Source organism: Sinosporangium album (assembly GCF_900100605.1).
Taxonomy (GTDB): Bacteria; Actinomycetota; Actinomycetes; order Streptosporangiales; family Streptosporangiaceae; genus Sinosporangium; species Sinosporangium album.
Genome location: NZ_FNCN01000032.1, coordinates 1 through 55,289 on the forward strand (window position 1 = coordinate 1; position 55,289 = coordinate 55,289).

At 69.2% G+C, this 55,289-nt stretch carries 56 protein-coding genes and 1 pseudogene; 20 read left to right on the top strand and 37 right to left on the bottom strand.

Annotation, left to right across the window (positions count from 1 at the left end):
• Positions 1-13: 13 nt before the first annotated feature.
• From BLQ73_RS24720 to BLQ73_RS24730, 3 genes are all read right to left on the bottom strand, one after another.
• Positions 14-931 carry a hypothetical protein gene (locus BLQ73_RS24720; protein ID WP_143020421.1) on the bottom strand — a complete coding sequence of 306 codons (918 nt, stop codon included), beginning with the start codon at positions 929-931 and terminating at the stop codon, positions 14-16.
• 481 nt (positions 932-1,412) lie between these two features.
• Positions 1,413-1,847 carry a GntR family transcriptional regulator gene (locus BLQ73_RS24725; RefSeq protein ID WP_093173889.1) on the bottom strand — a complete coding sequence of 145 codons (435 nt, stop codon included), beginning with the start codon at positions 1,845-1,847 and terminating at the stop codon, positions 1,413-1,415.
• A gap of 39 nt (positions 1,848-1,886) precedes the next feature.
• Complete coding sequence (locus tag BLQ73_RS24730; RefSeq protein ID WP_143020422.1) at positions 1,887-2,456, bottom strand: ATP-binding protein; 570 nt, start codon at positions 2,454-2,456, stop codon at positions 1,887-1,889.
• A gap of 596 nt (positions 2,457-3,052) precedes the next feature.
• On the opposite strand from BLQ73_RS24730, the pseudogene BLQ73_RS35120 reads away from it, so the two are divergent.
• Both BLQ73_RS35120 and BLQ73_RS24735 read left to right on the top strand, forming a co-directional pair.
• Positions 3,053-3,223 (top strand): annotated as a pseudogene (locus BLQ73_RS35120) (helix-turn-helix domain-containing protein); the annotation flags it as partial.
• Between the two features lie 144 nt (positions 3,224-3,367).
• Positions 3,368-4,351: a hypothetical protein gene (locus tag BLQ73_RS24735; RefSeq protein WP_245691363.1), complete on the top strand. Its 984-nt coding sequence runs from the start codon at positions 3,368-3,370 to the stop codon at positions 4,349-4,351.
• Here the strand turns inward: BLQ73_RS24735 and BLQ73_RS24740 are convergent.
• Together BLQ73_RS24740 and BLQ73_RS24745 are read right to left on the bottom strand one after the other, a co-directional pair.
• The gene (locus BLQ73_RS24740; protein ID WP_093173895.1) at positions 4,341-4,901 is read right to left on the bottom strand and encodes a GNAT family N-acetyltransferase; all 561 of its coding nucleotides are present in this window, start codon (positions 4,899-4,901) and stop codon (positions 4,341-4,343) included. The genes BLQ73_RS24735 and BLQ73_RS24740 overlap by 11 nt on opposite strands.
• An 84-nt stretch (positions 4,902-4,985) precedes the next feature.
• Complete coding sequence (locus tag BLQ73_RS24745; RefSeq protein ID WP_176955656.1) at positions 4,986-5,519, bottom strand: gamma carbonic anhydrase family protein; 534 nt, start codon at positions 5,517-5,519, stop codon at positions 4,986-4,988.
• A gap of 136 nt (positions 5,520-5,655) precedes the next feature.
• Here BLQ73_RS24745 and BLQ73_RS24750 point away from each other — a divergent pair, with 136 nt between their 5' ends.
• Complete coding sequence (locus BLQ73_RS24750) at positions 5,656-6,789, top strand: coiled-coil domain-containing protein (protein WP_176955657.1); 1,134 nt, start codon at positions 5,656-5,658, stop codon at positions 6,787-6,789.
• Between the two features lie 358 nt (positions 6,790-7,147).
• Here BLQ73_RS24750 and BLQ73_RS34275 read toward each other — a convergent pair whose 3' ends face one another.
• The 3 genes from BLQ73_RS34275 to BLQ73_RS24765 all read right to left on the bottom strand — a co-directional run bounded on the left by BLQ73_RS34275 (position 7,148) and on the right by BLQ73_RS24765 (position 9,484).
• Positions 7,148-7,471 (bottom strand): hypothetical protein, encoded by a 324-nt coding sequence (locus tag BLQ73_RS34275; RefSeq protein WP_245691365.1) that lies wholly within the window; start codon positions 7,469-7,471, stop codon positions 7,148-7,150.
• Positions 7,472-7,630: 159 nt separating this feature from the next.
• On the bottom strand, positions 7,631-8,383 hold the full coding sequence (locus tag BLQ73_RS24760; protein ID WP_093173899.1) for a GntR family transcriptional regulator: 753 nt from the start codon (positions 8,381-8,383) through the stop codon (positions 7,631-7,633).
• Between the two features lie 339 nt (positions 8,384-8,722).
• Positions 8,723-9,484, bottom strand: coding sequence for an IclR family transcriptional regulator (locus BLQ73_RS24765; protein ID WP_218126004.1), 762 nt, complete (start codon positions 9,482-9,484; stop codon positions 8,723-8,725).
• 67 nt (positions 9,485-9,551) lie between these two features.
• Between BLQ73_RS24765 and BLQ73_RS24770 the strand changes: the two genes are divergently transcribed.
• Genes BLQ73_RS24770 through kynU form a run of 9 tightly spaced genes read left to right on the top strand, consistent with a single transcriptional unit; the run spans position 9,552 to position 17,732 of the window.
• Positions 9,552-11,006 carry a 2-hydroxymuconic semialdehyde dehydrogenase gene (locus BLQ73_RS24770; protein WP_093173901.1) on the top strand — a complete coding sequence of 485 codons (1,455 nt, stop codon included), beginning with the start codon at positions 9,552-9,554 and terminating at the stop codon, positions 11,004-11,006.
• Positions 10,999-11,775, top strand: a complete 777-nt coding sequence (locus BLQ73_RS24775) for a 2-keto-4-pentenoate hydratase (protein ID WP_093173903.1) — start codon at positions 10,999-11,001, stop codon at positions 11,773-11,775. The genes BLQ73_RS24770 and BLQ73_RS24775 overlap by 8 nt, the downstream gene beginning before the upstream one ends.
• Positions 11,772-12,701 (top strand): acetaldehyde dehydrogenase (acetylating), encoded by a 930-nt coding sequence (locus BLQ73_RS24780; RefSeq protein ID WP_093173905.1) that lies wholly within the window; start codon positions 11,772-11,774, stop codon positions 12,699-12,701. Before BLQ73_RS24775 ends, BLQ73_RS24780 begins: the two co-directional genes overlap by 4 nt.
• Entirely contained in the window at positions 12,698-13,735 is a 1,038-nt protein-coding gene (dmpG, locus tag BLQ73_RS24785; protein WP_093173907.1) for a 4-hydroxy-2-oxovalerate aldolase, read from the top strand. Before BLQ73_RS24780 ends, dmpG begins: the two co-directional genes overlap by 4 nt.
• Positions 13,732-14,517: a 2-keto-4-pentenoate hydratase gene (locus BLQ73_RS24790; protein ID WP_093173909.1), complete on the top strand. Its 786-nt coding sequence runs from the start codon at positions 13,732-13,734 to the stop codon at positions 14,515-14,517. Before dmpG ends, BLQ73_RS24790 begins: the two co-directional genes overlap by 4 nt.
• Positions 14,514-14,963: a RidA family protein gene (locus BLQ73_RS24795; RefSeq protein ID WP_176955658.1), complete on the top strand. Its 450-nt coding sequence runs from the start codon at positions 14,514-14,516 to the stop codon at positions 14,961-14,963. The genes BLQ73_RS24790 and BLQ73_RS24795 overlap by 4 nt, the downstream gene beginning before the upstream one ends.
• Positions 14,960-15,475, top strand: a complete 516-nt coding sequence (locus BLQ73_RS24800) for a 3-hydroxyanthranilate 3,4-dioxygenase (protein WP_093173911.1) — start codon at positions 14,960-14,962, stop codon at positions 15,473-15,475. The genes BLQ73_RS24795 and BLQ73_RS24800 overlap by 4 nt, the downstream gene beginning before the upstream one ends.
• 3 nt (positions 15,476-15,478) lie before the next feature.
• Positions 15,479-16,483: an amidohydrolase family protein gene (locus BLQ73_RS24805; RefSeq protein ID WP_093173913.1), complete on the top strand. Its 1,005-nt coding sequence runs from the start codon at positions 15,479-15,481 to the stop codon at positions 16,481-16,483.
• A 28-nt stretch (positions 16,484-16,511) separates the two neighbouring features.
• Positions 16,512-17,732, top strand: coding sequence for a kynureninase (kynU, locus tag BLQ73_RS24810; RefSeq protein ID WP_093173915.1), 1,221 nt, complete (start codon positions 16,512-16,514; stop codon positions 17,730-17,732).
• 9 nt (positions 17,733-17,741) lie between these two features.
• On the opposite strand, the gene BLQ73_RS24815 is transcribed toward kynU, so the two are convergent.
• From BLQ73_RS24815 to BLQ73_RS24830, 4 genes are all read right to left on the bottom strand, one after another.
• Positions 17,742-18,146, bottom strand: coding sequence for an MmcQ/YjbR family DNA-binding protein (locus tag BLQ73_RS24815; RefSeq protein ID WP_093173917.1), 405 nt, complete (start codon positions 18,144-18,146; stop codon positions 17,742-17,744).
• A 123-nt stretch (positions 18,147-18,269) separates the two neighbouring features.
• A complete protein-coding gene (locus BLQ73_RS24820) occupies positions 18,270-18,563 on the bottom strand; it encodes a hypothetical protein (RefSeq protein ID WP_093173919.1) in 294 nt (97 codons plus the stop codon).
• A 392-nt stretch (positions 18,564-18,955) separates the two neighbouring features.
• Entirely contained in the window at positions 18,956-20,566 is a 1,611-nt protein-coding gene (locus BLQ73_RS24825; protein ID WP_093173921.1) for a hypothetical protein, read from the bottom strand.
• Positions 20,567-20,584: 18 nt separating this feature from the next.
• On the bottom strand, positions 20,585-21,841 hold the full coding sequence (locus tag BLQ73_RS24830; RefSeq protein ID WP_093173923.1) for a hypothetical protein: 1,257 nt from the start codon (positions 21,839-21,841) through the stop codon (positions 20,585-20,587).
• Positions 21,842-22,593: 752 nt separating this feature from the next.
• Between BLQ73_RS24830 and BLQ73_RS24835 the strand changes: the two genes are divergently transcribed.
• From BLQ73_RS24835 to BLQ73_RS24845, 3 genes are read left to right on the top strand one after another with little or no spacing between them, the layout of a single operon-like run.
• Positions 22,594-23,373, top strand: coding sequence for a hypothetical protein (locus tag BLQ73_RS24835; protein WP_093173925.1), 780 nt, complete (start codon positions 22,594-22,596; stop codon positions 23,371-23,373).
• Complete coding sequence (locus tag BLQ73_RS24840; protein ID WP_245691367.1) at positions 23,363-23,881, top strand: DMT family transporter; 519 nt, start codon at positions 23,363-23,365, stop codon at positions 23,879-23,881. The genes BLQ73_RS24835 and BLQ73_RS24840 overlap by 11 nt, the downstream gene beginning before the upstream one ends.
• An 11-nt stretch (positions 23,882-23,892) precedes the next feature.
• The gene (locus BLQ73_RS24845; protein ID WP_093173929.1) at positions 23,893-25,959 is read left to right on the top strand and encodes an MFS transporter; all 2,067 of its coding nucleotides are present in this window, start codon (positions 23,893-23,895) and stop codon (positions 25,957-25,959) included.
• Here the strand turns inward: BLQ73_RS24845 and BLQ73_RS24850 are convergent.
• The gene (locus BLQ73_RS24850; protein WP_176955659.1) at positions 25,927-27,396 is read right to left on the bottom strand and encodes a winged helix-turn-helix domain-containing protein; all 1,470 of its coding nucleotides are present in this window, start codon (positions 27,394-27,396) and stop codon (positions 25,927-25,929) included. The genes BLQ73_RS24845 and BLQ73_RS24850 overlap by 33 nt on opposite strands.
• 755 nt (positions 27,397-28,151) lie before the next feature.
• The gene (locus BLQ73_RS24855) at positions 28,152-28,430 is read right to left on the bottom strand and encodes a hypothetical protein (RefSeq protein ID WP_093173933.1); all 279 of its coding nucleotides are present in this window, start codon (positions 28,428-28,430) and stop codon (positions 28,152-28,154) included.
• A gap of 265 nt (positions 28,431-28,695) precedes the next feature.
• Here BLQ73_RS24855 and BLQ73_RS24860 point away from each other — a divergent pair, with 265 nt between their 5' ends.
• A complete protein-coding gene (locus tag BLQ73_RS24860; RefSeq protein WP_093173935.1) occupies positions 28,696-29,769 on the top strand; it encodes a hypothetical protein in 1,074 nt (357 codons plus the stop codon).
• Between the two features lie 82 nt (positions 29,770-29,851).
• On the opposite strand, the gene BLQ73_RS24865 is transcribed toward BLQ73_RS24860, so the two are convergent.
• Complete coding sequence (locus tag BLQ73_RS24865) at positions 29,852-30,184, bottom strand: hypothetical protein (protein WP_093173937.1); 333 nt, start codon at positions 30,182-30,184, stop codon at positions 29,852-29,854.
• 250 nt (positions 30,185-30,434) lie between these two features.
• Entirely contained in the window at positions 30,435-31,127 is a 693-nt protein-coding gene (locus BLQ73_RS31705; RefSeq protein WP_143020425.1) for a hypothetical protein, read from the bottom strand.
• A gap of 422 nt (positions 31,128-31,549) precedes the next feature.
• Here BLQ73_RS31705 and BLQ73_RS24875 point away from each other — a divergent pair, with 422 nt between their 5' ends.
• Positions 31,550-32,149, top strand: a complete 600-nt coding sequence (locus BLQ73_RS24875; RefSeq protein WP_143020426.1) for a hypothetical protein — start codon at positions 31,550-31,552, stop codon at positions 32,147-32,149.
• A 364-nt stretch (positions 32,150-32,513) separates the two neighbouring features.
• On the opposite strand, the gene hypE is transcribed toward BLQ73_RS24875, so the two are convergent.
• Genes hypE through BLQ73_RS24945 form a run of 15 tightly spaced genes read right to left on the bottom strand, consistent with a single transcriptional unit; the run spans position 32,514 to position 44,089 of the window.
• Positions 32,514-33,617 carry a hydrogenase expression/formation protein HypE gene (gene hypE / locus BLQ73_RS24880; RefSeq protein ID WP_093173944.1) on the bottom strand — a complete coding sequence of 368 codons (1,104 nt, stop codon included), beginning with the start codon at positions 33,615-33,617 and terminating at the stop codon, positions 32,514-32,516.
• Positions 33,614-34,768: a hydrogenase formation protein HypD gene (hypD, locus tag BLQ73_RS24885; protein WP_093173946.1), complete on the bottom strand. Its 1,155-nt coding sequence runs from the start codon at positions 34,766-34,768 to the stop codon at positions 33,614-33,616. Before hypD ends, hypE begins: the two co-directional genes overlap by 4 nt.
• 5 nt (positions 34,769-34,773) lie before the next feature.
• Complete coding sequence (locus BLQ73_RS24890) at positions 34,774-35,142, bottom strand: HypC/HybG/HupF family hydrogenase formation chaperone (RefSeq protein ID WP_093173948.1); 369 nt, start codon at positions 35,140-35,142, stop codon at positions 34,774-34,776.
• Entirely contained in the window at positions 35,090-35,494 is a 405-nt protein-coding gene (locus tag BLQ73_RS24895; RefSeq protein ID WP_245691368.1) for a hydrogenase maturation nickel metallochaperone HypA/HybF, read from the bottom strand. The genes BLQ73_RS24890 and BLQ73_RS24895 overlap by 53 nt, the downstream gene beginning before the upstream one ends.
• Positions 35,491-35,595, bottom strand: a complete 105-nt coding sequence (locus BLQ73_RS35125) for a DUF6893 family small protein (RefSeq protein ID WP_420820039.1) — start codon at positions 35,593-35,595, stop codon at positions 35,491-35,493. The genes BLQ73_RS24895 and BLQ73_RS35125 overlap by 4 nt, the downstream gene beginning before the upstream one ends.
• A gap of 5 nt (positions 35,596-35,600) precedes the next feature.
• On the bottom strand, positions 35,601-36,113 hold the full coding sequence (locus BLQ73_RS24900; RefSeq protein ID WP_093173950.1) for a hydrogenase maturation protease: 513 nt from the start codon (positions 36,111-36,113) through the stop codon (positions 35,601-35,603).
• On the bottom strand, positions 36,101-37,618 hold the full coding sequence (locus BLQ73_RS24905) for a hypothetical protein (RefSeq protein WP_093173952.1): 1,518 nt from the start codon (positions 37,616-37,618) through the stop codon (positions 36,101-36,103). The genes BLQ73_RS24900 and BLQ73_RS24905 overlap by 13 nt, the downstream gene beginning before the upstream one ends.
• Positions 37,615-38,265 (bottom strand): DUF6084 family protein, encoded by a 651-nt coding sequence (locus tag BLQ73_RS24910; RefSeq protein WP_093173954.1) that lies wholly within the window; start codon positions 38,263-38,265, stop codon positions 37,615-37,617. Before BLQ73_RS24910 ends, BLQ73_RS24905 begins: the two co-directional genes overlap by 4 nt.
• On the bottom strand, positions 38,262-38,981 hold the full coding sequence (locus BLQ73_RS24915; protein ID WP_245691370.1) for a DUF5947 family protein: 720 nt from the start codon (positions 38,979-38,981) through the stop codon (positions 38,262-38,264). The genes BLQ73_RS24910 and BLQ73_RS24915 overlap by 4 nt, the downstream gene beginning before the upstream one ends.
• Complete coding sequence (locus BLQ73_RS24920; RefSeq protein ID WP_093173956.1) at positions 38,978-39,577, bottom strand: NifU family protein; 600 nt, start codon at positions 39,575-39,577, stop codon at positions 38,978-38,980. The genes BLQ73_RS24915 and BLQ73_RS24920 overlap by 4 nt, the downstream gene beginning before the upstream one ends.
• A gap of 33 nt (positions 39,578-39,610) precedes the next feature.
• On the bottom strand, positions 39,611-41,395 hold the full coding sequence (locus BLQ73_RS24925; RefSeq protein WP_245691372.1) for a nickel-dependent hydrogenase large subunit: 1,785 nt from the start codon (positions 41,393-41,395) through the stop codon (positions 39,611-39,613).
• 2 nt (positions 41,396-41,397) lie between these two features.
• On the bottom strand, positions 41,398-42,474 hold the full coding sequence (locus BLQ73_RS24930; protein ID WP_176955660.1) for an NADH-quinone oxidoreductase subunit B family protein: 1,077 nt from the start codon (positions 42,472-42,474) through the stop codon (positions 41,398-41,400).
• Between the two features lie 57 nt (positions 42,475-42,531).
• The gene (locus BLQ73_RS24935) at positions 42,532-43,248 is read right to left on the bottom strand and encodes a D-sedoheptulose-7-phosphate isomerase (protein ID WP_093173960.1); all 717 of its coding nucleotides are present in this window, start codon (positions 43,246-43,248) and stop codon (positions 42,532-42,534) included.
• A 2-nt stretch (positions 43,249-43,250) separates the two neighbouring features.
• Positions 43,251-43,466, bottom strand: coding sequence for a HypC/HybG/HupF family hydrogenase formation chaperone (locus BLQ73_RS24940; protein ID WP_093173962.1), 216 nt, complete (start codon positions 43,464-43,466; stop codon positions 43,251-43,253).
• Positions 43,466-44,089: a D-sedoheptulose-7-phosphate isomerase gene (locus tag BLQ73_RS24945; RefSeq protein ID WP_093173964.1), complete on the bottom strand. Its 624-nt coding sequence runs from the start codon at positions 44,087-44,089 to the stop codon at positions 43,466-43,468. The genes BLQ73_RS24940 and BLQ73_RS24945 overlap by 1 nt, the downstream gene beginning before the upstream one ends.
• A 135-nt stretch (positions 44,090-44,224) precedes the next feature.
• Here BLQ73_RS24945 and hypF point away from each other — a divergent pair, with 135 nt between their 5' ends.
• The gene (gene hypF, locus BLQ73_RS24950) at positions 44,225-46,711 is read left to right on the top strand and encodes a carbamoyltransferase HypF (protein WP_218126005.1); all 2,487 of its coding nucleotides are present in this window, start codon (positions 44,225-44,227) and stop codon (positions 46,709-46,711) included.
• A 119-nt stretch (positions 46,712-46,830) separates the two neighbouring features.
• Here the strand turns inward: hypF and BLQ73_RS24955 are convergent, their stop codons facing one another.
• From BLQ73_RS24955 to BLQ73_RS24965, 3 genes are all read right to left on the bottom strand, one after another.
• Positions 46,831-47,865 carry an esterase/lipase family protein gene (locus tag BLQ73_RS24955; protein WP_093173966.1) on the bottom strand — a complete coding sequence of 345 codons (1,035 nt, stop codon included), beginning with the start codon at positions 47,863-47,865 and terminating at the stop codon, positions 46,831-46,833.
• A gap of 1 nt (position 47,866) precedes the next feature.
• Positions 47,867-48,484, bottom strand: coding sequence for an HNH endonuclease family protein (locus tag BLQ73_RS24960; protein ID WP_245691374.1), 618 nt, complete (start codon positions 48,482-48,484; stop codon positions 47,867-47,869).
• 272 nt (positions 48,485-48,756) lie between these two features.
• On the bottom strand, positions 48,757-50,166 hold the full coding sequence (locus tag BLQ73_RS24965; protein WP_218126006.1) for a pyridoxal phosphate-dependent decarboxylase family protein: 1,410 nt from the start codon (positions 50,164-50,166) through the stop codon (positions 48,757-48,759).
• A gap of 175 nt (positions 50,167-50,341) precedes the next feature.
• Between BLQ73_RS24965 and BLQ73_RS24970 the strand changes: the two genes are divergently transcribed.
• Positions 50,342-51,859 carry an alpha/beta fold hydrolase gene (locus tag BLQ73_RS24970; protein ID WP_143020427.1) on the top strand — a complete coding sequence of 506 codons (1,518 nt, stop codon included), beginning with the start codon at positions 50,342-50,344 and terminating at the stop codon, positions 51,857-51,859.
• Positions 51,860-51,967: 108 nt separating this feature from the next.
• Here the strand turns inward: BLQ73_RS24970 and BLQ73_RS24975 are convergent, their stop codons facing one another.
• The 3 genes from BLQ73_RS24975 to BLQ73_RS35130 all read right to left on the bottom strand — a co-directional run bounded on the left by BLQ73_RS24975 (position 51,968) and on the right by BLQ73_RS35130 (position 53,558).
• The gene (locus BLQ73_RS24975; RefSeq protein WP_093173974.1) at positions 51,968-52,564 is read right to left on the bottom strand and encodes a COG4315 family predicted lipoprotein; all 597 of its coding nucleotides are present in this window, start codon (positions 52,562-52,564) and stop codon (positions 51,968-51,970) included.
• 464 nt (positions 52,565-53,028) lie between these two features.
• Positions 53,029-53,232: a hypothetical protein gene (locus BLQ73_RS24980; RefSeq protein WP_093173976.1), complete on the bottom strand. Its 204-nt coding sequence runs from the start codon at positions 53,230-53,232 to the stop codon at positions 53,029-53,031.
• Complete coding sequence (locus tag BLQ73_RS35130; protein WP_093173978.1) at positions 53,229-53,558, bottom strand: GntR family transcriptional regulator; 330 nt, start codon at positions 53,556-53,558, stop codon at positions 53,229-53,231. The genes BLQ73_RS24980 and BLQ73_RS35130 overlap by 4 nt, the downstream gene beginning before the upstream one ends.
• Positions 53,559-53,687: 129 nt before the next feature.
• Here BLQ73_RS35130 and BLQ73_RS24990 point away from each other — a divergent pair, with 129 nt between their 5' ends.
• A complete protein-coding gene (locus BLQ73_RS24990) occupies positions 53,688-55,073 on the top strand; it encodes a helix-turn-helix transcriptional regulator (protein WP_143020428.1) in 1,386 nt (461 codons plus the stop codon).
• The last annotated feature ends 216 nt before the right edge of the window (positions 55,074-55,289 follow it).

Sequence of the window (55,289 nt, forward strand, 5' to 3'; positions counted from 1 at the left end):
ACGTTCACGCAGTTCAGAGCTGTACTTCCTCGGTGGTGCCATAGCTCCTCACCCTTCCAGGTTCAGGAGCCTCCAACCAACCCGGGGTGATCCATCCTTCATCGTTCAGTACGGCATGCACAATGCGCCGTAATTTTGGATCAAGCCAGCCCGATAGAAGATCCAACGCCTTCGGCTCCACAGCCGACAGATCCGCCGCCAACCACGCCCCCGCCGCCGCTCTCGGCGACACACCCCGCTCCGCGACGAACCCCAACGCCTGCACCAAGTCATAAGCCGCATGCCGAAACCGCTCACCCGGCGACAACTCGCCCACCGCAGCATCGGCCAGATGCGCCGGACAGCGAGCCGACCACACCTCTCGAAGCGCCACATCGCCGAGCTTCGCCGAACGGGCATCCAAACCAGGACTGTGCAACTCCGGCTCCACCATCGCCATCAACGCCGCCGCACGAGGGCGGAACCTGGCGTCGGCGCCCAAAACCGCCGCCGTGTCCGCGACAAGGGCAAGCAGGCGCACCGCCGAAGCGGCAGCCCCCGCCCGCACCCGCTCGCCGTACAACCCCGCCAGCGCCGACAACGGCGGCGGCACAAGCCACCGCACCCACTCGTCACCCGGCAGCGGCCGACCCAAAAACTCCCCGAACATCGACAACAACACCTCATTGCCGTCGAACGCCGGAGCATAAGCACACCACAACACCGTGCCCCACACCGCCGCCACCGTGCTCGGCACATCCCCGGCGAACACCGACACGAACGGCTCCGCCGCGATCGGGAAATCCTCCCGCGACCTACGACCATGAGCCTTCAACAGCCTGCGGACACCCTCCGACACGCCGCCAGGCACATCCGGGCCGACAAACCCCTGCGTAGAACCGCGGTCAAACGCGAAATCCGGCCCGAACGGCACAAGCTGCGGCACCAGCACCGACCCGCACCCCACCACCCGGGCGCCGACCCGCGCCTCCCCCACCGGAGGCGGAGCCAAATGCCAACGGCCATCAACGGGATCCTGCAGCCGCCAGCGGGCATTCGCCCCGAACAGCCACCGGCCGCCATCAGCAGCCACGACCACCCGCGACGCCACCTCACGAGCCCGCACCGCGAACGGCGACACCCCCCACCCGGGAAGAGCCACCAGCGCCCGCACATCGACCTCGACAGCCGAGAAAGCGTCAGCACGCACGTGGCGAGTTTAATTGCGCGTGTTCGATGGCGACGCTTCGCGTCGCGGCGAGGGGGCTCTTGGTCCGGTGTTTTCCCTCGTCGCTCTGGTCGCTGCGCTCCCTGCGTTCGTCAGTCCAAGCACCGGCGCCCCCTCGCGCTCCCGGGGTGGCCTGTTGTCTGGATGAGTGGCCTCCCGGTTTGGCGGGTCCAGGAGTTCAGCCCTCCTGCCCGGCCTTGTCGGGCTAGTGGGTGATGAATGTTCCTCTTCTGGGCAGGGTGTGGACATGCCGGCTGTCGCGGAGGAGGTTGATGGCGGCGCGGATCGTGTCGCGGGCGACGGCGTACCGGGTGGCGAGGGTGGTCTCGTTGGGGAGGCGCCGGCCTGTTGGGAGGCGGCCGTCGTGGATCTGCCGGCGGAGGTCGTCTGCGATCTCTTCGTATTTGAGGGGCGGGCGGAGTTTGGGGGCGGTCCGGGGGCCGACGTAGGAGCCTTCGGCGCGGATGGTGTAGATCGTGCCCTGTTCGCGGAGTAGGGCGATGGCGCAGCGGACGGTGTGGCGGCATACGCCGTGCTGTTGGGCCAGTCGGAGTTCTGAGGGGAGGGGTTGGCCGGGTAGGAGTGTTCCGTTGTGGATGTCGGCCCGGAGGCAGGCCGCGATCTGCTGGGGTAGGGGCATGGGTTCGCCTCGTTTCCGTGGTCGGGGGGCGGGGGCGGTTCAGGTGGGGGCTGTGAACTCCGCGCTCATGGGATAGGTCTGTGTGCCGGGTGGGGCGTCCCAGTAGCCGACCGCGTCGGCCAGAGCGTGGATGACCAGCAGGCAGCGCTCGTCGGCCGTCCCGGGGATCGGCCGGCGGGAGATGGAGCTGTGCCGCTGGCGGTAGGTGGGGATGCCGGTGGGGCCGCAGTGGTAGACGGTGACGCGCAGCGTCTCTCCGTGCGTGCCGAACCGCTGGACCTCGGCGATGAACGACGAGAAGAACGGACTGCCCGAGGCATGCGCGACGGCCGCGTTCACCAGCTCCGACATCACCGCCTCCGCGTCCTCGGCACGGTCGTGCCCGCGCAACATGCAGCGCACCAGTTCCCGCGCCTGCCGCGCCTGGTCGGGTCGACTGGGGAACAGGCGCCGCCACACCATGCCGTCGGGCATGAGGCGGTAGGCGGCGAGAAGCAGCCGGGGGTCGTCCATGCCGGTGGGCGGGGTGAACGTTCTTCCCCTGCTGTCCTTGAACACCGGGGTTGCTTGGGTATCGGCGGTGAGCGTCATCCCTTCACTCGCGCTCACTGCACACCGCCGAGGAAGTCGTCGTAGATGCGGGCAACGTTCGGCTTGGTGATATCGAGGTCTGGCCGAGGTCACGCACCTGGTCCTGCTTTCGCCTGGTTGGCGAGACGGTGGTTGCGCAGGGCGCGGAGCAGCCGCTCGGCCACCGCAGCGCTCAGCCGGCTGTCCGCGGGCGGAACGTGAGCCGCGCGCGAGGACGCCGGCCAGTGAGCGCCGGGCACGCGTCTGGGCAGCGGCGCCTGTCTACTCGCCCAGATGGGATCCGCACTGGGGGGTTTGCTGGGGATCTCCGGGGGCCTAGTATCCCGCATTGGATCGGACCTCCTCGTGTTTGGTTTTTCGGTCAAGGGCCCGCCTGGTGAAGTGGCTCTCGTGCTATCCGAACTTTTTCATGGACCTTACTTTTCGGCGGATACCGATTGCCTGAGCGCTCTGCTCATAATCGGGTACCGACTTTGATCCGCTAGGCAATAATCCATATGACCAGCAGTGGATATAAGCCCTGACGTGTGGCCAGCGGCCGTGGCCACACTTGGCCACAGGAGGGCCGGTTGACCGAAATCCCAAATTCCGGCTCGGAGGATACGGCTCCCTGGGTGGAGCTGGGCGAGCAGCTCAGGATGTGGCGCTCAGCCACCGGCATGTCCCTGAGGGATCTGGGGGCCGCGGTTCACATGGACTGGGCTCACATCGGAAGGATGGAGCGGGGGCAGCGAAAGATCCCCGGATGGGTCGTCGGCCGCTTGGAAGAAGCGTTGGGGACCAGCGGGGCCCTACGCGTGAAATGGGAGGAAGCAAATAGGAAATCGGGCACGGAAAGTCGCGACAAGGACATATCAGCTGATAGGCAGGAAGGGAATCCTATAGATATGGACGCACTTCGCCGAACGCTCGTTATGGGAGTGGCAGGAATGAGCGCTGCCGCCGCGCTTCCCATCCGGGAACTGGAGCAGCTGCGGGGTATCGTGGACACCACGCTCGGAACACCGCGCCTCGACGACTGGCATGAACGCGTATGGGAGTACGCCGTCCGCTTCGCGTCCGACCCCATGGACCACCTCGTACGCGACCTCGGCACAGACATCCTCGCCGTACACGAGCAGATGCAGTCCGCCCCTGGTGACCAGGTAAGCAACTGGCTCGCCGTCAACGCACACCTCACCGAATTCATGGCGCGGGCAATAGGCTCCGCCGGCCACATTCAGGAAGCGCGAGGCTGGTGGGCCACAGCACGCCAAGCCGCGCACAACTCGGGTGACCCCGACATCGTCTCCAGGGTCTACTCCAACGACGGCATGCACTGCCTGTACCACAAGCGGCCCCAGGTGGCCATCGCCCGAGCGAGGGTAGCGCTAGAGAGCTGCCAAGGCCGCCCGACGCGAAACGCTACCTCCGCTTGCGCTGTCCTCGCTCAAGCAAACGCCGTACTCGGCAACGCCGCGGCTGCACAGTCGTGGCTCCACAAACACGCCGATATCTTCAAGCACCTACCAGATGAGGTGAAGGCAGAAAGGCTCACCGCCGGGGGCTACCCCGAGGCTGCTGTGCTGCACACCCGCTCCTACGTCTTCACTCACCTGGGCAAGGAGACCGAAGGCCGACGGGCTCAGGAACTGGCCCTGGCCGCCTATGACCCTGGCGACACCAGGCAGATCGCATTGGTCAGCCTCCACCAGGCGATGCTTTCGGTCCGGCTGGGCGACGTCACGGAAGGGGTCGAGCACGCACGTCTGGTAACTCAGGGTATGGCTCCAGCGCTGCTCACGACCTTTGTGGCCAGCATGGCCACAGACGTGCTGCGTTCGATCCCGCCCAAGCACCGGACGCAGCCAGAAGCGCTCGAACTCAAGAAAATCCTGACGTTACCTCGTGGCGCATCATCCCTCAGTGTGTGACCGGCAGGTCGAGGAGGTAGATGTCGAAGAACGGGCGAGGCGCAGTAGGGAATCCGGCAGGTTTCCGGCCCAGGCAGCGCCACCCCCATCGTTCGTACATCTGCTGCACGCTCCGCGCCTCGGGATTGGTCGCCAGCGTGGCCCGTGTCTCGGCGCGGCTGTCGAGGAACGCGGTGAGCAGCCGACGTCCGATCCCCTGCCGTTGGTGGTCGGGATGCACCACCAGCTCGATCACCGCGCATGTCCGAGTGCCGTCTTCCGCGTAGAAGTCTTCGTCGGCCGGTGTGTCCAGCCCATTCCACCACCCGGTGCCGACCGGAAGCGGATAGCCGAAGCACAGTCCCACCAGGCCGCCGTCGCGGTGTGCCGTCATCAGACCGAACTCGGGCTGCTGGAACTGGCGTTTGGCCCGCGCTTCGAAATTGACGAAGTCCGTCTCTGTCTGGCTGTGCGGCGGTCGGCTGAATCCCGCCTTGTAAACAGAGAAGAGCTCGGGGAAGAGCCGCAGGGCCGTCGCGCCGTCATTCAGTGTGATCTGGACGTCGGGCATGCCTGGATTCTAGATCTCGCCCTGCGGATGGAGAAGTGCCCTCTCGCGCTCCCGGGGTAGCCGGTGGCCTCGGGGGGCTGGGGGTTAGAGGGGTTTGGCTTGGGTGTGGGTTTGGGCGAGGGACATGTAGTGGGCTGGGGTGTGGGCGAAGGTGGCGCGGTCTTCGTCGGTGAGGTCGCGGATGATTTTGCCGGGGACGCCGGCGACGAGGACGCCGGGGGGGATGTGTTTGCCGGGGGCAACGAGGGCGCCGGCGGCGACTAGGGTGCCGGCGCCGATTCTGGCGCCGTTGAGGACGATGGCGCCGATGCCGATGAGGGCGCCGGTTTCGATGTGGGCGCCGTGGACCATGGCTTTGTGGCCGAGGCTGACGCGGGGTTCGAGGACGGCGGGGAAGCCGGGGTCGGCGTGGAGGCAGCAGAGGTCTTGGATGTTGCACTCGTCGCCGACGTCGATGAGGGCGCCGTCGCCGCGGAGGACGGATCCGTACCAGACGTTGGCGGCGCGGCCGAGGCGCACGTGGCCGACGACGACGGCCCCCGGGGCTACGAAGGCTTCAGGGTGGATATCGGGGCCCGGAATGTCGGGAAGGGCTGCGACGTAGGGGCGATCCTTCATCCGGCTCATGGTAGTAGTCCGGGTTTTTCCACTAGGAGGTGGGCCGTTCCGCTTGCGGACTTGGACAGATAGCAGGAAAGTCGTCTCTTGACGTGTCGTTTCCCACCCCCACCACCACAACCCCACAGGCAGTGCCATGACAAACCAGCACGAGAGCTTTCCAGACCTGATGCAAGAGGACTCGTTCGAGGTCGTCATGCGCGGCTACAGCCGCCGCCAGGTCCACGACTACATGATCCGCACGCGCAACCAGGTCCGTGACCTTGAGGAACGGCTGGCGAGGGCGATCGACCAGGCGGAGCAGGGCCGCATTGAGTTGGCGGAGGCGCGGCGGAGGCTGGCCGAGGCTCCGCAGGATTACGACGAGCTCAGCCAGAGGCTGGCCCAGATTCTCAAGCTGGGCGAGGAGGAGGCGGCGGCCAAGCGTGAGACGGCCGACGCCGAGGCGGCGAAGACCCGCGATGAGGCCACGCATGAGGCCGAGCAGACGGTGACGAACGCCAGGGAGCAGGCGGAGGGGGTTCTGAGCTCGGCGCAGAATGAGGCGGAGCGCAGGGTGGGGGAGGCTACGGCGGCGGCTGAGCGGATGCTCGCGCAGGCCGGGGCCGACGCCGAGGAGACGCTCAATGCGGCCCGGGCGGAGGCCGAGGATGCGCTCCGTACGGCTCGCGCGGAGGCCGACCGCGTGCTGTCGACGGCGAGGCATGAGGCCGAGCACATGACGGAGAGTTCGCGGGCGGAGGCCGAGTCGACGCTGACCTCGGCGAGGGCCGAGTCGGAGAACACTTTGACGTCGGCGCGGTCGGAGTCGGAGAACCTGCTGACGTCGGCGCAGCGCCGGGCGTCGTCGCTGGACGAGCACACTGGGCGCAGGGTGAAGCATCTGACCGAGACGCACACCGAGGTGATGCGCCGCCTGAACGAGTTGGGGTCGGTGCTGGGCGATCTGCTGCACCGGGAGAATCTGGCGGGGCCGTTGATCGACGAGGCGGCGGTGCTTCCGCCGCCGCCTTCGATCGCACCTGTGCCCGCGCAGGTGTCCGCGTCTTCGCCGGGCGACCACGACGACCCTGATGTGGAGGCGGTGCGGGTCATCGTGGAGGACGGCGACGGCGAGGTCTCGGGCGAGGCGCGCCCCCGCGGTGAGGGGGAGGGCGAGGAGCGTGAGGTGGTTCGGCACGAGTCGGGTTTCGCCGATGACATCGACATGGACATGCGTCTCGCGGCGGCGGGTGAGGTGCGCGACCCGTTCACTCCGGCGAGGAAGTAGGAGCCGCGGGCTGATCCGGTGAGGGGTGGGACCTCGGCCCGGTAGGGGCCGGGGTCCCACTGCTGTCCGGGGTGTTGTTCGGTGTGGTTGGGCGGAAACCTCCGCCCCCGATGGGTCGGAGGTTTCCGCCCTGCTTGGTGGCCCGGTGCCGGGGCTGTCGAGATGCCCACCCTGGCACCGGGCGGTTCGGCGTCCCGTGGACCCCCCGCCCGGTGGTCCACGGGACGGTCTGTGTGTTCTTCCGGCGTCGGCCGGGTGTTGGGGAAGGCCGGTGTTGGGGAAGGCCGGTGTTGGGGGAAGGCCGGTGTTGGGGGAAGGCAGGGTGTGCGGTGTGGCTCGCGGGCGACGTGTCGGGCGCCTAGGCGCTTGGGGTGGGGCCGTCGGGGCCGTTCAGGTCGTCGCGGTCGTACAGGGGCTCGCGGCCGTACAGGAGCTCCCGGTGGTACAGGGGGTCGCGGTCGTGCGGGTCGTCGGCGGTGGCCGCTCGTTGGAGCTGGTCGGTCAGTTGGCGGCGTAGCCCGTCGGGGTCGTCGGCGTCGATGGTCATGGCGCAGCCGGCGTCCCGCTCCACCACGGTCAGCGGGTGGTGGCGAGTGGCCCACCACCGGCCCGCGTCGCTACGCCAGATGGTCCACGCGGGGAACTCCCGGGCTATGTCCGCGAGACGCCGGTCATAGGACATCTGTTCACCCTTCTCGGGCCCGGTTTGCTCCATTTCCACCACTGACGGTGCAGCAGTTCTCTAGAGAAATCAATCGTCTGAGTAGACAGGTCACCGTATCGTTCGGTGCGTCGGCTTGACGGATCGCATTCCAGGCATCTCAAGAGTTCGCGACGGGTGCTACGCGTCGAAGTCGTATTGAAGGACATACGCCGCCGAATCCAGCACCATCTCATTCAGCTCCACGGGCACACCTCCTCCGGCGTATGCCGTACGTCGGATCACGATCACCGGGGTCCCCGCGGGCAGGCCGATCATGGCGGCTTCGTCGGGGAGGGGCATGCGCGCCCGTACCTCCTCGGTGAAGGTCGCCGGGGCGTAGCCGAGGTCCCCGAGCCGGGCGTACACGCCGCCGGGCCCGGTGTCGGGCCTGGTGATGGCGCTGCCCTCGACGAGGTCGGCGGGGAAGAACGAGGCGGCGAGCTGGACGGGCCTGCCGTCCACCGAGTAGCGGCGCCGCCGTACCCACACTTCAGAGGCGCCCAGCACTCCCGTCATGTCGGCTTGCGCCGGCTCGCGGGAAATCCGCACTTCATCGACCGTGTACGGACGACCGCGTGTGTCCGAGTCCCAAATGGCCCTCCCTTGCGCCCACCGCTCGCGCGCGAGACGCCTCGATCCATGACGCCGAATCGGATTGAACTGGCGCACGTATACCCCCGATCCACGCTTGGGGACGGCAAGTCCCTCATTGATGAGAACCGCGAGTGCCTGGCGGGCCGTGGCGCGGGCTATGCCGTACTCCGCCATGAGGGCGTTTTCGCCAGGCAGTCGATCTCCATCCCGCAAGGAGCCGGACAGGATGGCGGTACGTAGTCTGTCGGCTATGCGCCGATAGATCGGGGGCTCGTGAGGTTCCGGGGTTTCCTGCACGTATGATCACCCTCTGTTACCAACCAGGTTTGGCGTCTCCAGAGAACTTGCCCCGCCTTGTCCACGATCGCACAGATACGCAGGTTGGTCCCGTGCTTCTTTTGAGCAGATCGTACCCATGTGGTGATCTGCGGGAGTTTTCGCGGTCCGTAACGGTGGGACGATCCTGCCCGCTATTCGGCCTGTTGGGCACGTAGGGGTAACTGTCTGGGTTTGTGTGGTTGTCAGCGGGGTTAGGTCCGGACTGGTATGTAGGTAATCGCTCCTTCCGCCCAGTCCTATCCGGCAAGACACTAGAACCTGGCCTCTGGGTAAGGGTGTTGCGGAAGGCCGCCGGGGTCAGCCTAGGGAGCGGGCGAGGGCCCGGGAGATACCGAGCGCGGAGGTTTTGACGGCCGGAGCCAGGCGGGTTGGCTGGAATCGCGCCAGGGGCACCGACACCGACAGTGCGGCCACGGCGGCGCCGTCCTGGAAGATCGGCGCCGCGATGCAGGCGCCGCCGAGCTGCGACTCCTCGCGGTCGTAGGCGAGCCCCGCGGCCTGGATCTGCCCGAGTGCCTCTTCAAGCTGTTTGGCGTTCACGATGGAGTGCGGGGTCAGCCGGCGCAGCGGGCGGGCGAGCACCTCCTCGACCAGTTCGGGAGGCGAGTAGGCGAGCAGGGCCTTGCCGACCCCTGTGCAGGTGAGCGGCAGCCGCCCGCCGACGCGGGACGGCAGGGCGAAGGACTCGTGGCCGCGGATCTTCTCCACGTAGATCACGTCCAACCCGTCGCGCACACCGAGGTGGATGGTCTCGTGGGTGGCCTCGTACAGGTCGTGCATGAACGGCAGCGCCGCATGGCGCAGGTCGCGTTCGAGAGGGACGATGCTGCCGAGCTCGAACAGGCGGCGGCCGAGGTAGTAGCCGTCGGGGCGGCGCTGGACGACCCCGATGGTGGTGAGTTCGGTGAGAAGACGGTAGGCCGTGGTCTTGGGCAGATGACAGCGTTCCGCCACATCCATCAGGCGCAGGGGCCCTCCGGTCGGACGGAACGCGTCGAGGACGAGCCACGACTTCTCCACCATGGACAGGCGGTCGAGGTTCCGTTTCACGGAACTCATTGTTGTTCAAACAGGGTAAGCACCTCTATACCCATGGGAGAGCAATGGACGGCGTGAGGAGAGCCTGTTGTTTGACCAGGTGAGCCACTTCATCGGTGGCGTGCCGGTCGCCGAAGGGCCCCTGTTCCCGGTGTACGACCCGGTGACCGGGACCGTGGTGCGGCAGGTCCATGAGGCGGACCGCGCCGTCGTCGACCGGGCGGTCTCGGCGGCCCGTACGGCACTGCCGGCCTGGGCGGCGCTGCCTGTCGCGGAGCGGGCGCGGTGGATGCGCCGCCTCGCCGACGCGATCGAGGAGCGCTTCGAGGACCTGGTGGCGGTCGAGATCGCCGACACCGGCAAGTCGATCAGTCAGACCCGGACCCTGGACATCCCCAGAGGCGCCGCGAACTTCCGGGCCTTCGCCGAGATCGCGGCGCAGCGGCCGGAAAGCACCTACCACCTGCCGGGCGCCCTCAGCTACACCGTGCGCAAGCCGCTCGGCGTCGTGGCCGTCGTCGTGCCGTGGAACCTGCCGTTCCTGCTCATGACCTGGAAACTTGGACCGGCGCTCGTCGCCGGCAACACCGTCGTGGTCAAACCCTCGGAGAACACCCCCGGCTCGGCCGCCGTGCTGGCCGAGATCGCGGCCGGGATCGGACTGCCGCCCGGCGTCCTCAACGTGGTCCACGGGTTCGGCGGCGGTTCGACCGGCCAGTTCCTGGTGGAGCACGACGGCGTCGACGCGGTGACGTTCACCGGCGAAAGCCGTACCGGCAGCTCGATCATGCGGTCTGTGGCGGACCGGGTGAAACCCGTGTCCTTCGAGCTGGGCGGGAAGAACGCCGGAGTGGTGTTCGCCGACGCCGACCTGGAGGCGGCCGTGGAGGGCGCGGTGCGGTCGGTGTTCACGAACGGCGGGCAGGTGTGCCTGTGCACCGAGCGGCTCTACGTGGAGCGGCCGGTGTTCGAGGAGTTCGCCGACCGGTTGGCGGAGCGCGCGGGACACCTCGTGTTCGGCAGGCCGCAGGACGAGAACACGACGATGATGCCGATGATCTCGGCCGAGCACCGGGACAAGGTGCTCTCCTACTACGACCTGGCCAAGACCGAGGGCGCGAAGGTGCTCGCCGGCGGCGGCGTGCCGGCGTTCGGCGACGACCGCGACGGCGGCTACTACGTGGAGCCGACCGTGCTCACGGGCCTGCCCGCCGAGTCGCGGGTGAACCGCGAGGAGATCTTCGGCCCAGTCTGCCACATCACCCCCTTCGACGCCGAGGCCGAGGCGGTCGCCCTCGCCAACGACAGCGAGTACGGCCTGGCCGCGACGGTGTGGACCACTGACCTGTCGCGCGCCCACCGCGTCGCGCAGCGCCTCGACGCCGGACTGGTGTGGGTGAACACCTGGTATCTGCGCGATCTGCGGACCCCGTTCGGCGGGGTGAAACTGTCGGGCATCGGACGTGAGGGCGGCGTGCACTCGCTCGACTTCTACTCCGAGCCCACCACGATCACGATCAAACTTGGGGAAGTCGATGGATGAGTGGGCGGAGGCCGCTGGACGTCTCCACGAGGCCGAGCGCTCCGGCAAGCCGTGCGCGCCGGTGCGCGACCTGCTGGCGCGGGCGGACCCGGCGACGGGCTACGCCGTACAGGAGATCAACACGCGCCGGTCGCTCGCGGACGGGCGGCGGCTGGTCGGACGGAAGATCGGGCTGACCTCGCAGGTCGTACAGCGGCAGCTCGGCGTGGACCAGCCCGACTTCGGGATGCTGTTCGCGGACATGGCGTTCCCCGACGGGCTGCCGATCCCCGCCGAGCGGTTCCTGCAGCCCAAGGCCGAGGCCGAGGTGGCGCTGGTGCTGGCGAGCGACCTTGAGGGCGGGCCGTTCACGGTCGCCGACGTGATCCGCGCGGTGGACTTCGTCCTGCCGGCCATCGAGATCGTCGACAGCCGGATCGCCGACTGGGACATCACGCTGGTCGACACGATCGCCGACAACGCCTCCAGCGGCGGGTTCGTCCTCGGCAACACACCGGTCGGGCTGCGCGGGCTGGACCTGCGGCTGGCGGGCATGGCCATGACCTTGCGCGGCAAGGAGGTGTCGACCGGCGCGGGCGCGGCGTGCCTCGGGCACCCGCTCAACGCGGCGGTGTGGCTGGCCGACGCGCTGGGCCGTACGGCGTTCCCGCTGCGCGCGGGGGACGTCGTGCTCACGGGTTCGCTCGGCCCGGTGGTGCCGGTCGCGGCCGGGGACGTGTTCGAGGCGCGCATCGAAGGTGTCGGCTCGGTCAGGGCGGTGTTCCAGTGAGTGGATCTGCGAAGGCGAAGATCGCGATCATCGGTTCGGGGAACATCGGGACCGACCTGATGTTCAAGGCCCTGCTCTCCCCACGGGTCGAGGTCAGGGCGATGGCGGGCATCGACCCCGAATCCGACGGCCTGGCGCGGGCGCGGCGCCGCGGCGTGGCGACCACGCACGAAGGCGTGGACGGCCTGGTGGCGCTGCCGGAGTTCGCCGACGTGGACATCGTTTTCGACGCCACCTCAGCCGGGGCGCACGCCTATAACGCGGCGACCGTGCGCGGGCACGGCAAACGCGTCATCGACCTCACCCCCGCCGCCATCGGGCCTTACGTGATCCCCCCGGTCAACGTGGAGGAGCACCTCAACGCCCCCGACATCAACATGGTGACGTGCGGCGGTCAGGCCACGATCCCGATCGTCGCCGCGGTGGCCGCCGTGACGCCCGTGCACTACGCCGAGATCGTCGCGTCGATCGCCTCGAAGTCGGCGGGCCCCGGCACCCGCGCCAACATCGACGAGTTCACCGAGACCACCTCGCGGGCCATCGAGCAGGTCGGCGGCGCGCGGCGCGGCAAGGCGGTCATCATCCTCAACCCCGCCGAACCTCCGCTGATCATGCGGGACACGGTCTACTGCCTGGTGGGCGACTGCGACCGGGACAAGGTCGCCGCGTCCGTCGCGGCGATGGTGGAGAAGGTCCAGGGCTATGTGCCGGGCTACCGGCTCAAGCAGGAGGTGCAGTTCAGCGACGTGGCGCCGGACGAGCCGGTGTGGACGATCGCGCCCGGCGTGCGGGGCGGCACGAAGGTGACCGTGTTCCTCGAAGTCGAGGGCGCCGCCCACTACCTGCCCGCCTATGCCGGAAACCTGGACATCATGACCTCGGCTGCGCTGCGTACGGCCGAGCGCCTGGCGGAGGTGCCGGCATGAAGATCTATGTGCAGGATGTGACGCTGCGGGATGGCATGCACGCCATCAGGCACCGCTACACCGTGGAGCAGGCGGCGCGCATCGCCGCCGCGCTGGACGCCGCGGGTGTCGCGGCGATCGAGGTGGCGCACGGCGACGGGCTCGCCGGAGGCAGCTTCAACTACGGTCCCGGCGCGCACACCGACGAGGAGTGGCTGACCGCCGTGGCCGGTGCCGTACGGCATGCGAAGCTCACCACGCTCCTCCTGCCGGGCATCGGGACGGTGCACGACCTTCGCAAGGCTCACGAACTGGGCGTCACGTCCGTGCGGATCGCCACGCACTGCACCGAGGCCGACATCTCCGCCCAGCACATCGCGGTGGCCCGCGAACTCGGCATGGACGTGGCCGGCTTTCTGATGATGTCCCACATGGCCCCCGCCGACGAGCTGGCGCGGCAGGCCAGGCTGATGGAGTCGTACGGCGCGCACTGCGTCTACGTCACAGACTCCGGCGGCAGGCTGACCATGGACGGCGTCCGCGACCGGGTGCGGGCCTACCGCGAGGTGCTGGCGCCCGAGACGGAGATCGGCATCCACGCGCACCACAACCTCGGGCTGGGGGTGGCCAACTCGGTCGTCGCCGTGGAGAACGGCACCTACCGGGTGGACGCGTCGCTGGCCGGCATGGGGGCGGGGGCGGGCAACTGCCCGATCGAGGTGTTCGTCGCGGTGGCCGACCTGATGGGGTTCGAGCACGGATGCGACCTCTACGCGCTGATGGACGCGGCCGACGATCTGGTCCGGCCGCTCCAGGACCGGCCGGTGCGGGTCGACCGGGAGACGCTGACGCTCGGCTACGCCGGTGTCTACTCCAGCTTCCTCCGCCACGCCGAGGCCGCGTCGGACCGCTACGGGGTCGACACCCGCACCATCCTGACCGAGGTGGGCCGCCGCCGTATGGTCGGGGGACAGGAGGACATGATCGTGGACATCGCACTCGATCTCGCCCGTGGGGGCACGACGGCCGGTGCGCACCGCGGGGGTGGCGCGTGAGCCTCGCCCAGACCCTCGACCGCGCGACCCGTACGGCGCGAGCCGTCCCCCAGCCGCCTCCCGGCGCGGTGGCGGGCTCCCCGGAGGCCGAGGTCCGGGCCGCCTATGACGTCCAGGACGACCTGGTGCGGTTCCGGCTGGACCGCGGAGAGCGGCTGACCGGGGCGAAGCTGGGCTTCACCAGCGAGGGCAAACGCCGCCAGATGGGGGTGCACGATCTGATCCTCGGCCGGGTGACCGACGGCATGGCCGTACCCGACGGGGCGGACCTCGACCTGTCGGCGTTCATCCATCCGCGCGTGGAGCCCGAGGTCGTCTACCTCCTCGGCCGCCGCATCGCCACCGTCGCCGACGCCTTCGCCGAGGGCGCGGTCGCCGCGGTGGCCCCCGGCATCGAGATCATCGACTCGCGCTACGAGAACTTCCGCTTCTCCCTGGCCGACGTCATCGCCGACAACACCTCGGCCGCGGGATATGCCGTCGGGGCGTGGCAGCCGTACGATCCCGCGGCCTGGAACCGGGGCGTGGTGTTCGAGCTGGACGGCCGGCCCGCGCATATGGGGTCGACGGCGGCCATCCTCGGCGACCCGCGCCGGGCCGTCGTCGAGGCGGCGCGGCTGGCCGAGCGGATCGGGCTGGTGCTGGAGCCGGGGTGGCTGCTGCTGGCGGGGGCGGCGACCCCGGCCGAGCCGCTGACGCCGGGCACGCACGTGCGCGTGGAGGTCCAGGGGCTGGGGTCGGTGTCGTTCACCGCCCGCCCGGCAGGGGAGGGGGCGTCGTGACCGACGGTACCGGCTCCGCTGCCGATGCCTTGACCGTGGCCGGGAAGGCCACCCCCCGCGGCAGGTTCCCGCATGTCAAAAGGGTCGGGGACTTCGTCTGGGTCTCCGGCACCAGCGCCCGGCTACCCGACAACAGCATCGCCGGCGCGCGGGCGGACGAGTTCGGCACGGTCGACCTCGACATCCGCGTGCAGACCCGCGCGGTCATCGAGAACATCCGCGACCTGCTGCGCGCGGCGGACGCGGACCTCGCCGACCTCGTCCAGATAACGACGTATCTAGTGAACATCAATGATTTCGGGGGATACAACGAGGTCTACGCCGAGTACTTCGACGAGACCGGACCGACCAGGACCACCGTCGCGGTCCACCAACTGCCCCACCCCCATCTGCTGATCGAGATTCAGGCCGTTGCCCATGCCTACAGGCCGAAGGAGCGCGCATGATCCCGCCCATCGACTTCAACAAGTGGATCGACGACAACGCCCACCTGCTCAAACCGCCGGTGGCCAACAAGGTCATCTTCGAGGACGCCGAGAACCTCTTCGTCATGGTCGTCGGCGGGCCGAACAAGCGCACGGACTACCACGTCGACCCCTATGAAGAGCTCTTCTACCAGGTGCGCGGCAACATGCACATCAACATCATGACCCCGGACGGTCCGGACACCGTCCACATCCGTGAGGGGCAGATGTGGCTGCTTCCCCCCAACGTGCCGCACTCGCCGCAGCGGCCGGAGGAAGGGTCGGTGGGCTTCCTGGTCGAGCGGGTCCGCCCCGAAGGGGTGCTGGAGAGTTTCCGGTGGTATTGCCAGGACTGCCATGCGGTCGTGCATGAGGTCGAACTCCAGGTCCGCGACATCGTGAACGACCTCCCGCCGGTCTTCGAGCGGTTCTACGCCGACGACAAGGCACGCACCTGCGGCAACTGCGGTGCCTACCACCCGGGCAAGGGCTGATCGTTGATCGTCGACGTTCATTCGCACTACGTGCCTCGCGGCTGGCCGGACCTCGGCTGGCCGGAGGCGCCCCGGCTCCGCGTCGAGTCCGTGCGCGAAGCCGTCATCATGATGGGCGACCGCGAGTTCCGCAGGATTCAGGACGACTGCTGGGACCCCGGCCGCCGCCTCGCGAGCATGGACGCCGACGGGGTGGACGCGCAGATCGTCTCGCCGACACCCGTGTTCTTCGGCTACGACCGGCCCGCCAAGCAGGCCGCGGGCATCTGCGAGGTCTTCAACGACCTCGCCCTCGACATCTGCGCCGACAAGCGGCTCGTGCCGTTCTGCCAGGTGCCGCTGCAGGACCCCGACCTGGCCTGCGCCGAGCTCGACCGGGCCCTGGCCGCGGGCCACGCCGGGGTCGAGATCGGCAACCACGTCGGCGACCAGGACCTCGACGCCGAGGGCATCGTGCAGTTCCTCCAGCACTGCGCGCAGGTCGGCGCCCCCGTCTTCGTGCATCCCTGGGACATGCCGGAAGGCCCGCGGCTCGACCGCTGGATGGCCCGGTGGCTGGTCGGCATGCCGGCCGAGACCCACCTGTCGATCCTCGCGATGATCCTGGGCGGGGTCTTCGACCGGCTGCCCGACACCCTGCGCATCTGCTTCGCCCACGGCGGCGGTTCGTTCGCCTTCTGGCTCGGGCGGTTCGAGAACGCCTGGCACCGCAGGTCCGACGTGATCGGCGTCTCGGAGTTCCCGCCGTCGCACTACCTCGACAGGTTCTCGGTGGATTCGGTGGTCTTCGACGAGAGGGCGCTGCGCCTGCTCGTGGACACCATGGGAGAGGACCGCGTCATGCTCGGCTCCGACTTCCCCTACCCCCTCGGCGAGTCGCCGGTCGGCTCACTGATCCGCGAGGCGGAGTTCCTATCCGGTACGGCACGTGCCAAGTTGCTTGGCGGCAACGCGCAGAGGTTTCTCGGGCAGGCATGGAATCCCCCGAAATCCGGGACAGAGGGATAGTCCGGATCAAAGGCGCAATTGGAGAGTGATGATGACCCGCGAAGAATGCGAGGCCCTGGACGCCGCCGACCCCCTGAGGCACTTCAGGGATGAGTTCGCCCTCCCGGACGGCGTGATCTACCTGGTGGGCAACTCCCTCGGCGCGATGCCCAAAGCCGTGACGCAGCGGGTCGCGACCGCCGTCAACGACGAGTGGGCCAACCGCCTCGTCGGCGGATGGAACAGCGCCCGGTGGTACAACCAGCCCACCGACCTCGGCGACCGGATCGCCCCCCTCATCGGCGCCGGACCCGGCGAGGTCATCGTGGGCGACTCGACCAGCGTCGCGATCTACAAGGCTATGGCGGCAGCCGTACGGCTCCAGCCCGGACGCCGCGTCATCCTGTCGGACCTCGCCAACTTCCCGACGGACCGCTACATCGTCGAAGGACTGGTCAAAGGGCTCGGCGGGGACTACCGGATCCGCGACATCGGCGACCTGGACAGCGCACTCGGCGACGACGTCGCCGCGGTCCTGCTCTCACAGGTTGACTACCGTACGGGAGCGCGCCGCGACATGGCGGCCGTGACCGCGCGCGTCCACGCCGCCGGCGCCCTCATGGTGTGGGACCTGTGCCACAGCGTCGGAGCCTTCCCCATCGAGGTGGGCGAAGCCGACTTCGCGCTCGGATGCACCTACAAGTTCCTCAACGGCGGCCCCGGGTCGCCCGCCTTCCTCTACGCGGCTCCCCGCCACCACGAAAGCGCGGAGAACATCCTCTCCGGGTGGTACAGCCACGCCGACCCCTTCGCCTTCGAAACCGCCTACCGGCCGGCCGACGGCATCCGCCGCTTCGCCGTCAGCACCCCCCACGTGCTGTCCGGCATCGCCCTGTCGGCGGCCCTCGACATGTGGGAACGCGTGGACCTCCACGAGGTGCGGGCCAAGAGCGTGGCCCTCACCAGCCTCTTCATCGACCTCGTGGAATCCTCCTGCGGCCGGGACCTCACCCTCGCGAGCCCCGCCGCCTCCGGCGAGCGCGGCAGCCAGGTGAGCTTCCTGCACGACAACGGCTATCCGGTGATGCGCGCCCTCATCGACCGGGGAGTGCACGGGGACTATCGCGCGCCGAAGCTCCTCAGGTTCGGCTTCGCGCCGCTCTATCTGCGCTACGTGGACGTCTACGACGCGGCGGCCACTCTGGCCGAGGTGCTGGGCAAGGAGCTCTGGCGGGACGAGAGATACGCCGAGCGGCTGGCCGTCACCTGAGCGGGGCTGTCAGGCGGGGCCGTCGGTGTCGAGGAGCGCGACCAGGCGTTTGGGGGCGATCGTGCGGTAGCTCTCGTCGACCCAGTCGAGCAGCAGGTCGACGCCGTGCCCCGCATGCCCGCCGTGCCCGGCATGCTCGGCCGCCGCGAGCGGGACGGTCACCCATCCGGACCGCCCGAGGTTGTGGGACGTCGGGACGGCGCCGGGCACGGAGAGCGCGTGCCCGTGCGACTGGCGCAGTTTCACCGAGAACTGCGGGCGCCATGTGTCGGCGGGCTCGTCGGGGCCGAGGAAGACGAAGATCTTCTTATTGACCTTGACGACCGTCTCGCCCCAGGGGTGCTCCTCGTAGGCTTCGGGCAGCCTGAGGGCGAACTCCCGCAGTCTGTCGCGAACCTCGTGCCAGTGCTCCATGCCGCCATTGTGGCCGACCGGTCCCGCAGTCCCGGTCGCGCAGTCCCGGTTTGACGGTCTCCGTCCGATGGTCGCAGTCCGGTGGTTTCGGTCGGCCGGGCCGCCGCCGAAACGCGAACTTCGCTATCGGGGAGATTCCGTGACAAACGTGCCGAGTCCCTGCAAGTGAAACTCCTCGTCGGGGAAATCGGCGTTCTTGTGCCGCTCGGCCAACTCCTCCTGTCGCTGGAGTTTTCCTATGAGGATCGCAGCCGTATCGGCATCCACGGTGTTGGCGTACCCGTCGAACGGCAGGCTTCCCGACACGGCACCACGGCGGGTGGCATACCAGTTACCGGCATCGCTATTCCAGATGAACCACTCCGGCCATTGTCGACGCAGCTCTTCGAGCTGGGCGGATCGCAGGCGAATACTCATGCTGTCACCTCGGTGTATGCCGACCTGAGGGGAGGGCGGAGAGGATTCACAGGCCGGTCATAGCCAGGACGCTACGGGCGGCATGAGTCAGGGACAACATTTGTTCATATTTATTGAAAGATCCACTTTCAAAATGAGCCATATAATACCTACCGTATCGATAGGTAACGCGCTGGGATGATTGCACCGGTAGCCCACCTTCCCCCTGAAGCGGGAGCAGGGTGATGAATGCCCCAAGATCCCGCAGTGGGTGCCGCAGTGGGTGCCGCAGTGGTCCCGAGGTGGGGCCCGCGGTGGGGCCCGAGGTGGGCGACCCGCCGTACCTCCGGGGCCTGAACGCGGACGGCCCTCCCCGGCAGTGTGCCGGGGAGGGCCGCGGAGAGCCGAAACGACTAGGGCGTGTAGATGTAGACCTGGCTGGCGACGTCGGCGATCGCCTTGAGGTCGTCGGCGATGCCGTTCTCCACCTCACCCGGGTTGAACGACACGCCCACGGCGCGCAGCGCCTTGCGGGCGCGCAGGGAGTTCCACACGGCGTTGCGCTCGATGCCGCCGTTCATCAGACGCCAGGTGTTGCCGTCCCAGGTCTGCCGCCACGTCCACAGCACGACGTGCTGCACGCCGTTGCGGAGCGGCAGGTCCACCTTGGCCTTGACCGCGGCCTCGGCCGCGTCGCGGCCGACCTTGGAGGTGTTCCCGGCGTGCGCCAGGCCGATCTCGCGGGCGCCGATGTACAGCCCCGGCACGCGGGTCGCCCAGTTGCGGGTACGCAGACCGATCCAGTGGGCCTTGGTGGCGCGGTCGGCGCTGATCTTCCACTGCTGGTAGAGGCTGGTGAACAGGCCGCCGGAGACGTTCACCGCGTCCACCGCGCCCGTCAGCACGTACTGCTCGACGTTGGCCAGGGTGAGCAGCGGATACTTGGTGCGCATGGCCTGAATGCAGGGCTTGTTGGTGCCGCAGCCGAGCTCCGGGATCACCACGTCGACCGCGATCTGCTGCCCCGCGGGCAGGACGGCGCGCAGCTCCAGTGAGGTGTCGGCCACGAATTTGCGCACCTGGGAGGGCTTGGTGAAGCCGCCGCGCATGCCGAGGTCGTAGGCGATCTTCACGCCGAACACGCCGGGCCTGGCTGCGTGCTTGGCCAGCCGGGCCGCCGCCGCCTTCAACTGCGCGCGGCCGGCCTGCCAGGAGGCGACCAGGTCGGTCTCCAGCCAGATGCGCAGGCCGAGGGCGTCGGCCTCCTTGAGCGCCTCGCCGATGACGTCACCCGGTTCGGGCAGGGGCACCCGGCTCGGGGAGGGACTCGGGGAGGCGGTGGGACGCGGGCTCGCCGACGCGCTGGGGGACGCGCTCGGGGCGCCGGTGGGGCCCTCGGAGGGGGCGGTCGCCGCGAGGGGCTCCCCCGTGGGCGGCGCAGAGTCCTGGCCGGGGCTTTGAGCGGGGTCCTGAGCGGGCTCCTGCGCAGGGTCGGTCACCGGCTCCGGCTCGGCCCGCTCCCTCGGGGCGGCGTCGGCCGCGCGGGTGGGCAGCGGGCTGCTCAGGCCCTTGGTGTCGCAGGCGAAGTCGGGGTTCTGCCGGCACACGCTCCTCGGCGGGTTGGCCTGGCGCCCCCGCTCATCCTGGCAGAGGTACTTCCCGGACCGGCCGTCCCAGACGCAGGTGATCTTGCGGGAGCAGCTCTTGTCGTCGGCCTTCGCCGTAGAGGTGCCGTCGGGGTTCACGCAGAAGGTCGTGGGCGGCCGGATCTCGGCCTGGGGCGTGGACTGCTCGCTCCCGTCGCCGAGGACGCTGACGACCTCCAGGTTCGTGTCCGGCTCCACCATGTAGAAGGTGCAGCCGTTGTATTCCGCGCTTCCCTTCTCGTAGAGGTCGGCGCACTGGTCGGTCGCCCCTCCTCCCGGGATGCGGTCGGCCACGGCCATCCCGGTGGGGATGGACACGAGCCCGGTCAGGATTATCGCCACGATGGCGATAATCCATTCACGTTTGTGCAGGCGCATGCCGAGCTCCTTGATTCCTTAGCACTGGAGGAAATAGGCGAGGGTGATGGAGAAGCTGTCGTTCTTGGTGGTGCCCTTGTTGTCGCCTCCCCAGGTGATGCGCACCGAGTTGCTGAACGCCTTGCCGCAGGAGCCGGGCGGATGGCCGCTGGTGGGGGCCGTCAGGGTGAGTGTCGTGCTCGAACCCTGAGCGATCGTGCCGGCGTGCGGGGAGTAACCGACGGTCTGGGAACTCGGCGCGCTGGCGCTCCACGTGATGTTGCCCGTGCGTGCCGTGAGCTGGACCGTGCCTGAGCTCCGGTCCGCGATGTGGAGCGAGTAGGACGAGGCTGCGAGCTCCGGCGGAGGCGGAGGAGGTTGCGGCGGCGGGGCCGGCTTGGAGGAGGTGGCGGCGGTGGTCGGGCCGACGGGGGTCCGTTTCGGGCGGGGAGCGTTGTCGCCGGGCGGCGGAGGCGGGTTCACCCCCCGGGAGCGCGTGGTCGGCGACACGCGGTTCGGCGTGCGCGTCTTCGTGGCCGTGGGCTTGGCGTTGGCCCGCGCACGGGTGGAGGGGGCGGCTGTGGGCCCGCCCGCGCGCGTCGGAACCCCTGCCTGCGGCACCCCCGCCTGCGGCGCACGCGCGTGCGGTACGGCGGGAGCCGGGATGGCCCCGGTCGGCAGTTGGACGGCGGGCGAGGGGGCCGGCGGGGCCACATCGGCCCCCTGAGGCGGAGGGGGTGGCGCCTGGAGCTGTACGGGGTCGTCCTGGGGTTCCAGGATGATGGTCTTCGGGGCGCTGATGTTGGCGGTGCCCACGGGTGGCGCCGAGCGGGCGAAGATCAGGTCGCCGAGGAGCAGCATCACGAGCACGCCCGCGGTCGCCACGGCCGCGACCCGGCCGAAGCGGATGGCGGGGCGGGTGCGGGGCTCGTCGTCGTCGAGGTCGCTGAGGTCGTCTCCATGCCAGCTCTCGGGAGCGCGGGGCGCGCCGCCCTTACCGCTCGGGGCGGTCGTCTCGCCGCTCTGCCGCGAACGGCCGACACGACCGACACGACCGACATCTCCGAGACCGCCGGGCCGGCCCGGCTCCTCAGGGGAGCCCGACGCGTTCGCCCGCGCCGCGCCGACCTTGGGCGGACCGTCCCCGGACGCGCCGACCTTGGGCGAGGAGACCTTGGAATTGGACGACGGACCGGAAATGGTCTCCACCGGTCCGAAACCGGGCTCCGCGGGTTCGGGCGCGGACTCGTCGCCGCGGCGTTGTTCGGATTCTTCAGCGGCGGCGCCGAGTGACATGGGACGACGCTCACGGGGGAGGTCGTGCTCGTTCTCATTCCAGAACTCGTCGTCCCCGCTCCCTAAGTCGGCTTCTTTCTCGTGCCGAAACTCGGGTTTTGACGTGACCGAATCCCATTCATCCGGGTTATGGCCATAAGGGTGCCGCCCACGCGAGGAGTCAGACATGCCCGCCTCTCCTTAGCCCGCCAATCGGGGATGCCCATCAATCCCTGTAAAACAAGGAGTAAACGTGACAGTAGGCTAGCTACGGCGATTTATCTGCATCCATGCGGTTGCTGAGACGGACGGGGAATCGTGTCCGTTCCGTGATGGAACGTGTGGCGATGGGGGTCCGGCGGGCTCTTGTCCGCATCTCGGGGTTGTGGTATGGCGGGCGCCGGCCGTACCCTGGCCGACGGCTCCCTGTCGGGCCGCGCCGCCTGTCCTCCGGCGGCTGTCAAGGCTTTCGAGCGCCGGTCGAGAAAGGCCGACCGCCGGACGCTGACATGCCCTTGTGTGCGGCGACTGGCCCTTCGGCGCCCACGGAAAACTTCCCATAAACTGACATATCTTCCCTGACTGCCTCGCGTATTGTCACGAAATGGTCACAATGTAAGTCTTGTCATTTTTCCTTACTGACGTTGTCATTTTCCCCCGCCTACACTCCGCTTGACGAACTTGACAAGAATGTGAGCCAGTCAGTCAAGGTCTCTGGTTGCTCTTCGGTCAGGTTTTCCCTTTCGTCTCATCGGTGGAGTGGAGGCGGTCCTATGGCCGGGGAGACCCTGCCTCAAGTGGTCGAACGAATCTGCGCGAGAGTGGTCACAGCGGCGGAGGTGCGTGTCGCGCCGTTGCCGCTGGGTGGAGTGCGGATCTGGACGGAGGGATGGGAAAGACCCTCCGACCGCTGGATCGCCGACCATCAGATGCTGCGCGAACTCCGACTGGTGGGATGGGAGACCGCGGTCGAACCCGGCGTCGGGATCATGGTCCTCGGGTGGAGCGCCACCAACCTCGCCCACCGCGTGCACACCCTGCGCGTCGCCATCGGCGGCCTGCAGGACTCCCACCTCCGCACCGCCGCCGTGGCCGTCTCCGTGACCGAGGGCTACCGCGACGCGTTCCCCGGTTCGGCCCTCACCGACATCCAGCCGTCGGTCCTGTCCCACATCGCCACGCAATACCTGCGCTGGCCGGCCCGGATCGGCGACCTCAGCGACCTGACCCGCGTGGCCAGGGACTCGGTGCTCGCCCTGCTCCTCGCCCAGGCCGCCCAACTGGAGAACGAGGTCATGGCCCTGTGCGACCAGCACCTCGCGGTCGCGGGACACACCGTGGAAACCCTCTGGTACGGCCTCGCCCCCGGCGGCGGCTCCACCCCGCAGGAGGCCCGCCGTACGGCACTGCGCGAAGCCGGCCTGCTCGTCGAACGCCTCAAGAACGCGCGCAGCCACGCCAGTCTCGGCCATGCATCTGGCCGTGCGTCCGGCCGTGCGTCTGGCCGTGCGTCTGGCCGCGCGTCTGGCCGCGCATCCGGCCATGCGTCGTGAGACCCTGATGGCCTGGCTCCTGCTCACCCTGGCGATCGTGACCGAGGTGATCGCCACCTCGGCGCTGAAGCTCAGCGACGGCCTCTCCCACCGGGGCTACACGGTCGTGGTGGTGCTCGGATACGTCGCCTCCTACGTCGCCCTGGCCCGGGCGCTGAAACTCCAGCTCGAGGTCAGCCTCGCCTACGCCATCTGGTCGGGTGTCGGCACGGCCGCCATCGCGGTCATCGGGGCCATGTTCTTCCACGAGTCGGTGAGCGTCCTCAAAACCGTCGCCATCGTCCTCATCATCGCCGGCGTGGCCATGCTGAACCTCGCCCCGACGCCGCACACCGCGACCGGCCGCGTAGCCGTCGTCACGGCCCGGCCCGACGCGGCGGTCGCCCTGGTCAGGGCGCTCGGCGACCTCACCGGGGCGATCACCGAGCTGCGGGCCGCCGAGCCCTCCCGCGCGGTAAGGCCGCACAGCGTGGCCGACGCCGTACCCCGCGTCCCGACCTCCGGCTGACAGGAGTTCCCATGGGCCACACGACAACCGGGGTCGCCGTCCTCGCCGGCGAGGCGGCCAGGGCGCGGCGGCGCGGCGCGGTCTCCCGATCGCGCATCGCCCTGGTGGTGGCGGTGTGCGCGGGCACGATGGCGCTCGCCACGGCCGACTCGACGGCCGCGGTGCTGAGCCTTTCGGCCATGGCCGAACTCGCCGGCGCCCGCGTCCCCGCCGACCAGGCACCGTGGATGGGCGTCGCCTACCTGGTGCCGTTCGCCGCGCTCCTCCCCGCCACCGGGCGCCTGGCCGACCTGCTCGGACGCCGCCTGCTGCTGGGGCTCGGCCTCGGGCTGTTCACGGTGAGCGCCTTCGCGGCCGCCGTGTCGGACTCGTGGATATTCCTTCTCGCCGCGCGCGCCGGCCAGGGCATCGGGTCGGCCGCGATGATCCCCGCCTCGCTCGGGCTGCTGCTCTGCGAACTGCCCACCGCCCGCAGGCACATGGCCGTCGCGATCTGGAGCGGCGCGTCCGGCCTCGGCGGGCTGCTCCTACATGCGGGAGGGTGGTGGCTCGCCGACGGGTACGGCTGGCGCGCGCTGTTCATGCCGAGCGTCGCGGTCGGGACGGTGCTGCTGCTGGCGGCGACGGGGCTGCCGAGGTCGCGCGGGTCCCGGGGCCGCCTGCCCGACCCGCTCGGCCTGTCCCTGCTCGCCGTCGGCACGGGGGCGGCGGCGCTCGCGGTCTCCCGGGGCGCCGTGTGGGGGTGGCGGTCGCCGCTGTTCGCCGGTGTGCTGGTGGGCGGGCTGCTGCTCGTGGCCGCCTCCGTCCGGCGGTCGCGCAGGCATCCCGTGCCCACGGTGGACACGTCGCTCTGGAGGCGTGAGGGTTTCGCCCTCGGGTGGGCGGCCTCCGCGCTCTACGGCATGACGGCCTTCCCCCTGCTGATGGTCGCGCCCGCCTACCTGCGTGAGTGGGGTTTCGCCGCGGCGCAGGTGGGGCCCATCATGGTCGCGGTCTTCGCCGGGCTGGTCATCGCCGGCCCGATGGCGGGCTGGATGTGCAGGCGCGTCGGCCCCCACTGGCTCGTCTACGGCGGCGCGTTCCTCGTCGGCGGCGCGTGTCTCGCGCTGCTCACCGGCAGCGGCCCGTCGCCGCTGTGGCTCGCGGCGGCGGAGGTGCTCGGCGTGGGGCTCGGGACGCTCGCCATCGGGGCCTTCACCGTGGGCACGCTGGGGGCGTATCCCTCGCAGTACGCCTCGGCCGTGGGCACCCACATGACCGCCCAGCAGCTCGGCGGGATCGTCGGGGTCGCCGTCGCCTCGGCCCTGGTCGAGACTCCGATCCTCAGCGGGCCGATGGCGGGCTACACCTCGGTGTTCCTCGCGTGCCTGATCCTCTCCCTCTCCGGGGGAGCGTTCGCCCTCATCGCCATCGCCCTCTCGGGCCGCGTCGGCCGCCGTGCGCGACATTCCGGACGTGCCAGGCATCCGTCCCGGGAGCTCCGGCCCGGCCGCCCCACCCGCAAGCCCTTCTCCATCCGAGCTCCCCGCAACCCGCGCTCCGCGCGGCCCGCCCGCGTCGCCGTACCACTCGGACAGGCCGTGCCTCCTCCGCAGGCGCACGAGCAGAGCGACATGGTCGCCATCCCCAGGCGCGTGCTCATCGGCCTGCGCGCCGCGCTCGTGGACGTCGCGACCGTCGCCGACGCGCTCCTGCCGCCCGAGGGCCAGGCGGGGGAGCGGTTCGGCTGCGAATGCCACCCGGGGCTCGACCCGCTCGCGGCGCGCCTGGTCCACGAGGCGCTCGCCCACGAGAGCCTCACCGCCCAGGCGGAGGTGTTCCACGAGGACACCTCGCCCGAGACGGCGACCGCCCTCCCACGCCGAGGCGAACGGCGCAGCATCGAGACCGGGCCCATCCCCAAGATCGTGGACCTGCCGGAGAAGCCGGCCGGCGCCCCCGGCCCGCTGCTTCGCGTGCCGTCGTCCTTCGGCGCGGGCGGTGAGTCGTCAGGGGGGACACCGGGGGAGACGCCGGGGGCGTCGGGGGCGTCGGGGGAGACGTCGTCAGCGCCGCAGCATCGGAGGATCGATGCCTGACGCCCTCAACGCGCCGTAGGTCACCGACTGGTGCAGGTGCGTGCGCCGCTCGATCAGCGAGATCGTCCTGATGCCCGCCCGCCAGCAGTGCGCGATCAGCTCGTTGCGGCGTTCCCTGGCCCGCTCCTCGGCCCGCTGACACGCTTCCGCCCGCGCCGCGACCCGCGCCAGCACCGCGTGGGCGCGGCGCAGGAGGCGATCTCTGACCAGCGTGCTCTGCCGTACGGCTGTCGCCGCCTCGCCCAGAGCCGCAAGCAGGCGCTCGCGCTCACGTGCCACGCCCTCGCCGTACGTCTTCACGGCCCGCGCCAGGCGCGGCTTCCCGAGCCTGCCCGTGTGCACGACGACGCTCGTGCTGACCCCGGCGGACCAGCAGGCGACCGCGAGCTCGTCGCGCGGCTGCTCGCCGCGCTCCGCGGCGAGCGCGAGCCGTGCGAGCAGGCGCTCGCGCTCAGCGGCCACCTCGGGCAGCGCCGAGGCGACCCGCTCGACGCGCGCCCTCGGGAGCCCGCCGGTGCGGGAGAGCAGGCCCACGCTGCTCACCCCGGCCTTCCAGCACGCCGCCACCAGGCGTTCGCGCTCGTCGGCCGCCTCGTCCAGCCGCCTCGTCACCGCGGTCAACTCGTCCAGCAGGGTGCGCCACGGGTCCAGCGTCTCGGGATGGAGTACGGCACCGCGCAGCACTTCGTCGGCCGTCACCCTGGCGAGCCCCGCGGCCCGGCACAGCGTGGTCACCTCCCTGGCCCCCGCCGCGTGCAGTGCGCGCAGCAGGTCGGCCCTGGTGTGCTTGGTCCGCAGTGCGGTGCGCCTGGCGGCCCGCCAGCGCTCCGCCGCGCTCACCGCGGCGTCCAGGGTTCGCGGCACGATGTGCATCCGCACCGTGCCCTCCGCCCGCAGCCGTGCCACCGGCCGAGCCGACAGTACGGGATGCGGCGTCATCATCAGCCACGGAGATCCGCTGTCGGCCAGGCGGCGGCAGAAGTCCGGGAACGCGTCGGTGACGGGGGTATCTCGGTAGGCGGCGAACACCGATGGCCCCATCGGTGTGCTCGCCGTGACCACGGTGACTCCGCTCGGGAGCGGGATGATGTCCGCGAACCAGAGCGTCCCTCCGGCGTCGTGCGCCTGCCGCCGCAGTTCCGAATAGCGGTGGCGCCGCCACTGGGCCAGCACCTCGGGATCGATGCCGGCGCCCCAATGGCGCGGGTTGGCGGGCCACAGGCCGAGCAGGCGCAGGAGGCCGGGGATGCCGTAGCGGTCCAGGCGCACGCCGTACCGCGCCGCGATCAGGTCGCGCACCACGGCCAGCGTCCACAGCGCGCAGGCGATCCCGTATTCGCGGGGGTCGCCGGTCAGCACGGAGCTGATCTCGCTCATCTGCGTCGCGGACAGCACGTGCGGGCGGTCACTGAGCGCCTCTCGGTTCAGCGTCTCCATGTCGCCGGCCCACGGAAGCGCGGGGCCGGCCGCCCCGCGTCGGCACATGTCAGGCGGATGCCTGGCATTGGGTCACGATGCACTGTCAATCAAGTAGCACATCACGATCTGGGAGCGCAATTGTGTAGATGTCCAAAAATGTGAAAGTAGTGAGCGCTGGGAAACGGGAGGTGGAGGGGGCCTGATTTCCCCGCCGCAGGTTGGGGGCGGGGCCTGCTCGGGGCTTCGGCCTGGTCCGCTGCTCCGGGGTGTCCCGGCGGGGGGAAAGCCCGCTGGATTGCCACTGGGGCGATGCTGGATTGCAGCTCGGGCGCTCCTGGCGGGCCGCTGGAGTGGGCCGGGGTGTGGGCATTCCGGGGCTGTCGGGATTATGCGCTGGTCAGAGGCTTGGGGTGGCGCGGGGGCCGTGGGGAAATGTCGGGCGGGTTTTTGTGTGATAAATGACATGGAAAGTTTATGAATTCGATGCGCCGGGTGGGTTTGAGCGTACGCTCGGGGGTCGGTCCGGTCGATGCGTCGAGCGTAATTCGGGGTGGTTTGGGGAGGGGGCGAGGGTGGGGGTGTCGGTGGGGGTGTCGGTGGGGGATCGGATCAGGCTAAAGAGGATTTTTCGCTATTTGGTCGATGGCGGGGGTCGCGGCTGAGGAAGGCCGGCGCCGCGTGGCGCGGGATCGGGGGCGCGGCAGGGCCCTGACGGGCACGGCACCTCCCCTGAAGGCATAAAATCCCAGGTCACAGGGCATGCAGCGGAATCCCTACTCGCCTGGTCCGGCACGGGCGATCTCCGCGATGGCGCCGCACACGAAGTAGTCCTCCGGCGCGTCGAAGACCACGGTCAGCATCGCCACAAAGCTGAGCCGCGGATCGTTCTCGGCCCCGTTGAGCAGGTTCGCCACGTGCGTATGGCTGATGGTGACCTGGCCGCCCGAGGCCGCCGCCATGGCCGCGGCCACCTTCCGCGTCGACCATGGGCCGCCGTCCGGAGCGCGCGTCGTGCTCCAGAGGTAACGCAGTTTTGCGGAAAAGTCGTCCATGATCCCTTTTCTTTTTGTCCTATCCAAAAACTCACCTGCATGAGAGGGAGAGAAAATATCTGAGATCAGGGGTGTTCACTGTAGTTGACAGCCCCGGATCTGACCGATCAAAGTGATCTATCTGGCCATATCTCTGAGAAAACAGCACTCTCACAACCTGCAAAGGACAATGGTGGGTGATTGGGTAAGCACGTCTGACGATCGCGTACCGTCCCGTCCCGACCGCCCGTTCCCCACGGGCGACTGGTCGCTCGACGGGGTGGTTATGCACGGCCTGTACCACCGCCGAGGCGCCCCTGGAATACGCGAAGGCGTCGCGTGCTGGAACGGTCACCTGCTTTGGCAGTGGGAAGAAGTCGAACCTTCCCTTCCCGAGGTCAACCCCCCGCTGCTCAGCCCCTGGAACCTCGTCCTCGCCGAGCGGCTCGCCATGACCCCCGGGGCGACGCCGTACGGCGACGACGCCGCACACTGGGCCAACGCCTGGAAGGCGCAGGCGCTTCTGCGGGGCTGGGTGCCGTACGCCTCCTTCAGCCTCGACGGGCCCGACGCGCTCTCCTGGTGCGAACGCGCCGGCGCCGCGGGGCTCATCTACACCTTCGAACGGGAGGAGTACGTAGAGGAGGGGAGGCTGCGCAACGACCGCCTGCACATCATCGCCGGGCGTTCCCAGACCTACGGCGAGCTGTTCGACATCTCCTCCATAGTCACGCGATATCGCGCCGCGCTCCCGCGTGACCTGGCCGAAGCCCAGGTCAGGCCCCTCGAACAGCACCGGGACGTGCCGGTGGCGACCTACGTCTCGGCCACGGAGCGCCTGCTCGAACGCGCGCCGCGCGCGGTGCAGGGGTTGACGCTCGGCCATCCCCTTGAGATGACGATCATGCATGTCGTGGACTCTGTTCCGATCGTCGTCGCTCTGCGATCCACGGCCGACCCGGGAGACGCGGCCACGCTCCCCGCGGAAGCCCTGTGGCGGCCTCCGGTCGCCCGGCTGGAGAGAACCGCCCTCCCGCGGTGCCGCCACTTGGGCGACCACGAGAAGATTGGAGCCGCCGGCAGCCTTGTGCTGGCCGGCGAACTACTGGCCTTCGTCCAGGCCCACTGGCCCGCCGAACTGCTCTCCTCGACCGTGCGGAGCGTCGCCGAGCTCGGGACGCGCGGCTACGTTCTGGCCACCGCGTACACGCACTATCTGATCACGCCGATCCCCGCGCGCCGCCTGCTCAGCCCGGAGCTGCACGACTACATCTGCTGCCTGCTCCGGGGCCTGGGGCGCTCGCCGGAGTCGCTGCACCTGGACGCGGAGGTCAACCGGGCCTTCCTCCAGTCCATATAGGCGCCCGCGCACCGGAGTCGTCACGGGCTATGGGGAGGAAGGGGCACGGGAGGGGAGCACGGGAGGGGAGCCGGATCCGGGGTCAGCGCAGAGCGATATCGATGTCGGCCACCGCCTGCAGCGCCGCGTCCCGGAGGCGGCGCAGCGCCAGGGTGACGTCGAGGTCCGGCCTGTCGTTCAGGGGATGCCCGCCGGGGCCGGAGGGTTCGGCGGCCGGGAACCGGCCCGGCTCGACGACGATGGGGAACTGGACCGTCGCCACGTCGTCCGGCGTGGCGTGGCGGGGTAGGGCATGGGCCCCGTTTGCCGCCAGGACGGGCGGCACATCATCGGGGAACGGGAAATCGGGGTCCGGTCTCGCGTGCCGGCCCCGGGGCAGCGCCCGGGCCGCCCCTTCCAGCTCTATGGCTGTCATGGTGCGTCTCCTCACCGTGACTACGGCAAATCATCGTGGATTTGACAGGCCTGAGTCAGGTACTCGGACTGATCGTAGACACTGTGGCCGTATGTGCGGCAGTCCCATGCCCATATGACAAAGCGATGTGATCCAAACGTGATCCGGCATTACCGCCTGATTCGGGCATTGCTCGCCCGTTGTCACACAGACGCTCATATTTCGGGCTTTGGGGTTGGGTCTGGGGGTTAGTGCTTGAGGGGGCCTGGGGTCAGGAAGGGGGCGGCGGCAACTCCGTCGGGCCCATCCCCGGATCGGGGTTCCCGTACGGCGGAGGCGGCGGAGGCGCCACCGTCGGTCCCGTGTACGGGACCCGCGTAGTCCTCGGCTTGGGCTTCGAGGTCGGGCGCGGGGAAGTTGAACGCGGGGACGTTGCCCTTGTGGGCGTCGGCGCCGTACGCGGCTGGGCGGGGGCCGCGGTGGGGCGTGTCGCCGGCGGACGTGAAACCGGCCGGGCGGAGGGGCGTGTCTCGGGGCGTGTCCGCCCGCGTGTCTCCGGACGCGTTTCCTGAGGCAGGGACGGGACGGGCGGGGCGGCGGCCTCCGGCAACGGGGGCGGCGTGTCGATCAGCGGGGTGGGCGCGGTCGGCTCCGCCGCCACGCTCGGCGCCGGCATCGACGACGGGGACTCCGCCAGCTTCCGTCCTGGGTCCGCCTGCGGATCCGGCCAGCCCAGCCACACGCCGAACGCGATGGCCGCCACCACGCCGGCCACCGCCGCCAGCGGGAGCAGCTTCGGCTTGCGCTTCGGCCGCTCGCCCGGAGGGGGAGGCGGCTCCTCGTCGTCGTCCTGCCAGGTGTCCCAGGCGCGCCAGATGTCGTCCTCGGCGCCGTCGGAGGACTTGGGTCTGCCGTAGGGCGGCCGCAGCCGTACCTTCGGCCGGTCCGCGTGCTCCTCGGCCATCCGTGTCCTTCCGGGGGGTGCGTACGCGCCTACCGATCCGATTTTCGCGCAAGATTAACCAAGTAACCACGACATGTGCATCATGTGTCCCAATTGCAGCAGAATTCCTGACATTCGCTGCGCGGGCGCCGCTGGCCGACTCTGGTGGAGCCACACACACGGCCTCGCAAGGTCGGTCATTCGGCTGAAAAATGTCCGGCTGGCCATGGCACCGAGACAGCCCGGACACGGCAAAAGCACGCTTACTTCATGCCAGGGCGGCAAGATCGCCTTTGGACGGGCGCTCAGCCCTGGCGCGCAAACATCCGAAGATCATCCCACGGCCGGTGTCACACCAGGACCACTGTCGGTTCCGGAGGCGGATGAGCGGGGACCGCAGACCCGGCGCGCCGCGATAACCACAGGAACCACAGGGGGAAGAAGTGGCTGTACGGAGCATTCGACCCGCCGCCGCATACGCGGCGGCGGCTCTACTGACAGTGGCGCTGCTCGCCGGGTGCGGCGGCAACAAACCCACCACTCTGACACCCGAAGGAGCGGTCGCCGCCAACCCGGCGGCCGTCGCCACGCCGACGGTGGGCGGCGGCGACGGGGAATACCACTCCCCATGCCCCACCGGAGGCAACGCCCGGCCGTTCGCCAAGACCCGCTTCGCGGTACACGCGGGTCTCGCGCTCGGCGCCTTCCACCGCTACATCTACAAGCCCCTGCGCAGCGGCGGCTTCCAGGCCGGAGCGGAAAAGCGCAAACGCACCTTCCTGAAGGCCGCGGTGGCGGGCTTGTTCGCGCTGCACGAACTGAGGGTCGCCAAAGGCTTCGCCGCGAGCAACCCGACACTCTGCAAGGCCGTCGAAGGCGTGACCAGCAAGTTCACCGCCCTCACCGACAAACTGAAAGGTGGCACCGCCACACCGGAGGATCTCGCCGCGAGCAAGAGCTCCATCGACGGCCTCCAGGGCGACGCCGGTAAATCCGGCTTCCCGTTCAAGGAGCAGAACGTCACCCTCCCCGGCGCCTCCTGACACCGGGTCCAGCGGCACTGTCACCCATCCGGCCCCGTCACTCACCCTGTCGGGGCCACCCCCAAGCTAGGGGAGGGGGAATGGAAATGTACTCCTCCGTGGATGTCTCTGGCTTGCACCACGTCGGCTGCGGACCCGGAGATCTCCGAGCGGGTGCCGTGTTCTCGGCTCTCGTTCACTCGGTGGCCTCTGTTTCTCCCGTACAGAACGCGTCCGAGGGTGGGTTCTCAGGACCTGGGGGCGGTAGGTGATCGGTTTGTCGCGGGCGTCGTTCTCTATGCCGGGCAGCAGACCCTTTCCTTTGGCGGAGGCATTCGAGCTGTGCCCCTGGACGCGTTGTGGCGTCTGTCGCCGTGATGGGCGGTCAGCAGATGCGGGGGAGGGGGTCGCCGACGAGGAGGTCGGCGATGCGGGTGCCGCCGAAGGCGGTGCGGAGGAGGACGAGGCCGGGCGGGTCCTCGGTGAGGTGGCCGATGACGGCGGCGCCGTGGCCGAGGGGGTGGGCGTGGAGGGCGGCGAGGGCGGCCTGGGCGGCGTCCGGGGCGACGGCGATGACCATGCGGCCTTCGCAGGCGACGTAGAGCGGGTCGATGCCGAGGAGTTCGCAGGCCCCGCGTACGGCGGGGCGCACGGGGACGGCGTCCTCGTCGATGACGGCCGCCACGCCGGCGGCGACGCAGATCTCGTTGAGGACGGTGGCGACACCACCCCGGGTGGCGTCGCGCAGGGTGTGCAGGTGGGTGCCGCAGGTGTCGATGAGTGCGGCGGTGAGGGCGGCGAGGGGGGCGGTGTCGGAGGTGATGTCGGCGTGGATGTCGAGTTCGCCGCGGGCGAGCATGACGGTGATGCCGTGGTCGCCGATGGGTCCGGAGACGATGAGGGCGTCGCCGGGGCGGGCGGCCACGGCGCTGGGGCGTACGGGGTGGTCGAAGACGCCGAGGCCGGCGGTGGTGATGTAGCAGCCGTCGGCTTTGCCGCGTTGGACGACCTTGGTGTCGCCGGTGATGATCTGCACGTCCGCGGCGTGGGCGGCGGCGGCCATGGAGGCGGTGATGCGGCGCAGGTCGGCGATGGGGAAGCCCTCTTCGAGGATGAACCCGGCGGACAGGTGCCGGGGGCGGGCGCCGCACATGGCGAGGTCGTTGACGGTGCCGTTGACGGCGAGGTCGCCGATGTCACCACCGGGGAAGAACAGGGGCGTCACGACGTAGGAGTCGGTGGTGAAGGCATGGTCGCCGACGACGGCGCCGTCGCCGAGGGGGTCGAGGTGCGGGTTGTGGAAGGCGTCGAGGAAGACGGCGTCGATCAGGGTCTGTGAGGCTTTGCCGCCGGCCCCGTGGCAGAGGGTGATGTGGTCCTCTCGCAGGCGGGCCTTGCGGCGGCGCACGCGGTCGATGCGCTCCAGCACCTGCTGTTCGCGGGTGGCGGCTTCGCGGGTGGTGTCGGCGTCTTCGGGGATGGCGGTCATGGCTGTACTCCCTGGGCCGTGCTGTGCCGTACGGTCGCCTCTTTCACCCGTGAGCGGGTGAACCTCCCGAAGTTGTAGTACGCGGCGCACGCGCCTTCGGAGGACACCATGCAGGTGCCGATGGGCGTCTCCGGGGTGCACGCCGTACCGAAGACCTTGCACTCCCACGGTTTGAGCACGCCTTTGAGCACTTCGCCGCATTGGCATGCCTTGGGGTCGGCGACGCGGCCCCCGGGGACCTGAAAGAGGTGTTCGGCGTCGAGGTCGGCGTAGGTGTTCTTCATGCGCAGCGCCGAGTGGGAGATGAAGCCGAGTCCGCGCCATTCGAAGTACGCCCGGGGCTCCATGACCTCGTTGATGACGTCGAGCGCCTTGAGGTTGCCCTCCCAGGGCACGACCCGCGCGTACTGGTTCTCCACCTCGGACCGGTTCTCGGCGAGCTGGCGAAGGATCATGTAAATCGACTGGAGGATGTCCAGCGGTTCGAACCCCGCGACGACGAGGGGTTTGCCGTAGTCGCGGGCGATGAACTCGTACGGGGCGCATCCGATGACGGAGGACACGTGGCCTGGTCCGATGAAGCCGTCGAGCCGCAGGTCGGGTGAGTCGAGGATGGCCTTGATGGCCGGAATGATGGTGACATGGTTGCAGAAGACGGAGAAGTTGCCGATGCCTTCGGTTCGGGCGCGTAGTGCCGTCATCGCGGTCGAGGGCACGGTGGTCTCGAAGCCGATGGCCATGAAGATCACGTGTTTGGCGGGGTTGTCGCGCGCGATCCGGAGGGCGTCCAGGGGGCTGTAGACCATGCGGATGTCGGCGCCTTTGGCGTTGGCGTCGAAGAAGGAGCCGTCACCGCCGGGCACGCGCATCATGTCCCCGAACGAGGTCATGATCACGTCGGGCTGTCCGGCGAGGTGGATGGCGTCGTCGACCCTTCCCATCGGGATGACGCATACCGGGCAGCCGGGTCCGTGGATGAGGGTGATGGCCTCGGGAAGGTAGTCCTCCAGGCCGTGTTTGTAGATGGTGTGCGTGTGACCTCCGCACACTTCCATGAACTTGTACGTCCGCCCGGGTTCGCAGAGAGCGGCGATGCGCCCGGCAAGTGCCCGGGCCTTATCTGAATCCCGATATTCATCGACAAAGCGCATCGCGCTCACCTCGCCCCTTCAGAGCCCCTCAGAACCCCATCAGAACCCCTTTGAGCCACTTCGGAACCCTCAGTCGTGCCCGCGGCCGGAGTCTGGGGGGAGGCGTCGAGCGTCGATGCGCGCAGTGCCGCGATCTCGTCCTCGTACGCCTGGCCGATGCTTTCCAGGAAGGCCATCGCCGACCTGGCCTCCTCCTCATCGATCTTCGACAGGGCGAACCCGACGTGGATGAGGATCCAGTCGCCTGGCGTGAGCCGTTCATCCGACAGGAGACCGACGTTGATCGCCCGCCGTACGCCGCTCACCTCGACCGTGGCGAGATCAGGCTGGTCCGGGTCTATCTCGATGATCTCGCCCGGAATTCCCAGACACATGGCTCGCCTCCGCGATCTGGATGGATTCGAGGACGAGCCCGTCGCCGCCCTCGCTGTCCAAGTCCGTGCCGCCGCAGGAGAGACAGCTCGCGAGGGGATCCATGGACATGGCTTCGTGGCCGCACGACCGGCAGGTGAGCCGAACCGGCTCGACCACCAGGTCGATGTGTGCGCCCTCAGCGGTTGTACCCTCCGCGACCAGGGAAAACGCCTGGTTGATCGCGGATTCGTCGATGCGCTGGAGAGCCCCGGCGCGCACCTTGGCTCTGGAGACCGGTCGGCCCCCGGCGCGGCGTTGCACCGCGTCGAGGACTGCTTCGGCGATGCCGAACTCGTGCATGGTCGAGGTCACATCCTTCGCATCTTCATGTATCTGTTCAGTTCGGGCAGAGACTTGATCAACAGAACGGCCATCAGCACCAGCACGGTGCCGATCACCAGATTCCTCACCACGGTCGTCACCTCCCCTCCGCATGTGGCGCTCCGACGCCGGCGCGCCGAAGCCGCTCCTCGACCAGGTCGAGCACCAGCCCCGTCGCGGCGTCGACCGCCGCGGCGACGGGCGGCGACAGTTCCATCCCGGGGGAGACGTCTTCCGGCTGGCACCCCACGAGCAGCACCTCGCCCGCGATCGTGCGCCCGCCGAACTCCCGACTCAGCACACCGGCCAGGGCCAGTACGGCGTCCGGCGTCAGGTCGTGCGCGTCGATGAACGCCGGCGCCTCCCAGTTCTGCGACGGTTCCAGGACGAAGAGGGTGCCCGGCCGCTCACCCCTCGGGAGGGCATCGATCAGGATCGTGATGTCGTATCCCTCGGTCAGCTCATAAGCCAGGTGAATGCCGCGGATCCCGAAGTCCGTGACGGAAACCCCGTCGGGCAGGTCCATCGCCGACAGCTTCCGGGCCACGGCGACCCCGAACCCATCGTCACTCAGGAAAACATTGCCGACCCCGGCGATCAGGATTCGCACAGCGGTTCCACCTCATCAGGCCCGAAGTACAGATAGCGCCCATGGGACCTGTGCAGGTCGGCGCCCAGATCGTCCTCCAAGGTGACCGCCAGATGCACCAACCCATCCACGTCATGCAGAACCGCCTCGACGGTGGCAGTGCGCCCGAGGAGGAACATGTCATACGCGTCCGCCCGCCGTTTGCCGGGGCTGAGCCGTACCCGGCTGCCCCGCGCGACGGGCACGTCCCCCACCATCACGCTGTCGGTGTCGGGCGAGACGTCCGCGTCCACCCCCGGGTCCCACCACGGGGCCTTGTACGGCGAAGCCGGCGGCAGCCCGGGGAACATGGGCGAGCCCGGGACCGTGGACGACGCAGGGGACGCCGAGGACTCGGACGGCGCCAGGGCCGCCGGGGGCTTGGGCGGCGACTCCCCGTCGGGAGGGATCACCGTCGGGGTCGCGCCGATCCTCCGGATCGCGCCGTGCAGCCGCTCCACCAGCTCGGGCGGCAGCGTGCCGATCCGATCGATGATCTCGGCCGCCCGGCGGTCGGTGCGGCAGGCCTCCTGCTTCTCCTCATCCGTGAGGGACATCGTGCACAAGCTGAGCAGCTCGTCGATCTCGGTCGCGTCGAACAGGTCGCCGGGGCTCTCGGCGGCGACGGCGGGGTGGTCGGACAGGATGATCGGTGACGACAGCATCGCGTCGCGCCGCGTGTCCTCACCCACCAGCACCGGCCAGGTGTGCTCGTTCTTGCACATCTCCACCGCAGGGCGGGCCCACTCCGGCGGATCGAGCAGCGACACGAACGCCGCGCGGGACACGCCGAGCAGCAGATGCGTGGAGATCAGCGAGCGCCGCAGGGCCTGCTCGCGCGGCGCGTCCGGCCGCTCCCACGCCGACCGGTTTTCCACCTCGACGCGCAGTTTGACCAGCCCGTACGGCCCCGGCACCCGTTCGGCCGACAGCCGCATGGCCGCCTTCAATGGCCGATGTTCCAGCACGACCCGCCCGAGCCGCCGCCCGTTGCGTGAGCGGATGGGCTGATCGGCCCGGTCGCCGGGGATGTCCACCGCGACGGTCTGCGCCTCGTCGAGCAGCATGGCCAGCGGGAACGCGGTCTCCTGCTCGCGCTCGTCGGCCTCTTCAAAGGTGATGTAGGTCGTGTCGTCGACCGCCAACCGGTCCACCGGCTGGAACAGTTCGCCGTCCGCCTGCTCGACGGTCCGCGACAGGACGTGCAGGAACCGCAGCCGCACCGTGACCTCGGCGTCGCCCCCGCCCCCGCCCCCGCCCCTGCCCCCGCCGCCGCTGGAGCCGGAGGTGCCGGCGGCGGTCTCCAGAAGGCACTCGGTGACGTTCGCCGACGGTTCGCCGGTCGCGGCGTAGCCCTTCGGCACCAGCACGCCGAACTGCCACCGCATCCGGTTCTTGGTCGCCGAAGCGCGATAGGGATAAAGCAGATATCCCTCGTACAGCACCGCGTCGGCCACCTTGCGGGCGGCGTCCATGGGCATGCTCATCCCGATGCCTCCTTGAGTAGCCGGTCCACGGTTTCGTCCCATGTGGCGATTCCGTGGGTGGATTTGTAAAGCTGGAGCGCCCGCAGAGTGTCCCTGCGCAGCCGCAGCCAGCCGGATCCGGGGAACCAGAGGTCCATCAGTTCGCGCCACACGGCGACCGGCAGGCCGCAGCGGGCCTCGCAGTGCCACGGAACCATCCGTACGGTGAGACCGCCGGCCGAGGTCCGGGCGAACTCCGTCCGGGCGAACACCGTGCCGCTGAACAGCAGCAGGAGCGGCACATCGCCCGTGTCCAGCGAGGCGAAGTACTTACCCGCCGCCACTTCCAGGTCGTAGCTACACGGGACCGACATGTCCACCTCGGTGGATCCGGTGAATCCCGGCACCATCACCGAGGTCTGGGCGAACTGCATCGGCTGCTGCGTCTCACCCCACCGCGACGAATCGCCGAACAGGTCGGTCAGGAGCGCCGACTCCTCCGGCGTGTACGGCCTGCGCCGCGGCTCGATCCGAATCTGGCAGCGCAGCGCCATCGCGTGAACGCCCTCCGACGCCGGGTCGCTCACCCGCAGCCGGAACGTCAGCGTCGGCGAGGCCGCCTGCGCGTCCGCCCGCACGCCGAGGCACGTGAACTCCGGTTCGCTCACCGCTCACCACCGGGTACGGCACGGCCGCGGGCGCGCAGCCGGGCGAAGAAGCCGGCGATCGCCTCACGGGCCTCCTGGCCGCCGTCGAAGCCGCGCCAGTGCATCCGGACGAGTCCCACGAGTTCGTAGCACGTGTCGATCGGCACCAGATAGCACGCGTCCTCGTCGAACAGCAGCGCCTCGACGTCGGGCTCGACGTCGGCCACGGCGGCACGCTCGGCCAGCAGGCGCTCCCACGCCGCAAGGGGAAGCTGCGACTCGGTCGCCCCTCCGGGGCTGGGATAGAAGGCGATGGTGTGGCCAAGCGAGGAATTGTGGAAGAAGAACGCCATCCGCACGGGGATCTGGAGTTCGTCCCAGTCCTGCGGGCTCAGCCCGAGCGCGGGCGCGTAGGCGAAGCGGTCGGGCACGGCGCGCAGGCGCCCCCCGGCCGCGCCTTCGCGGGTGAACAGCAGGGCGCAGCCCCGGCACGTGCACATGAGCGCCCGGCTCTCCAGGTTCACGACATGCCGGTGAGCGTCCCCGATGGGCTCGGCGCACATCTCGCACCGCTGGACGTCGGCCGGCGGCCGTTCCCGGAACCGGCGCAGGCCGCCGCTCCGCCCCCGTGAGACCGGGGTGTCGGCCGACCTGTCGTGCACCGGCCTGTCGTGCACCGGCCTGTCGTGCACCGGCCTGTCGTGCACCGGCCTGTCGTGCACCGGGCTCTCGTTCACCGGATGCTCGCCTCTGCGGAGAGAGGCCCGCCCGGCTGTTCCGGAACCGGGCAGGGGCCGGGCGGTTTGGGCTGGATCTGCAGCAGCTCCGAGGCGGCGGGGGCCGGTTCGGCGAGGCCCTCGACCTCGATGCCGCTCACCTCGGGGGCCGCCGCGAGGACGGCGCGCTCGATGGCCTGGGTGACGGTGATCCGGGACGACGGGCAGCCGTGGCAGGTGCCTTCGAGGCGGAGCCGTACGGTGCCCTCGTCGGTCAGCTCGGTGAGCTCGACGCCACCCGAGTGCAGCCCGAGGTAGGGCCGCACCTCGTCGAGGGCGGCCCGGATGCGCTCCTCGACGTCGAGCGGGTGCAGGTCGTGCAGGATGAGCAGCCCGGCGACCAGGTCGTCGTCGACGAACCGCTGGAGTACGGCTGCCGCCTCGGCCTCGGTCACGGCGCGCATGATGTGGTCGAGGCCGGCGCCGTACAGGTCGACGAGGAGGCGCACCAGCTCCTCGGCCTTGGCGCGGGTGATGGGGTCGGTGAGCGCGCCGAGCTCGTCGAGCAGCCGCTCGATGCGCTCGCCGACATCCGACACGTTGGGCGGTTGTGGCATTGGTCCGCCTCCTCCTTTCCGCTTCCGAGATCGTCAGGACGGATTGAACGCGTGTGGACTGTGCAGTTTGCGGAGTTCCTTGCCGTCTCCGAGGTACATGTGCACGCCGCAGGGCAGGCACGGATCGAAACTGCGCACGGTGCGCATGATGTCGATGCCCTTGAAGGTCTCCGGCGGGTTCTCCTCAAAGATCGGGGTGTTCTGCACCGCGTCCTCGTAGGGGCCCGGAGTGCCGTGGACGTCGCGCACGCTGGCGTTCCACGGCGTCGGCGGATACGGATGGTAGTTCGCGATCTTGCCATCCTTGATCACCATGTGGTGGGACAGCAGCCCGCGCACGGCCTCGGTGAACCCGCAGCTGATGGCCTCATCGGGCACGGTGAACGGCTCCCAGGTCTGCGTGCGGCCGTCGTGCACCTCACGCAGCGCCTGCTCGGCGAAGTGCAGCGCGGCCGCGGCGGCATACGCCTGGAAGTAGGTGCGCGCCCGGTTGCGTTCGATGGCGTTGGAGAGCAGCTCCCCGTTGCGCACGGGAATCTTCCACTCGAAGGTCTTCTCCGGCAGCGTGGCGGTCTTGGGCAGATTGATCTGCACGCTGTGTCCCGTGGACTTGACGTAGCCGATGTCCACCAGACCGGCCAGGGCCGTCACCCACAGGCGGGCCAGCGGACCGCCGCCGGTGTCGAGCGCCAGAAGGTTCTGGCCGTCGAACCAGCGCGGCGACATCACCCAGGAGTACTTGTCGTTGAAGTCGCGTTTCTGCGGACGTGGAATGGTGTGCTGGTTCCACGGGTGCCGGATGTCCACCGGGTTGCCGAGCGGGTCGTGGGTGACGAACGGCTCCTGATCCGTCCAGTCCTCGTAGTAGGAGCTGCCGAGCAGGATGCGGATGCCGAGGTTGATATCGACCAGGTCCGTGGTGATGAGCTTGCCGTCCACGATGATGCCCGGCGAGACGAACATCTTGCGTCCCCAGTCGGACATGTTCTCGTACGTGAAGTCGCAGTGCCGCGGGTCGTTGAAGGACCCCCAGCAGCCCAGCAGCACCCGCCGCTTGCCCACCTGTTCGTAGCCCGGCAGGGCCTCGTAGAAGAAGTCGAACAGGTCGTCGTGCATGGGGACGACGCGCTTCATGAACTCGATGTAGCGCATCAGCCTGGTCATGTAGTCGGTGAAGAGCTGGACCGTGGCGACGGTGCCGACCCCGCCCGGGTAGAGCGTCGAGGGGTGGACGTGCCGGCCCTCCATGAGGCAGAACATCTCGCGCGTGGTCCGGCTCACGTTCAGGGCCTCGCGGTAGAACTCACCCTCAAGCGGGTTGAGCGAGCGCATGATGTCGGCGATGGTGCGGTAGCCGTGCTCGCCGGCGTGCGGGGCCTCGGTGCGCTCGGCGAGCGCTAGCACCCCCGGGTTGGTCTCGCGCACCATCTTTTCGCAGTAATCGACCCCGACCAGGTTCTCCTGGAAGATGTTGTGGTCGAACATGTACTCCGCGGCCTCGCCGAGGTTGATGATCCATTCACCGAGCTGGGGCGGGCGCACGCCGTACGCCATGTTCTGCGCGTAGACCGAGCAGGTGGCGTGGTTGTCGCCGCAGATGCCGCAGATACGGCTCGTGATGAAGTGCGCGTCGCGCGGGTCCTTGCCCCTCATGAAGATGCTGTAGCCGCGGAACACCGAGGAGGTGCTGTAGCACTCGGCGACCTCGCGGTTCTTGAAGTCGATCTTCGCGTAGATGCCGAGGCTGCCGACGATCCGGGTGATGGGATCCCAGGCCATCTCGACGAGGTCGCGGTCTCTCTCCGGTGAGGTGGTCATGGTCATCTCCAGGGCGCTTTGTAGCCGGTCAGCAGGGAACGGCTGCGCTGGCGCCACTTGGGCTCCTTGTCCACCGTCCGCTGGGTGATGTGGCGAAGGCCCCGGATCACGGTGCCGTAGGCGCCGCTGATTGTTGAGGACACCGTCGCCCCGGGAGGTTCGTCCATGAAAGGCATGAACTTGTCGGGGAAGCCGGGCATCGTGCAGGCGATACAGATGCCGCCGACGTTGGGACAGCCGCCGATGCCGTTGATCCAGCCGCGTTTGGGCACGTTGCACCGCACCACGGGACCCCAGCAGCCGATCTTGACCAGGCACTCGGGCCGGCCGTACTCCATCGTGAACTGGCCCTGCTCGTAGTAGCCCGCCCGGTCGCACCCCTCATGGACGGTCATGCCGAACAACCACTGCGGGCGCAGCGCCTCGTCCAGCGGGATCATCGGGGCCTGCCCGGCGACCTGGTAGAGCAGGTACAGGATTGTTTCAGAGAGGTTGTCCGGATGAACGGGACATCCGGGCACGTTGACGATGGGCAGTCCGGCCTTCGACTTCCAGTCCCACCCGAGGTAGTCCGCGACCCCCATCGCGCCCGTGGGATTGCCGGACATGGCGTGAATGCCGCCGTAGGTCGCGCAGGTGCCTGCGGCCAGTACGGCGGTGGCCTTGGGCGCCAGCCGATCGAGCCACTCGCTGGTGGTCATGGGTTGACCGGTCTCGGGATTGTTGCCGAATCCGCACCAGTAGCCCTCCTGCTTGATGGACTCGTTAGGGATCGACCCCTCGATGACCAGGACGAAAGGCTCAAGCTCCCCCCGGTCGGCCTTGTAGAACCACTCGATGAAAGTGTCGGCGCCGCCCATCGGCCCGCACTCGAAGTCGATCAGCGGCCAGTGCACCTGGATCTTGGGCAGGCCCGGGAGCGCGCCGAGGACGATCTCCTCGATGCTCGGCTGGGTGGCCGCCGTGAGCGAGACGGAGTCACCGTCACAGCTCAGCCCCGCGTTTATCCACAGGATGTGGACAACCGGCTCGTCCCTCATCTGTTCGGTCGCGGCCGTGGACTCGGTCGGAGTTGTCATGCCGCCTCCTCACTGGTGGTCGCTGGTGCTCACTGGGCTCACTGGGCTCAGAAGTGCTCACGGGTGCTCACGGGTGCGGGTGGCCGCAGGGCTGCCCGGCGCCGTGGATCTGCGGGGCCGCGCCCCGAGGGCGTGCTGGGTGAGTGCCCACAGCACGTGGTAGACCGTCGTCTGGGCCTCCTGGATCCGGTGGACGGACGTCGACGGGATCACGAAAAGATGGTCGAGTTCCGGAAGTTCGGCGAGCCTGCCTCCCTGGTAGCCGGCGAGGGCGACCGTCAGCATGCCGCGCCGGGCCGCCTCCTCGAACGCCTTGACCACATTGGCCGACCCGCCGCTGGTCGACAGGCCGAACGCGATGTCACCCGCTCCGCCGAGCGCCGCCACCTGCCTGGCGAAGACCACATCGAAGCCGACGTCGTTCGACAGCGCGGTGACCACAGCGACATCGCTGGTGAGGCAGAGCGCCGCGAGCGGCCGGCCCTGCGCGGGGGCCGAGAAGGCGGTGGCGACCTCCTGGGCGTCGGTGCTGCTGCCGCCGTTGCCGAACGTGAACAGCCGTCCCCCCGCCGCGAACCGCTCCGCCATGGCCGCCGCACACGCCGCCACCGCCCCGGCCATGGACTCGCCGACGGTACGGCGCAGCCGTACGATCTCGTGGGCCTTCTCGACGGTGGACCGGCTCACCTCGGCCAGCACCTCGGAAAGCTCGGCCGGGCCCGCGTAGAGGAACGGGTAGAGGCCCCGCACCCCGGCCGACTCCCTCTCGCTCATGGTCAAGTCCGCCCTTCGGTGAGTACGGCGATGGCCTCCTTGGCGTGCACGAGCACCGTGGCGCCCACCTGGGCGGACACGAGCGCCACGCTCACCACTTCGGACCGCCCGGGCGCGACCTCGACGAGCGCGAGATCGTCGGGGAGGGCCTCGACGATGACCACCTGGACGGCCTCGTCGGAGCAGGTGACGCAGTGGCCGGAGGAACAGCCGCCCATCAACGGATCACCTCCGGCCCCAGCAGAGCGGGTTGTTCCAGGAAGACATGGCACAGTTCCCAGAGAAGGTGATAGATCGTCACATGGATCTCTTTGACCACGGCGGGGTCGCTCGACTGGGCGATCAGCGAGTGGGCCACGGCCGGGCTTTCGGCGATCATGCCGCCGTACGACCCCGTCAGTGCCACCGTGAGCAGGCCGAACTCGCCCGCCACCTCCAACCCGCGCAGCACGTCGGCGCACTGGCCGTCGGGTGAGATGCCCAGGGCGATGTCGTCGGGGCCGGCCCACTGGCTCACCTGGTAGGCGAAGACCTCGTCGTAGCCCTCCCGGGCCGCCACCCCCGTGATCGACGCGGGGTCGTTACTGACCGCCATCGCGGGCAGCGCCCGCTTCCCGATGATCACCGGATGCATGAACTCGACCGCGATATGTGCCGCGTCCGTCCCGGACTGCCCGTTACCGAATGTAATCAGCTTTCCGCCTCGATGAAACCGGGAGGCCATGTCCAGGCACGCGTGGGCCACCTTGTCGGCGTCGGCGGCAAGGGCGTTACCGGCCCTTTCGCGTCGCGCGAAGGCTTCGATCGCGGCCGACTCCATGGTTTCCATGGGGACAGACATAGTGGCACTCCATTACTAAGCGTATTCGCAACGCTATGCCGGGCCTTCTAGACACCGACACCCTTAGTGCCACAACCACGGGTAAAGCCTTGATGCGATCCGGACAACGGTCCTGAGCCGGGGAACGCTCACAACGTGACCGTAGAAAGGGCCCGGCTTCTGATCAGGGTCGAGGGAATCGTGCAGGGCGTAGGGTTCCGCCCCCACGTGTACACCCTCGCCCACCGGCTTGACCTGGCCGGATGGGTCGGCAATGACAGTGCGGGAGTGTTCATCGAGGTGGAGGGGCTTTCGGCGGACCTGGCCCTGTTCCTCGGGGATTTGAGGGGTGACGCGCCGCCGCTGGCCGTCATTCAGAACATCGCCACGAGCCCGCTGCCCATCACCGGCGATAAAGGGTTCTACATTGCGGACAGCGTTCGTGGGGGGATGGCGGATGTTCATGATGTTGAGGGGGCTGGAGCAGCCGGTGCGTTGATTCCCCCGGATGTGGCGACATGTGATGACTGCCTGGCTGAACTGTTCGACCCCGCCGACCGTCGCTACCGCTATCCGTTTACCAATTGTGTGAACTGCGGTCCAAGATTCACCATTATCACCGGCGTTCCCTATGATCGCCCCGCCACGACCATGGTCGCGTTTCCCCTGTGCGTGGAATGCGAGCGTGAATACCGCGACCCCGCCGACCGGCGCTTCCATGCCCAGCCCACCTGCTGCCCGCGCTGCGGCCCCACGCTCTCCTACCTCGACTCGCTCGAAGGCTCATGCGAAGGCCCACTCGAAAAGCGTGGAACGGGACTCGGGCTCGGGCTCGGACTCGGACAGGTCGTCGCCGGGGAGGCCGCGTTGCGCGGGGACGCTGCGTTGCGCGGGGACGCCGCGTTGGGCGGGGCCGTCGCGGCGCTGCGGGCCGGGCGCATCGTGGCGGTCAAAGGCATCGGGGGCTACCACCTGGCCGTCCAAGCCGACGACGAGCACGCGGTACGGCGCCTGCGGGAACGCAAACACCGCGACGCCAAACCGTTCGCCGTCATGGTGCCCGACCTCGCGACCGCACAGGCGCTCTGCGTGCTCGACCCCGCGGCCGAGCGGGTGCTGGCCGGGAAGCGGCGGCCCATCGTCCTGGCGCCCCGCCGTACCGGACCCGGGGCGGGAGAGATCGCCGAGGCGGTCGCGCCGGGGGCCGCGGAACTCGGCCTGATGCTGCCGTATTCGCCGCTGCACCACCTGCTGCTGCGGGAATCCGGGCCCATCGTGCTGACCAGCGGCAACGTCTCCGACGAGCCCATCGTCCACCGGGACGGCGACGCCGTGGCGCGGCTCGCGTCCGTGGCCGACGGGATCCTCACCCACGACCGGCCCATCCACATCCGCGCCGACGACTCCGTCGTGAGGGTCGTAGCCGGGCGTGAAACGTCGCTGCGCCGCTCGCGGGGCTACGCCCCCGAGCCGATCACCCTGGGGCGGCGGGCCCGCCGCCCCATCCTGGCCTGCGGGGCCGAGCTGAAAAGCACATTCTGCCTGGCCCGGGGCGACCGCGCGTTCCTCTCCCACCACATCGGCGACCTGGAGAACTACGAGACCCTACGGTCGTACATCGAGTCCGTCGACCACATGAGCCGCCTGCTCGGCATCGCCCCCGAGCTCGTAGCCCACGACCTGCACCCCGAATACCTGTCGACGAAATACGCCGTCGACCTTCCCGGCGTCGAACTCGTCGGCGTCCAGCACCACCACGCGCACATCGCCTCCTGCCTCGCCGACAACCGCGAGACGGGACCGGTGATCGGCGTGGCCTTCGACGGCCTCGGCTACGGCACCGACGGCACCCTGTGGGGCGGCGAACTGCTCCTCGCCGACCTCGCCGGATTCACCCGCGCCGGATCGCTCGCCCCCGTGCCCCTGCCCGGCGGCACCGCCGCCGTCAAACAGCCCTGGCGCATGGCCGCTTCCCACCTCGCGGCGCTCTCACCCCCAGCCGGCCTCCCCGCCGACTTCACCGCCGACCTCCCGGTGCGGACCCGCAACCGCGACATGTGGGAACAGGTCCTCGCGGTGGCCGACTCCACCGTGGGCGCGCCGCCGACCTCCAGCGTGGGCCGCCTGTTCGACGCCGTCGCCGCCCTTCTCGACCTGTACGACGTCGTCACCTACGAAGGCCAAGCCGCCATAGCCCTCGAACAGCTCGCCGACCGGGCGGAACGGTTGGCCTATCCCGCCAAAATCGTGCGCGCTGAACTCCCACTGCCTCCCGCCGCCGCGGCACCCCGGCGGGGGCCCGACTACGCCGGCCCGTTCCTCCTGCTCCAAGGCGGCGACCTCGTCCGCGCCGTCGTCCAAGACAGACGCGCCGGCACCCCGGCCCCCGCCGTGGCCGCCCGCTTCCACAACGGCCTCGCCGCGCTCACCGTCGCCGCATGCCTCCGGCTCCACGAACGCACCAGCCTCGATACCGTCGCCCTATCAGGTGGAGTGTTCCAAAACCTCCTACTCCTCAGCCGCGTCACCCGCAGCCTGCGCGATCACGGCCTCCGCGTCCTCACCCACCACCGCATCCCCCCCAACGACGGCGGCATCAGCATCGGCCAAGCCGCCATCGCCGCAGCCCGCGACACCCGGTGAAACCGGCCCTGTGGCCGGGATGTCTCCTCCCGGATCGTGGAGGCAGGCGGATCTGTGGCCAGGGTTCAGGTCCGGCCCGGCCTCCGGGGGGTTGCGGAGGCCGGATGGGAAGGCCGGGGTCAGTGCGGTGAGGTCCGGGGCGGTAGCCGTACGTCGAGGTTGAGCCTGCTGAGGAGCGGGAGGACGGGGCGGCAGAGCGGGGGGTGGGCGTCTGCGGGGTTGAGATGGTTGCGGGTGATCTGGATGGCGATCGGGTCGTAGGTGATGCCCACGTGGTCGGTCATGTCCAGGGCGCAGACGTCCTGCAGCACGATGTTGGTCACCTTCGCCCCGGGGCCGGGGCTGAGGAACTGGTTGGTGTACGGCGTGACCACCATGTCGTGCCTTGTGATGATCGTGATGTATTCGACCCCGGCCACGGTGTCGCCGCCCTCGTCGAGGGCCCTGTTGAACTCCGAGCCCGCGACCATCTGCTGTCCCGAGTCGCCGATCTTCAACCCGGGCAGGCCCAGGGAGGAGATCAGCCTCGCCAGCACGCTGAGCCCGGACAGGGTGGTGCCGTGGTTGGCCGGGGCCAGCCCGATGAGCTTGCGCACTTTGGCTCCGCCGCCGAGGAATTTCAGATACCAGCGCGGCATGGGCCCTCCGCCCTGGGAATGCCCGACGAGGTCCACTTTGGAGGCGCCCGTCGCGGACAGCACCCTGTCGACGAAGACGGACAGCTCCTTGGCGGAGTCGGGGATGGGGCCGGTCGCCTTGGGCACGGCCCCGGCGGGCCCGCCGTAGTTGACGGCGAACACGCAGAGCCCGTCGCGTTTCAAGGCGGGCGACAGCTCGTTCCACACGTTGAACGCGTTGGCCCACGTGCCGTGGATCAACACCACGGGCACGGGAAAGCGGGCACTCGGCCTGCAGGTCCAGTCGTTGGCGCCCGGCGGCGGCGCGTCGGGCGTCAGCAGGGAGGCGGTGAACGCGGCGGGGAACGTGGTCAGCCCGTCGGGCACGGGGTCGACGGGCACGGGGGCGGCCGGTACGGGGCCGGCGGGTACGGCGGCGGGTACGGGGCCGGCGGGTACGGGGCCGGCGGGTACGGCGGCAGCCGTACCGGTGAGTACGGCGGCCACGGCGAGCCCGCAGAGCGGGAGAACGCGCATGTCAGCAGCTCCTCAGTGCGGCTTCGAGCGCGCTCTTCTCCGCGGGGTCGACGGAGAGCCCCCAGCGGGATTTCACATCGATCCACGAGCGGGCGTACGCGCAGTGGAAGGTCGCGAGCGGCGGCATCCACACGCCGGGGTCCTTGTCGCCTTTGCCCTGGTTGACGTTGTCGGTGACGGCCCAGAGCTGCGACGAGCCGAGGTCGTTGGCGAACTGCTGCCGCCGGGCCGTAGTCCACTGGTCGGCACCGGATTTCCACGCCTCCGACAGCGGGACCATGTGGTCGATGTCGATGTCCGACGCCTTGGTCCACGTGGCCCCGTCGTAGGGGCTGTACCAGGTGCCGTTGATCGCGCGGCAGCTCGCGTCGGTGACGATGTCGATGGCGTCGCGCCGGAGCACCGCCTCGCGGGTGTCGCAACTCGCCCCGGCCGGGCTCCAATGGGGGAAGAGGTCGCGTGAGTACCCGGTCGTGGGCGAGGGCGGGCGTACGGCGAGAGCCGCGAGTTGGACGCGTGCCGTCTGCGGGTCGGGAGGCGGGGCCGGGGCGCCCGCGGACGGGCCGGCAAAGGTGGCGAGAGCGGTGGGAAGTGCCGCGAGAGCTGCGAAGATCGTCATGCCGCCGGACATTAACGATCATGGGCGAGTGGACACTCGTGTGCTCACAAGGAGTTGGTAAGCCATGTCAGTAAAATGGCGCGTGGCTGAACGATCGGCGTACGCGAGGTTACGGTTCCCTGTAACTGTTGAGTTTCTTTACAGTTTCGCGATACCTTATCTACCGATAACGGGGGCTCACTGACCCCGGGGGCCGCGCACCGTGGTGGGAGTCGCGGCCCCCGGTTTCACCATTCGGCTAACTTCGGCCAACTCAAGCCGGCGCAGCCTCCTCAATCGGCGCAGGCGCCGATGATCTCCAGCAACTCCCCGATCCGGTCGGCGTGCGTTCTGTGGCTGAGCACGCAGACGCGCAGATAGAACCGCCCGTTGATCGTGGTGGAGGACAGGAACACCCGCTTACTCGCGTTGATACGGCGGAGCAGCTCCTCATTGGCCTCGTCGTCGCGGTCCCGCAGGCGGAAAGCGACCACCGTCAGGTCGGGAGCCCACGGCACCTCGAAGCGGGAATCGGCCGCCAACCCCAGATAGACGTCGCCTGTCAGGGCGAGCTTCTCCTCCAGGGCCTCCCTGAACGCCTTCACCCCGTGCAGGTGCAGCGGCAGCCAGAGCCGCATCCCCCTGGCATCCCTCGTCAACTCCGGTCCGAGCTGGGCATAATCGGGCAGGCCGTACACCGCGTCGAGATCCTGCAGGTAGACGCCGTCCCCCGCGTGGGCCGCGCCCAGCAGGGCGGGGTCGCGGACCAGGAGCACGCCCGTGCCGTACGGCAGGAACAGGCTCTTGTGCGGGTCGAGCGCGATCGAGTCCGCGTTGTGGATGCCGGCGAACCTGGCTTTGCCGTACCGCGTGAGCTGGAAGCCGCCGCCGTAGGCGGCGTCGACGTGGAACCAGAGGTCTTCGGCGCGGGTGAGCTCGGCGAGGTCGGCGAGGGGGTCCACGGCCCCGGTGTTGGTGGTGCCGGCCGTGCCGACCAGCAGGAACGGCCGAAGGCCCGCGGCGCGGTCGTCGGCGATCATGTGTGCGGCGGCCTCGACGTCCATGCCTAGAGCCGGGGTGGTCGGCACCGTGCGCACGCTCTCGGGCGGGAGCCCCGCGACGGCGGCGGCCTTGGCGACGCAGTAATGCGTCTGCTCGGTGACGTACAGCCTCGCCCCGGCGAGGTCGAACCCGAGCCGGTGGTGCCGGGCGGTGACCACGGCCGACAGCGTGGCGAGGGAACCGCCGGTGGTGACGAGCCCGCCCGCGCCCTTCGGAAGGCCGAACAGCCCGCACAGCCAGGTCAGCACGCCCCGCTCCATGGCGACGAGCGCGGGCGCGAGCTGCGCCACGCCGGTGAACCGGTTGGCGATCTGCGACAGCATGTCCGCCACGGCGGAGGAGGCGAGGCCGCCGGCGGGGATATAGGCCAGGTAGCCGGGCCCGGCGGTGTCCACGCCGTGGCCCACGGCCTCGCGGAACGCCGCGAGCAGCGACGGCAGCGAGCCCGGTTCCTCACCCGGCGGGAGGGCCATCTCTTTGACCAGGGATTCGGCCGTGTCGAACTCCGAGGCCGGGGCCTCGGGGTAGCGCGTGACGAGGTCGGCGGCAAGCTCGACGGCCATGTGGCCGAACTCGCGGATGTCTACGGGCGGTAGTTCCAGGGGGTAGTGCCGGGAGTGGTGCGATGCCCGATATGTCATCCCATCAGGTTAGATGCTCGAATCTGGGTGGAGATGCTTCTGGGGAGATGCTTCTGGGATGTCGCCAACCCAAGGGAGCCTTAAATGAACCTTAGGTCGTAGCGCTCAATATCAACATTCATCGACACTGGCCGCCGTGACCTTCTTATCGGCGTTTCTCGCTGTATCTACTGGATTGTCCACTGGCCTCTCGGCCGCCCCCGAACCCCTCCCCTTCCCCGTTCCCCCCACCGCCGCAACCGCGACCGTCGAGCCCGCGCCGGGAACCCCCGCCTGGTGCCCCACCACGCCGAACCACCGCGTCGAATGCGGAACGGTGACACGTCCCCTCGTTGACGGCAAACCAGACCTGGGAAGCATCGACGTCGGCTACGCGCTGGTCCGCCGTACGGACGAGTCCAGACCGGCCGAGAACACGATCCTCGTCAACCCCGGAGGGCCGGGCAGCCAGGCCGTGGCGCTGATCGGGGTGTACACGTCCCTGCTCGGCCCTCTCACCATCGACCACGACATGCTGCTCATCGACCCCCGAGGCGTCGGCGTGTCCACCCCGGTGAGCTGCGGCGTCGGCGTCAAGGAGATGCACCTCGGCACCCGCGCCGACATGCGGCGCGCGATGGCCGACTGCGCAGACGCCCTCGGCCCCAAGGCCGAGGGCTACACGACCGCCGCGACCGCCGACGACTTCAACGCCGTACGGCAGAAGCTCGGCCTCGGCAAACTCTCCCTCGTGGGCCACTCGTACGGCACCTACCTCATGCCGGTCTACGCCGAACGCCACCCTGACACCGTGACGAGCATGGTGCTCTCCGCTGCCTACCCGGTCGACTTCGACTCCCTCGGGCGTCCCAGCGCGGAAGCCGTACGCGACACCTTCCGCAGGATCTGCGCACGTAGCCGCGCCTGCGACGGCGAGCGCGTGCTGCGCGACCTGCGCCGCGTCGCCGCCAAGCTCCGGGTGAAGCCTCTCGGCCTGCGGCTGACCGTCGACGGTCAGCCGCAGAGTGTCGAACTCAACGAAAGCCGGCTCGTCTCCCTCATCTACTCCCATGCCAGCGGCGGGGTCGGCGCGTTCCCCGACGAGACGCCGCTCATCGGCACATTGCCCGCCGCCATCCACCAAGCCGCCCGAGGCGACACGACACGGCTCGTCGAGGTCGTGACCGGCGCCTTCCAGCAGTTCGTGGACGTCTCGGCCGGGGCGGACCACGGCCTGGGCATCGCGGTGATGTGCAACGACTACCCCCGCCTGTGGTCGGTCGACGCGCCGCAGCCCCAACGGTGGCGGCAGTTCGCCCGAGGCATGGCCCAGGCCGAACCCTCGGAGTTTCACCCCTTCAGCCGAGAAGGGTTCGTGTACGGCCAGCTCGACGGGGCCGAAGTCTGCATCGAGTGGCCCAAGAACGGCACCGCCCGGCCGTACGTCTCCACCGGTGACCTCCCCGACGTGCCCACCCTGGTGCTCTCCGGCGACCTCGACGGCAACACCTCCGAACGCAACGGCCGTCTCGCCGCCGCCCAGTTCCGCAACGCCGACTACGTCACCGTGCCGAACGCCGGCCACGTGCCCGACCAGGAGGCCACCGGCTGCGCGAGCGGCATCGTGGCCCACTTCGTGCGCGAGGAGCGCGTGGGCGACACCTCCTGCCTTAAGGCCATCCCGCCCGTGAAGGTGGACCCCGTCGCCCGCTGACGCCTCGCCGCACCCCGCCGAGTCCGGCTCGGTGGGGGAGCGGTCGCTCACCGTACGGCGGCGCTCACCTCGCCGCCCCAACCGGCGGAGCCAGGTCGCCCGGGAGCGTCAGTCGATGATCTTCTTGCCGTCAGGGCCGACGACATGCCATTCCGCGCCGAAAGCGGTCTGCTTCTGGCCCTTCGTGTCGCCGGGTCTGGTGTCGCGGCTGAAGAGGTACAGCGGCTGGCCGTTGTAGGTGACCTGCTTCCGGCCTTTGCGGCGGGCCACGGTGCCGAGCATGTTCTTGTCGACACCCTGCCCGGCCTTGGGCTCCTCGGCCGTGAGGTAGGGCGGCCAGGCGTCGGCGCAGGCCTTGTAGCAGGTCGGGGTGCCGCCCGTGTCCTTGTCGAAGACGTAGAGCACACGGCCGCCCGGGGCGCTGAGGACCGTGCCGTACTTGGTCGTCTCCGTAGTGACCTCGGCATGCGCCGGCATCCCGGGCACCGCCGTGCCCGTAGGCCGCCCGCCCGTTGTGGAGGGCGAGGGCCTCTCCGTCGCCCCGCCGGTCGCGGGGGAGGCCGGTGGGGACACCTCACCGGTCGGCATCGCCGTCGACATCCCGGCGAGCTCCGTATCGACGCCGGTGCGGGTGTCGGCGCCGCCTCCGCAGGCGCTGAGCAGCATGGTCGCGGCGGCCAGCCCAACGGGCCAGATTCTCCGCATGCCCCCTCCTCTGTAGCGGGTCCGCCCATGGCGAGCGGATCGTTTGATCGAGAGGGGGTCGGGGTTATTGTTCCCCTTCCATGGTTTTTAAGCACGCCGCCGCTCCCGGAGTTGGGCACTTCCGTACGGTGCGAATTAGCAGATAGGCGGACGCCTCCCGGCAAAACCCCCGACCACCCACACCGAAGCCGCGTCCCCACCCTGGCGGGGCGCAGCCTTTCAGGTGGCTCAGCGGCGTCTCGGGGAGCCTCGGGGTGCGGGGGTATGGTGGGCTTTCGCAAGCCCCGGGTCCGCCTCTGCTCTGTATGCCGCCCGGGGCACGGCTTTTCTCGATCCCGGAGCCGTACGAATCCCGCCTCGAAAAAGCTCTTCGCTGTGCCGCAAGAGTAGATCCATACGATCAGCGCAAATGTACTGATCCTACAAAACCCCCTTAACCCTTTGGGGGTGGAAGCGCGATTGGTTTAGCGGTGGTGGGGGCGGTTGGTTGTGGTGCGTTTGCGGCAGATCAGGGTGATTTGCAAGGTGGCGCAGGCTTCGGCGGAGTCGCAGACGGAGACGGGGACGGGGACGGGGACGGGGAAGGTGCCGCGGGTGGTGGTGGAGCCGGTGATGAGGCCGCCGGCTTCGATGTGGATGCCGGGGGGCAGTGCGGTCGCGTCGTTCACGCCCCAGTGCGGACAACCCTGCGGCCGATCCCCTTCAGACAGGTGATGCGGCCCTGATCCTCTAGGAGCCGCAGCGCCTTGCGCATCGTAGGTCGGCTGCACTGGTACACCTGGGCGAGTTCCAGTTCACCGGGAAGGAACGAACCCAGGGCGTAGCTTCCGGCGGCGATCCGCCTCGACAGGTCTTCGTCGTCATTCGGTCGGGCTCCGTTTCGCTGCGGGTGGGAATGCGGCGGGGGTTCACTCTTCGCGCGGCGCGGTCGAGATCCCTGGCTCCTCGGCCGCCCACACGCTCCCTCCCGCCTGCGGGTCACATGCAGGTCCATTCCAATGCCTTGCCACCATTCCAGGGCAGCCCGCGATGAGGGAAACTAAAGGAACGCGATGAGGGAAGCCAGAGGAACGCGATAGGGGAAACTAGAGGAAAGTCGGTTCTCACTCCCGAGGTACCCGCCATGTCGAAGGTCCTAAGCGAACGACTTGCCCGTGAAAGGCTTTCGCGCGGGTGGTCGCAGAGGCAATTGGCCAGAAAGATCGCCGAGGCCGCCGCCGAAATGGGCATACCCATGCCCGAGCGGACATCTCTGGTGAAGTCGATAGGCAACTGGGAGCACGGGCGGCGCAGCCCGCGCGCCCCCTACCCGATGCTTCTCTCCCGTGCGTTCGGCATCGACTATGACGCCTTGTTCGGTGCCGCCCCGAAGCCGCCGCCGAGCAGTCCGGGCGACGTTCTTCGCCTTGATTGTGTCGAGAGTCGCTTCGCCGCGGACGATGACGATCGGCTCCGAAAGGATACTGTCGGGGCAAAAGCCTCAATGCTGGATGAGGATGAAGACATGGAGCGCAGACGACTCATGCGCGAAGCCGCCGCTGCCGCCGTCGGCGGTGCGGTGGCACCCGTGCTGGCCACTCTGACCGACGCGTGGCGGTCATCCGAACCCCGCATCCCTGGGGCGACCGTCTCGCAGGAGATGATCGACGACTGGGAAGACGCAGCCGATATCCATGTGAGGCGCGCGTATGTCGATGCGCCCGCCGTCGTGCTGGGAGGGCTCGCGGCCGACTTCGCCGGCATGGCTCCCCATCTCGCCCGCCAGCAGCCCGACGCGGTACGGCGAGACCTCGCCCACGCCGCCGCCCGGCACGCCGCACTGATCGCGGGAAAGTGGTTCGACCTGGGCCATCGCCGTGAGGCGCATCGCTGGTGGAAGAAGGCGCGCACCCTGAGCGAGCGAGCTGAGGATACGCTGCTGGCGGCGTGGCTGATCGGCTGGGAGGCGGCCTACCGGCGCCAGGATCCCGGTGAGGACCTCAACGCCGTGCTCGCCGTCGCGCAATTGGCACGTCGCCTGGCCGGAGACCGGCCCAGTCTGCCCCTCGTGGACAACTGCGGCGGTGAAGCGCAGATCCTTGCGATGCTGGGCCGTCACGATGAGGCCGTGGCCGCCTGGCGGGTGACCGAGGAGGTGTTCGACCGGCTTCCCTCCGGTGCCGCCGCTCCAGATCCCGGCTCAATGCACTATGCCCGTAGCGTGATCTACACCTTCGTTGGAGACGTCAAGCAGGCGACCGACGCACAGAGCAGCACCGAGGGCTTTTATCCGCCCGAGCATCGTACGGCGATACTCCTGGCATTCCACAACGCGGCTCTGCAGGCCCGCGCCAACCCTGCTCAAGGAGCACAGCAGGCGTTGCAGATCATGGAGAGACTACCCATCGAACGACGGGACACGCGAATGAAGGCGGCGGCTCGCATCGTGCTGAAAGTCGCCCCAGAGGAATCCCGTAATCTGCCCGCCGTACGCGAGTTGCGCGCGCTGACGGCCAACCGGTCGGCCTGAACCCCACTCAGTGCGCGGAACGGGCGGGCACATCAGGTGTAGGCCCGCCGGCTTGGGATGCCACGGTGATCTGGATGCCGACGGTCCTCGGCGGGATGTGGGCGGAGGCGCGGGCTGCCGCAGGGGCGGGGCCGTGCGCGTGTTCTGCCGCTCATTCCCGGGGTGGGCCCGGGGGAAGATCAAGGCAGCGCAGGGATGGCCTCAAGTGGCGGTGAC

Excerpts from the sequence above, each read along its gene's own strand:
- BLQ73_RS24725 (WP_093173889.1), bottom strand. The coding sequence starts at position 1,847 with ATGCCCCTACCCCAGCAGATCGCGGCCTGCCTCCGGGCCGACATCCAC.
- BLQ73_RS24735 (WP_245691363.1), top strand. The coding sequence starts at position 3,368 with ATGAGCGCTGCCGCCGCGCTTCCCATCCGGGAACTGGAGCAGCTGCGG.
- BLQ73_RS24740 (WP_093173895.1), bottom strand. The coding sequence starts at position 4,901 with ATGCCCGACGTCCAGATCACACTGAATGACGGCGCGACGGCCCTGCGG.
- BLQ73_RS24745 (WP_176955656.1), bottom strand. The coding sequence starts at position 5,519 with ATGAAGGATCGCCCCTACGTCGCAGCCCTTCCCGACATTCCGGGCCCC.
- BLQ73_RS24750 (WP_176955657.1), top strand. The coding sequence starts at position 5,656 with ATGACAAACCAGCACGAGAGCTTTCCAGACCTGATGCAAGAGGACTCG.
- BLQ73_RS34275 (WP_245691365.1), bottom strand. The coding sequence starts at position 7,471 with ATGTCCTATGACCGGCGTCTCGCGGACATAGCCCGGGAGTTCCCCGCG.
- BLQ73_RS24765 (WP_218126004.1), bottom strand. The coding sequence starts at position 9,484 with ATGAGTTCCGTGAAACGGAACCTCGACCGCCTGTCCATGGTGGAGAAG.
- BLQ73_RS24775 (WP_093173903.1), top strand. The coding sequence starts at position 10,999 with ATGGATGAGTGGGCGGAGGCCGCTGGACGTCTCCACGAGGCCGAGCGC.
- dmpG (WP_093173907.1), top strand. The coding sequence starts at position 12,698 with ATGAAGATCTATGTGCAGGATGTGACGCTGCGGGATGGCATGCACGCC.
- BLQ73_RS24800 (WP_093173911.1), top strand. The coding sequence starts at position 14,960 with ATGATCCCGCCCATCGACTTCAACAAGTGGATCGACGACAACGCCCAC.
- kynU (WP_093173915.1), top strand. The coding sequence starts at position 16,512 with ATGATGACCCGCGAAGAATGCGAGGCCCTGGACGCCGCCGACCCCCTG.
- BLQ73_RS24815 (WP_093173917.1), bottom strand. The coding sequence starts at position 18,146 with ATGGAGCACTGGCACGAGGTTCGCGACAGACTGCGGGAGTTCGCCCTC.
- BLQ73_RS24820 (WP_093173919.1), bottom strand. The coding sequence starts at position 18,563 with ATGAGTATTCGCCTGCGATCCGCCCAGCTCGAAGAGCTGCGTCGACAA.
- BLQ73_RS24825 (WP_093173921.1), bottom strand. The coding sequence starts at position 20,566 with ATGCGCCTGCACAAACGTGAATGGATTATCGCCATCGTGGCGATAATC.
- BLQ73_RS24830 (WP_093173923.1), bottom strand. The coding sequence starts at position 21,841 with ATGTCACTCGGCGCCGCCGCTGAAGAATCCGAACAACGCCGCGGCGAC.
- BLQ73_RS24835 (WP_093173925.1), top strand. The coding sequence starts at position 22,594 with ATGGCCGGGGAGACCCTGCCTCAAGTGGTCGAACGAATCTGCGCGAGA.
- BLQ73_RS24840 (WP_245691367.1), top strand. The coding sequence starts at position 23,363 with ATGCGTCGTGAGACCCTGATGGCCTGGCTCCTGCTCACCCTGGCGATC.
- BLQ73_RS24845 (WP_093173929.1), top strand. The coding sequence starts at position 23,893 with ATGGGCCACACGACAACCGGGGTCGCCGTCCTCGCCGGCGAGGCGGCC.
- BLQ73_RS24850 (WP_176955659.1), bottom strand. The coding sequence starts at position 27,396 with ATGGAGACGCTGAACCGAGAGGCGCTCAGTGACCGCCCGCACGTGCTG.
- BLQ73_RS24855 (WP_093173933.1), bottom strand. The coding sequence starts at position 28,430 with ATGGACGACTTTTCCGCAAAACTGCGTTACCTCTGGAGCACGACGCGC.
- BLQ73_RS24860 (WP_093173935.1), top strand. The coding sequence starts at position 28,696 with ATGCACGGCCTGTACCACCGCCGAGGCGCCCCTGGAATACGCGAAGGC.
- BLQ73_RS24865 (WP_093173937.1), bottom strand. The coding sequence starts at position 30,184 with ATGACAGCCATAGAGCTGGAAGGGGCGGCCCGGGCGCTGCCCCGGGGC.
- BLQ73_RS31705 (WP_143020425.1), bottom strand. The coding sequence starts at position 31,127 with ATGGCCGAGGAGCACGCGGACCGGCCGAAGGTACGGCTGCGGCCGCCC.
- hypE (WP_093173944.1), bottom strand. The coding sequence starts at position 33,617 with ATGACCGCCATCCCCGAAGACGCCGACACCACCCGCGAAGCCGCCACC.
- hypD (WP_093173946.1), bottom strand. The coding sequence starts at position 34,768 with ATGCGCTTTGTCGATGAATATCGGGATTCAGATAAGGCCCGGGCACTT.
- BLQ73_RS24890 (WP_093173948.1), bottom strand. The coding sequence starts at position 35,142 with ATGTGTCTGGGAATTCCGGGCGAGATCATCGAGATAGACCCGGACCAG.
- BLQ73_RS24905 (WP_093173952.1), bottom strand. The coding sequence starts at position 37,618 with ATGAGCATGCCCATGGACGCCGCCCGCAAGGTGGCCGACGCGGTGCTG.
- BLQ73_RS24920 (WP_093173956.1), bottom strand. The coding sequence starts at position 39,577 with ATGCCACAACCGCCCAACGTGTCGGATGTCGGCGAGCGCATCGAGCGG.
- BLQ73_RS24925 (WP_245691372.1), bottom strand. The coding sequence starts at position 41,395 with ATGACCACCTCACCGGAGAGAGACCGCGACCTCGTCGAGATGGCCTGG.
- BLQ73_RS24930 (WP_176955660.1), bottom strand. The coding sequence starts at position 42,474 with ATGACAACTCCGACCGAGTCCACGGCCGCGACCGAACAGATGAGGGAC.
- BLQ73_RS24935 (WP_093173960.1), bottom strand. The coding sequence starts at position 43,248 with ATGAGCGAGAGGGAGTCGGCCGGGGTGCGGGGCCTCTACCCGTTCCTC.
- BLQ73_RS24940 (WP_093173962.1), bottom strand. The coding sequence starts at position 43,466 with ATGGGCGGCTGTTCCTCCGGCCACTGCGTCACCTGCTCCGACGAGGCC.
- BLQ73_RS24945 (WP_093173964.1), bottom strand. The coding sequence starts at position 44,089 with ATGTCTGTCCCCATGGAAACCATGGAGTCGGCCGCGATCGAAGCCTTC.
- BLQ73_RS24955 (WP_093173966.1), bottom strand. The coding sequence starts at position 47,865 with ATGCGCGTTCTCCCGCTCTGCGGGCTCGCCGTGGCCGCCGTACTCACC.
- BLQ73_RS24960 (WP_245691374.1), bottom strand. The coding sequence starts at position 48,484 with ATGACGATCTTCGCAGCTCTCGCGGCACTTCCCACCGCTCTCGCCACC.
- BLQ73_RS24965 (WP_218126006.1), bottom strand. The coding sequence starts at position 50,166 with ATGACATATCGGGCATCGCACCACTCCCGGCACTACCCCCTGGAACTA.
- BLQ73_RS24975 (WP_093173974.1), bottom strand. The coding sequence starts at position 52,564 with ATGCGGAGAATCTGGCCCGTTGGGCTGGCCGCCGCGACCATGCTGCTC.
- BLQ73_RS35130 (WP_093173978.1), bottom strand. The coding sequence starts at position 53,558 with ATGGACCTGCATGTGACCCGCAGGCGGGAGGGAGCGTGTGGGCGGCCG.
- BLQ73_RS24990 (WP_143020428.1), top strand. The coding sequence starts at position 53,688 with ATGTCGAAGGTCCTAAGCGAACGACTTGCCCGTGAAAGGCTTTCGCGC.